Origin of the sequence: Candidatus Enterococcus moelleringii (assembly GCF_017377575.1) — a bacterium.
In the GTDB taxonomy this organism is placed as follows: domain Bacteria; phylum Bacillota; class Bacilli; order Lactobacillales; family Enterococcaceae; genus Enterococcus_A; species Enterococcus_A moelleringii.
In genome coordinates this window covers 115,344-173,014 of the sequence record NZ_JAFREM010000013.1, presented here as the reverse complement: position 1 = coordinate 173,014, position 57,671 = coordinate 115,344, and the positions used below count along the sequence as shown (strand labels likewise).

Annotated in this window: 57 protein-coding genes and 1 pseudogene (2 of these 58 cut by a window edge); 8 read left to right on the top strand and 50 right to left on the bottom strand. The window is 41.5% G+C overall.

The annotated features are described in order from the left end of the window. From rpiB to JZO70_RS08865, 8 genes are all read right to left on the bottom strand, one after another. Positions 1 to 48 carry the 5' end (the start) of a ribose 5-phosphate isomerase B gene (gene rpiB, locus JZO70_RS08900; RefSeq protein ID WP_242703854.1) on the bottom strand. Its footprint begins 393 nt before the window's first position, so only the first 48 of its 441 coding nucleotides appear in the window; it begins with the start codon at positions 46 to 48; its stop codon lies beyond the left edge, outside the window. Between the two features lie 2 nt (positions 49 to 50). Beyond that, entirely contained in the window at positions 51 to 722 is a 672-nt protein-coding gene (gene rpe, locus JZO70_RS08895; protein WP_207673203.1) for a ribulose-phosphate 3-epimerase, read from the bottom strand. A gap of 201 nt (positions 723 to 923) precedes the next feature. Further along, a complete protein-coding gene (locus JZO70_RS08890) occupies positions 924 to 1,799 on the bottom strand; it encodes an aldo/keto reductase (protein WP_430748892.1) in 876 nt (291 codons plus the stop codon). Between the two features lie 354 nt (positions 1,800 to 2,153). Continuing rightward, complete coding sequence (locus JZO70_RS08885) at positions 2,154 to 2,903, bottom strand: class II aldolase/adducin family protein (protein WP_207673202.1); 750 nt, start codon at positions 2,901 to 2,903, stop codon at positions 2,154 to 2,156. 13 nt (positions 2,904 to 2,916) lie between these two features. After that, a complete protein-coding gene (locus JZO70_RS08880; RefSeq protein WP_207673201.1) occupies positions 2,917 to 3,174 on the bottom strand; it encodes a hypothetical protein in 258 nt (85 codons plus the stop codon). A gap of 23 nt (positions 3,175 to 3,197) precedes the next feature. Further along, positions 3,198 to 4,589 carry a PTS galactitol transporter subunit IIC gene (locus JZO70_RS08875; RefSeq protein WP_207673200.1) on the bottom strand — a complete coding sequence of 464 codons (1,392 nt, stop codon included), beginning with the start codon at positions 4,587 to 4,589 and terminating at the stop codon, positions 3,198 to 3,200. Between the two features lie 13 nt (positions 4,590 to 4,602). Continuing rightward, positions 4,603 to 4,902, bottom strand: a complete 300-nt coding sequence (locus JZO70_RS08870) for a PTS sugar transporter subunit IIB (RefSeq protein ID WP_207673199.1) — start codon at positions 4,900 to 4,902, stop codon at positions 4,603 to 4,605. Positions 4,903 to 4,926: 24 nt separating this feature from the next. Then, on the bottom strand, positions 4,927 to 5,385 hold the full coding sequence (locus tag JZO70_RS08865; RefSeq protein WP_207673198.1) for a PTS sugar transporter subunit IIA: 459 nt from the start codon (positions 5,383 to 5,385) through the stop codon (positions 4,927 to 4,929). Between the two features lie 250 nt (positions 5,386 to 5,635). Between JZO70_RS08865 and JZO70_RS08860 the strand changes: the two genes are divergently transcribed. The 3 genes from JZO70_RS08860 to JZO70_RS08850 all read left to right on the top strand — a co-directional run bounded on the left by JZO70_RS08860 (position 5,636) and on the right by JZO70_RS08850 (position 8,739). After that, complete coding sequence (locus tag JZO70_RS08860; protein ID WP_207673197.1) at positions 5,636 to 6,397, top strand: DeoR/GlpR family DNA-binding transcription regulator; 762 nt, start codon at positions 5,636 to 5,638, stop codon at positions 6,395 to 6,397. Then, positions 6,394 to 7,371 carry a hexose kinase gene (locus JZO70_RS08855; RefSeq protein WP_207673196.1) on the top strand — a complete coding sequence of 326 codons (978 nt, stop codon included), beginning with the start codon at positions 6,394 to 6,396 and terminating at the stop codon, positions 7,369 to 7,371. The genes JZO70_RS08860 and JZO70_RS08855 overlap by 4 nt, the downstream gene beginning before the upstream one ends. Positions 7,372 to 7,734: 363 nt before the next feature. Continuing rightward, positions 7,735 to 8,739 (top strand): LacI family DNA-binding transcriptional regulator, encoded by a 1,005-nt coding sequence (locus tag JZO70_RS08850; protein ID WP_207673195.1) that lies wholly within the window; start codon positions 7,735 to 7,737, stop codon positions 8,737 to 8,739. Positions 8,740 to 9,043: 304 nt separating this feature from the next. On the opposite strand, the gene JZO70_RS08845 is transcribed toward JZO70_RS08850, so the two are convergent. The 16 genes from JZO70_RS08845 to JZO70_RS08770 form a co-directional block, all read right to left on the bottom strand. Further along, positions 9,044 to 10,483 carry a glycoside hydrolase family 1 protein gene (locus JZO70_RS08845; RefSeq protein ID WP_207673194.1) on the bottom strand — a complete coding sequence of 480 codons (1,440 nt, stop codon included), beginning with the start codon at positions 10,481 to 10,483 and terminating at the stop codon, positions 9,044 to 9,046. A gap of 142 nt (positions 10,484 to 10,625) precedes the next feature. Beyond that, a complete protein-coding gene (locus tag JZO70_RS08840) occupies positions 10,626 to 11,636 on the bottom strand; it encodes a Gfo/Idh/MocA family protein (protein WP_207673193.1) in 1,011 nt (336 codons plus the stop codon). Next, positions 11,636 to 12,655: a Gfo/Idh/MocA family oxidoreductase gene (locus JZO70_RS08835; RefSeq protein ID WP_207673192.1), complete on the bottom strand. Its 1,020-nt coding sequence runs from the start codon at positions 12,653 to 12,655 to the stop codon at positions 11,636 to 11,638. The genes JZO70_RS08840 and JZO70_RS08835 overlap by 1 nt, the downstream gene beginning before the upstream one ends. Positions 12,656 to 12,729: 74 nt before the next feature. Beyond that, positions 12,730 to 13,224, bottom strand: coding sequence for a PTS sugar transporter subunit IIA (locus JZO70_RS08830; protein ID WP_207673191.1), 495 nt, complete (start codon positions 13,222 to 13,224; stop codon positions 12,730 to 12,732). 11 nt (positions 13,225 to 13,235) lie between these two features. Continuing rightward, on the bottom strand, positions 13,236 to 14,147 hold the full coding sequence (locus tag JZO70_RS08825; RefSeq protein WP_207673190.1) for an ROK family protein: 912 nt from the start codon (positions 14,145 to 14,147) through the stop codon (positions 13,236 to 13,238). 1 nt (position 14,148) lies between these two features. Continuing rightward, the gene (locus tag JZO70_RS08820) at positions 14,149 to 15,633 is read right to left on the bottom strand and encodes a family 1 glycosylhydrolase (RefSeq protein WP_207673189.1); all 1,485 of its coding nucleotides are present in this window, start codon (positions 15,631 to 15,633) and stop codon (positions 14,149 to 14,151) included. A gap of 22 nt (positions 15,634 to 15,655) precedes the next feature. Continuing rightward, positions 15,656 to 17,299 (bottom strand): PTS transporter subunit EIIC, encoded by a 1,644-nt coding sequence (locus tag JZO70_RS08815; protein WP_207673188.1) that lies wholly within the window; start codon positions 17,297 to 17,299, stop codon positions 15,656 to 15,658. A 175-nt stretch (positions 17,300 to 17,474) separates the two neighbouring features. Next, positions 17,475 to 18,299 (bottom strand): PRD domain-containing protein, encoded by an 825-nt coding sequence (locus JZO70_RS08810; RefSeq protein WP_207673187.1) that lies wholly within the window; start codon positions 18,297 to 18,299, stop codon positions 17,475 to 17,477. Positions 18,300 to 18,602: 303 nt separating this feature from the next. Next, entirely contained in the window at positions 18,603 to 19,118 is a 516-nt protein-coding gene (locus JZO70_RS08805) for a flavodoxin family protein (RefSeq protein WP_207673186.1), read from the bottom strand. Positions 19,119 to 19,169: 51 nt separating this feature from the next. Continuing rightward, on the bottom strand, positions 19,170 to 19,814 hold the full coding sequence (locus tag JZO70_RS08800; RefSeq protein ID WP_207673185.1) for a YczE/YyaS/YitT family protein: 645 nt from the start codon (positions 19,812 to 19,814) through the stop codon (positions 19,170 to 19,172). A 36-nt stretch (positions 19,815 to 19,850) separates the two neighbouring features. Further along, positions 19,851 to 21,290, bottom strand: a complete 1,440-nt coding sequence (locus tag JZO70_RS08795) for a glycoside hydrolase family 1 protein (protein ID WP_207673184.1) — start codon at positions 21,288 to 21,290, stop codon at positions 19,851 to 19,853. A gap of 20 nt (positions 21,291 to 21,310) precedes the next feature. Beyond that, positions 21,311 to 22,870 carry a PTS transporter subunit EIIC gene (locus JZO70_RS08790; RefSeq protein ID WP_207673183.1) on the bottom strand — a complete coding sequence of 520 codons (1,560 nt, stop codon included), beginning with the start codon at positions 22,868 to 22,870 and terminating at the stop codon, positions 21,311 to 21,313. A gap of 132 nt (positions 22,871 to 23,002) precedes the next feature. Continuing rightward, positions 23,003 to 23,830, bottom strand: a complete 828-nt coding sequence (locus JZO70_RS08785) for a PRD domain-containing protein (RefSeq protein ID WP_207673182.1) — start codon at positions 23,828 to 23,830, stop codon at positions 23,003 to 23,005. 39 nt (positions 23,831 to 23,869) lie between these two features. After that, the gene (locus JZO70_RS08780; RefSeq protein WP_207673181.1) at positions 23,870 to 24,370 is read right to left on the bottom strand and encodes a PTS sugar transporter subunit IIA; all 501 of its coding nucleotides are present in this window, start codon (positions 24,368 to 24,370) and stop codon (positions 23,870 to 23,872) included. 177 nt (positions 24,371 to 24,547) lie between these two features. Then, positions 24,548 to 25,294 carry an SDR family oxidoreductase gene (locus tag JZO70_RS08775; protein ID WP_207673180.1) on the bottom strand — a complete coding sequence of 249 codons (747 nt, stop codon included), beginning with the start codon at positions 25,292 to 25,294 and terminating at the stop codon, positions 24,548 to 24,550. A 33-nt stretch (positions 25,295 to 25,327) separates the two neighbouring features. Continuing rightward, entirely contained in the window at positions 25,328 to 25,552 is a 225-nt protein-coding gene (locus JZO70_RS08770) for a MerR family transcriptional regulator (RefSeq protein ID WP_207673179.1), read from the bottom strand. A 205-nt stretch (positions 25,553 to 25,757) separates the two neighbouring features. Between JZO70_RS08770 and JZO70_RS08765 the strand changes: the two genes are divergently transcribed. Further along, a complete protein-coding gene (locus tag JZO70_RS08765; RefSeq protein ID WP_207673178.1) occupies positions 25,758 to 26,651 on the top strand; it encodes a LysR family transcriptional regulator in 894 nt (297 codons plus the stop codon). A 122-nt stretch (positions 26,652 to 26,773) separates the two neighbouring features. Here JZO70_RS08765 and JZO70_RS08760 read toward each other — a convergent pair whose 3' ends face one another. The 7 genes from JZO70_RS08760 to JZO70_RS08735 all read right to left on the bottom strand — a co-directional run bounded on the left by JZO70_RS08760 (position 26,774) and on the right by JZO70_RS08735 (position 30,234). Next, on the bottom strand, positions 26,774 to 27,055 hold the full coding sequence (locus JZO70_RS08760; RefSeq protein ID WP_347565116.1) for a DUF6609 family protein: 282 nt from the start codon (positions 27,053 to 27,055) through the stop codon (positions 26,774 to 26,776). Beyond that, complete coding sequence (locus tag JZO70_RS08755; protein WP_207673176.1) at positions 27,049 to 27,261, bottom strand: hypothetical protein; 213 nt, start codon at positions 27,259 to 27,261, stop codon at positions 27,049 to 27,051. Before JZO70_RS08755 ends, JZO70_RS08760 begins: the two co-directional genes overlap by 7 nt. 658 nt (positions 27,262 to 27,919) lie before the next feature. Beyond that, positions 27,920 to 28,246 carry a hypothetical protein gene (locus tag JZO70_RS08750; protein ID WP_207673175.1) on the bottom strand — a complete coding sequence of 109 codons (327 nt, stop codon included), beginning with the start codon at positions 28,244 to 28,246 and terminating at the stop codon, positions 27,920 to 27,922. A 552-nt stretch (positions 28,247 to 28,798) separates the two neighbouring features. After that, positions 28,799 to 28,933: a hypothetical protein gene (locus JZO70_RS22600; protein ID WP_278252602.1), complete on the bottom strand. Its 135-nt coding sequence runs from the start codon at positions 28,931 to 28,933 to the stop codon at positions 28,799 to 28,801. A 17-nt stretch (positions 28,934 to 28,950) separates the two neighbouring features. Continuing rightward, positions 28,951 to 29,514, bottom strand: a complete 564-nt coding sequence (locus JZO70_RS08745) for a hypothetical protein (protein ID WP_207673174.1) — start codon at positions 29,512 to 29,514, stop codon at positions 28,951 to 28,953. Between the two features lie 122 nt (positions 29,515 to 29,636). After that, positions 29,637 to 30,050: a hypothetical protein gene (locus tag JZO70_RS08740; protein WP_207673173.1), complete on the bottom strand. Its 414-nt coding sequence runs from the start codon at positions 30,048 to 30,050 to the stop codon at positions 29,637 to 29,639. Positions 30,051 to 30,057: 7 nt separating this feature from the next. Then, positions 30,058 to 30,234: a hypothetical protein gene (locus JZO70_RS08735; RefSeq protein ID WP_207673172.1), complete on the bottom strand. Its 177-nt coding sequence runs from the start codon at positions 30,232 to 30,234 to the stop codon at positions 30,058 to 30,060. 223 nt (positions 30,235 to 30,457) lie between these two features. On the opposite strand from JZO70_RS08735, the gene tnpB reads away from it, so the two are divergent. Further along, positions 30,458 to 30,874, top strand: a complete 417-nt coding sequence (tnpB, locus tag JZO70_RS08730) for an IS66 family insertion sequence element accessory protein TnpB (protein WP_207673171.1) — start codon at positions 30,458 to 30,460, stop codon at positions 30,872 to 30,874. Between the two features lie 37 nt (positions 30,875 to 30,911). On the opposite strand, the gene JZO70_RS08725 is transcribed toward tnpB, so the two are convergent. From JZO70_RS08725 to JZO70_RS08665, 13 genes are all read right to left on the bottom strand, one after another. Next, positions 30,912 to 31,310, bottom strand: a complete 399-nt coding sequence (locus tag JZO70_RS08725; RefSeq protein ID WP_207673170.1) for a hypothetical protein — start codon at positions 31,308 to 31,310, stop codon at positions 30,912 to 30,914. Between the two features lie 462 nt (positions 31,311 to 31,772). Further along, positions 31,773 to 32,357 (bottom strand): YcxB family protein, encoded by a 585-nt coding sequence (locus JZO70_RS08720; RefSeq protein ID WP_207673169.1) that lies wholly within the window; start codon positions 32,355 to 32,357, stop codon positions 31,773 to 31,775. Positions 32,358 to 32,855: 498 nt separating this feature from the next. Continuing rightward, a complete protein-coding gene (locus JZO70_RS08715) occupies positions 32,856 to 33,707 on the bottom strand; it encodes a prohibitin family protein (RefSeq protein ID WP_242703864.1) in 852 nt (283 codons plus the stop codon). Positions 33,708 to 33,851: 144 nt separating this feature from the next. Continuing rightward, positions 33,852 to 34,592 carry a winged helix-turn-helix domain-containing protein gene (locus tag JZO70_RS08710; protein ID WP_207673168.1) on the bottom strand — a complete coding sequence of 247 codons (741 nt, stop codon included), beginning with the start codon at positions 34,590 to 34,592 and terminating at the stop codon, positions 33,852 to 33,854. Continuing rightward, the gene (locus tag JZO70_RS08705; RefSeq protein ID WP_207673167.1) at positions 34,567 to 35,985 is read right to left on the bottom strand and encodes a coiled-coil domain-containing protein; all 1,419 of its coding nucleotides are present in this window, start codon (positions 35,983 to 35,985) and stop codon (positions 34,567 to 34,569) included. The genes JZO70_RS08710 and JZO70_RS08705 overlap by 26 nt, the downstream gene beginning before the upstream one ends. Position 35,986: 1 nt before the next feature. Continuing rightward, positions 35,987 to 36,751 (bottom strand): hypothetical protein, encoded by a 765-nt coding sequence (locus JZO70_RS08700; RefSeq protein ID WP_207673166.1) that lies wholly within the window; start codon positions 36,749 to 36,751, stop codon positions 35,987 to 35,989. Positions 36,752 to 36,765: 14 nt separating this feature from the next. Then, positions 36,766 to 37,281 (bottom strand): signal peptidase I, encoded by a 516-nt coding sequence (lepB, locus tag JZO70_RS08695; RefSeq protein ID WP_207673165.1) that lies wholly within the window; start codon positions 37,279 to 37,281, stop codon positions 36,766 to 36,768. Between the two features lie 26 nt (positions 37,282 to 37,307). Beyond that, positions 37,308 to 39,428: a glucosaminidase domain-containing protein gene (locus tag JZO70_RS08690; RefSeq protein WP_207673164.1), complete on the bottom strand. Its 2,121-nt coding sequence runs from the start codon at positions 39,426 to 39,428 to the stop codon at positions 37,308 to 37,310. 9 nt (positions 39,429 to 39,437) lie between these two features. Next, positions 39,438 to 41,189 carry a sortase family protein gene (locus JZO70_RS08685; protein WP_207673163.1) on the bottom strand — a complete coding sequence of 584 codons (1,752 nt, stop codon included), beginning with the start codon at positions 41,187 to 41,189 and terminating at the stop codon, positions 39,438 to 39,440. A gap of 121 nt (positions 41,190 to 41,310) precedes the next feature. Beyond that, positions 41,311 to 42,012 (bottom strand): pilin N-terminal domain-containing protein, encoded by a 702-nt coding sequence (locus JZO70_RS08680; RefSeq protein ID WP_207673162.1) that lies wholly within the window; start codon positions 42,010 to 42,012, stop codon positions 41,311 to 41,313. Further along, the gene (locus JZO70_RS08675; RefSeq protein ID WP_207673161.1) at positions 42,012 to 46,751 is read right to left on the bottom strand and encodes a prealbumin-like fold domain-containing protein; all 4,740 of its coding nucleotides are present in this window, start codon (positions 46,749 to 46,751) and stop codon (positions 42,012 to 42,014) included. The genes JZO70_RS08680 and JZO70_RS08675 overlap by 1 nt, the downstream gene beginning before the upstream one ends. A gap of 28 nt (positions 46,752 to 46,779) precedes the next feature. Next, on the bottom strand, positions 46,780 to 48,525 hold the full coding sequence (locus tag JZO70_RS08670) for a SpaH/EbpB family LPXTG-anchored major pilin (RefSeq protein ID WP_207673160.1): 1,746 nt from the start codon (positions 48,523 to 48,525) through the stop codon (positions 46,780 to 46,782). A 346-nt stretch (positions 48,526 to 48,871) separates the two neighbouring features. Continuing rightward, positions 48,872 to 49,972: a tyrosine-type recombinase/integrase gene (locus JZO70_RS08665; protein WP_207673159.1), complete on the bottom strand. Its 1,101-nt coding sequence runs from the start codon at positions 49,970 to 49,972 to the stop codon at positions 48,872 to 48,874. Positions 49,973 to 50,608: 636 nt separating this feature from the next. Between JZO70_RS08665 and JZO70_RS08660 the strand changes: the two genes are divergently transcribed. The 3 genes from JZO70_RS08660 (at position 50,609) to JZO70_RS08650 (ending at position 52,259) form a co-directional block, all read left to right on the top strand. After that, complete coding sequence (locus tag JZO70_RS08660) at positions 50,609 to 50,839, top strand: helix-turn-helix domain-containing protein (protein WP_207673158.1); 231 nt, start codon at positions 50,609 to 50,611, stop codon at positions 50,837 to 50,839. A gap of 225 nt (positions 50,840 to 51,064) precedes the next feature. Next, a complete protein-coding gene (locus JZO70_RS08655) occupies positions 51,065 to 51,517 on the top strand; it encodes an AAA family ATPase (RefSeq protein WP_207673157.1) in 453 nt (150 codons plus the stop codon). Further along, positions 51,504 to 52,259, top strand: a complete 756-nt coding sequence (locus JZO70_RS08650) for a tRNA(His) guanylyltransferase Thg1 family protein (RefSeq protein WP_207673156.1) — start codon at positions 51,504 to 51,506, stop codon at positions 52,257 to 52,259. The genes JZO70_RS08655 and JZO70_RS08650 overlap by 14 nt, the downstream gene beginning before the upstream one ends. A gap of 294 nt (positions 52,260 to 52,553) precedes the next feature. On the opposite strand, the gene JZO70_RS08645 is transcribed toward JZO70_RS08650, so the two are convergent. The 6 genes and pseudogenes from JZO70_RS08645 to JZO70_RS08620 all read right to left on the bottom strand — a co-directional run. After that, positions 52,554 to 53,258 carry a hypothetical protein gene (locus JZO70_RS08645; protein ID WP_207673155.1) on the bottom strand — a complete coding sequence of 235 codons (705 nt, stop codon included), beginning with the start codon at positions 53,256 to 53,258 and terminating at the stop codon, positions 52,554 to 52,556. Positions 53,259 to 53,296: 38 nt separating this feature from the next. Next, positions 53,297 to 54,046, bottom strand: a complete 750-nt coding sequence (locus JZO70_RS08640; RefSeq protein ID WP_207673154.1) for an ABC transporter permease — start codon at positions 54,044 to 54,046, stop codon at positions 53,297 to 53,299. Further along, positions 54,043 to 54,897, bottom strand: coding sequence for an ABC transporter ATP-binding protein (locus JZO70_RS08635; protein ID WP_207673153.1), 855 nt, complete (start codon positions 54,895 to 54,897; stop codon positions 54,043 to 54,045). The genes JZO70_RS08640 and JZO70_RS08635 overlap by 4 nt, the downstream gene beginning before the upstream one ends. Before the next feature lie 174 nt (positions 54,898 to 55,071). Then, positions 55,072 to 56,076, bottom strand: a complete 1,005-nt coding sequence (locus JZO70_RS08630) for a LytTR family transcriptional regulator DNA-binding domain-containing protein (protein ID WP_347565115.1) — start codon at positions 56,074 to 56,076, stop codon at positions 55,072 to 55,074. A 160-nt stretch (positions 56,077 to 56,236) separates the two neighbouring features. Beyond that, positions 56,237 to 56,590, bottom strand: coding sequence for a hypothetical protein (locus tag JZO70_RS08625; protein ID WP_207673151.1), 354 nt, complete (start codon positions 56,588 to 56,590; stop codon positions 56,237 to 56,239). Positions 56,591 to 56,658: 68 nt separating this feature from the next. Then, positions 56,659 to 57,671: pseudogene (locus JZO70_RS08620) on the bottom strand (RtcB family protein) (it continues 88 nt past the right edge of the window).

Here is a 57,671-nt window from a genome sequence, read left to right as displayed (position 1 = left end):
CGGCTTCATTTCGATTCCTACGTGGTCGCTTCCGATAGCTATTTTCATGATTAAATTCCTGCTTTCATTAAGTTAGTCTCTTTTAGTTTTAAAATAGTTTCTTCGTATGTTTGTTCTTTTCCAAATAAGGCAGAAGTTCCTAATACAAAACCTTCCACCCCCAGCTCACTTAATTCGCTGATTTTTTGTGGTGAAATCGCGCCATCCACCATCACTTGATAGTGATAGTTATTTTTCAGTTGGCAGACTTTGCGGATCTTTTGATTGGTGTATTCTAAGTAGGCTTGCCCGGCAAAACCAGGATTCACCGTCATAATCATCAAGTAATCAATCAGCTCCAACAGCTCTATTACACTTTCAACTGATGTTCCCGGGTTCAAGGCAATCCCAGCTTTTTTCCCTAAGCTATGGATTAAGTCGATGGTTCGCGCCGGCTGCAAATCAGCTTCGGGATGAATATAAATGATATCCGCTCCTTTTTCCGCAAACATCTCCACGTGCTTAATGGGATTCATAATCATCAAATGGACATCCACTAATTTATCGGTGGTGTTTCTAATTAGTTCAAAATCCTGCAGTCCCATTCCGAAGTTGGGGACGAAGCTGCCATCCATGATATCGACATGAAAGATGTCGGCTCCCCCAGCATCCAATTTTTCCACTTCTTCAGACAAATTAGCAAAATCGGCACACATCATTGACGGACAGATTAAATGATTCATAATAGTTCCTCCTTTTGTGGGTAAACGATTACTCAAAAGCTAAAAAATAATATGAGTAATCGATTACTCTATGGACACATCATAGCACCCTGCTTGGTTATTTGTCAACAGAAAAAAATAATTCTTTTATTTCCTTGCTGGTTTGTGTAAAGTAATCGACGGCTTCGATCCTATTGTCGAAGCCGTTTTTTAATCACCAAACTACCGAAGAACCGGATTTTTCACATAATCAATGACTCTCTTGACTTCACTGGGGTCTAACGGGTCAAACATCAGACACTTTCCTGTATCAAGGGTCGCGATAGTTTCCATATCCTTGGTGGCTAATTCAAAATCCCAAATATCCAAATTTTCTGCTATTCTTTCACTTTGTACGGATTTAGGAATGACAATTACCCCTCTTTGAATATTCCAAAGCAACACAACTTGGGCAATACTTTTATTGTATTTTTTCGCAATAGTTTCTAAAGTTGGATTATGGAACAAATCATTCATCCCCTCTGCAAAAGGTGACCACGCTTGTGGTTGAACGCCGTATTCGGCCATAAGCTTCAGCTCGTCCGCTCGCTGGTAAAATGGGTGTAATTCAATTTGATTAATTGCTGGAACAACATTTACATGCAGACAAAAATCCACCAGTCGGCTTCCGTAAAAATTACTAACTCCGATAGCACGAATTTTTCCGGCTCTATATAGTTCCTCCATTGCTTTCCAAGCGCCGTAATAATCTCCGAATGGTTGATGAATCAAATACAAGTCTAGATAATCCAGTCCTAACTTTTGAATCGATTGCTGGAAGGCTTTCAGGGTGTTTTCGTACCCCATTTCCTGAATATAGGCTTTTGTTGTAATAAAAAACTCTTCACGGGCAACTCCACTTTTGCGAATAGCATTACCCAAAGCAGCCTCGTTTTGGTAGACGCTGGCAGTATCGAAAAGACGATAGCCTGCTGCTATAGCTTTTGAGACCACCTCTTCACATTGAGCTAAGTCTGTTACCTGAAAAACCCCAAAACCTTCCATAGGCATTTCAATTCCGTTGTTCAGTTGAACATTTTTTACAATTCGATTTACCATAAGTTCACTCCTTAATAATTTGCATTGCTCTTACTGCTTTAACCAAATCAAATACCAATCAAAATTTCTGTTGATAATGAATTCTCTAAACTCAATTAGATTAAAGCGAATTACTGTGTGGCATAAGATTATCTTACTTAGTATAGAATGCCAAATACCCATATTTTATATCCAGCTATTGATTTTAAGAATACCAAGGTTTTTTTATGATACTAAAAAAGCTTGTACAATATACTGCACAAGCTTCATATCCTCTAAAAAAGATTGTTGAATACTAATCGTAAATATGGTTGTAGAATTCTTACTAAATCAGTAGTTTCTTTGTTGTCAAAAGTACTAAATCTTTCGTTTGTTTTAGTCTCCGCCAGCGGCAACTTTTGCTCGGTTGTAGATTGCTTCGTTGGCTTTTAGATCATCCAATGTAGCAATGTCTTCCCCTTTAGAATGGAAGAAGTCGGTGATTCCTAAGGCTTGGAAGATCGCTTGCTTGTAAGCAATCTCAGCATTCCACTCCACTGTGTCTAAAATAGACAATGCTTTATGGATCGCCATCATTCCGGTATCGCCAGTTGCGTTGATTAACACCCCGTGGCTGTCTAATAGCAGCATATGAGGAACTGGCAGATCGTTTTCACGAATATATGTGCTGGTAATTTCGGCTAATTCTTCTGAGCAGTTTGGTGCAAATTTCATCACTGGAACTGGGCCAACTTTTTGGGTAGCTTCGGTTAAGTTAGGCATTGGCAGTCCACTTGTTGCCCAGAACATCGCATTTGGTGCGTGAGCATGCAGCACAGCTTTGATCTTAGGGTTGGTTTGATAAACCGCTTGGTGCATATTGATTTCTCGTGTCAAACTGCCTACTCCACTGATGACTTCTCGGGTTTCCATGTCCACCACTAAAATTTGTGAAGCCGAAAGATCGCCTAGGTAAGCCTCAGACATCATCGTTGGCGTCATGATAATATATTCTTTGTTGTCTTTTTCTGCTAAAAAGGAGAAATTCCCTCCAGCAACATTAGTTAGCTTCCGTGCGAAAATCAGCTTTACAATCCCAGCTAAATCTTCTCTTTCTCTTTCAAAAATCATACGTCCATCAGACATTCTTTTTCCTCCATCACTTTTTAAAAAGTTTTCCAGACGATAACACTTCTCTGGCGGCGTCTTTAATGACTTGAGAGTCATTTAGCTTTTTCTTTCTTTTTTCCTCGTATTCCTTAAACATGACCGGACTTCCATACTTGTAAATGATGATGGCGATGCCGATGATGACAATGTTCAGGAACGAAACTTGTAAAGAAAGATTTAGCACGAATAGCAGAATGGTGATGTATAAAATACCGCACCATCCTAAGCGACTGACTTTTTCCATCATTAAAAACCCCTTTCAGATAAATCCTAGGCCTGTTTTGCTTTTAAATTCGTATCTTTTTCTTTTGCTTCTTCGTAGCGTTGACTTGGAACCTTCGCGTTATTCATGTATTTGTTCAACAGGTAGAACAAGCCGACAAAGACGATCACGGCACCAATAGCCAACGGATTCATGTTAAAGGCTTCCGCAAAGAAAATTCTGAATTCGGCTCCTTCAATCGAGGACCAAGTAATTAGCTGTCCGCTTTGGAAACCTTCTACCGCACCCGTTGATTCAGCTAGTCCGCTCAAAATCGGTGCTAAATAGGTTGCAGCATAAAGATAAATTGGCATAGTAATCACACCTAGAACCAACATACGAGCTAAGTTACCGCCAGTAAGCAGTAAGCCGCCTACAGCAATCGCATAGTTAATAATTCCAGCCAAAGGCAATACTTGATTGCCTGGTAAGATGATCGCGTAACCGATGAAAACTGGTACCAGCAAAATCGCTGTTACCCAAATTTCTGAACGGCCAGCTAAAATCGGCCAATCCAAGCCAATGAATACTTCCCGATCTTTAAATTTACGTTTCATAAATTCAGACATCGCATCTGCTAGAGGAGACAATGATTGCATGAACATTTTAGAAATCATTGGGAATAAAGCCATCGCTGTTGCCACCTGCACTGCTAGATTCAGCGAGCCGGAAATGCCGTAAGCTGCAGCTAGCCCCAATCCTAGACCAATAATAAATCCCATCACTGAATTTTCTGAGAAAATACCCAGTTTTGATTTCAACGCATTTGCATCCGCTTTTTTATTGAAGAAGGGAATTTTATCCATAATCATGTTAAACGGTAAAAGCAATACAGCCGATGAAGTCATAAAATGTGTAACCGTTACTAAAGGAATTCCCGTCAAATCTTGAATGTGTTTTTGGAACATATCTCCAAGCTTTAATTCAAGAATAACTTGCACAATTGCCGTAATAAATCCGGCGATTAGATTCCCAGATACATAGTAGACTAAGTAGGCGGTCAGTGCTTTTCCCCAAACATTCCACATATCTACGTTCAAGGTTTTCGTTAAGTTAAACACCAACATAGCGAAATTGACGCCAATAGTTACTGCGAAAAATACAAAAGCATAAGACCATGACCAAGTGATACTTGCGGCACCTGTCCATCCTAAATCTAGTGCTGGTAAATTGATGCCTGTATTAGTTGCCAGCGCTTCGGAAGCGGGACTTACAGCAGCAGACATAAAGTTGATGACCATCGACATTCCGGTAAAGGCAATCCCTAAAGTAATCGCCGACATGAAGGCTCTTTTAAATTTCATTCCAGCTAATAAACCTAAAACTAAGATGATTAACGGAACGAAGATTGCCGATCCTAGGCCTAAAATATAATTAACAATATCTTGAAAAATCGTCATCGTGTTCTCCTCCTTATCTTAAAAGACTGGTAATCTGGTCGTAGATATCATCAGCACCCATACCAGTTAAAAAAGGCACTCCTGGAAAAACTTTTACATCTAACTCTTCAGCTTTTGATAATACATCCGCATCTGGTTGAGCAATGTACACATAAATCCCTGCAGCAGGCAATTCATTTTGGATTGATTTGTAATCCACTGCTTCTACTTGACAATTAATTCCGTCGTCTTCAAATTTACCTGCAATTTTACTTGCAATCGTTTGACTCGTTGCAACTCCGCTGCCACATGCTACAATTAATTTTCTTTTCATTCTTTTTTCCTCCAGTTTTCTTTTTTAAAAATGATTCATGAAGAGTTCATACATCTCTTCGTTATCCTGAATTGATAAATACTGATTAACAAACGCTTCATCCATAAACAAATTCATAAATTTTTGTAACAAGCCCACTTGGTTTTTACCGTCCTTAATTCCTAGGAAGAATAAGTCCCTCGTGCTCATTTCTTGGCTATCACCCATTTGACGACAGGACACTTCACCTTTTAGACGACACACATAGACAAAAGCCTTCTCCACATATTGGGGGTCTGAATGAGGTAAAGCAATATTAGTATATTGTGTGATTAAACCCGTTGGAAACTCGGCTTCTCGCTTCACAATACCAGTCAGATAGCTGCCATTTACCATCCCCTCGTCCATTAACTTCTCAGCAACTTTTTCGAACGCTTCATTTTCCGTTGAAGCCTCCACTGATAAATCAATCAGCTTGGGACTAAACATCGATTTATAGTCCATCCTCAACACCTCCTTGATTTTGCAAACCAAAGTCAATCTTTGTTAACCTTTTTGTTTTATTGTTCGACTTTGTTCTACAAGGAACATATTACACGGAAAAATCCCGGCTGTCAACGTTTTCTTTTAACAAACTTTAACATATTCTTTCATCGTTTAACTTGAAATAGCTTTAGAAAATCTATATAATGAAGCTAACATCGATTTATAACAAACCTTAACAATGTCCAACAATCTAAGGAGGAACTGTTCTATGTTAAAAGAAGAACGTCAAAACAAAATCCTTTCATTAATCCAACAACACACCTTTTTGACTATTACAGATGTCGCATCACGACTAAACGTTTCTGAAATGACGATTCGTCGTGACTTTAATGAATTAGCAAAACAAAATAAACTGACAAAACTTTACGGTGGAGCTCAGAAATTAGATGTAGAAAAGAAAGAATTATCAACGGATGAAAAAATTCAAAGCCATGTGGATCAAAAAAAATACATTGGGCGGATTATGAATTCAATTATCCGAGACAATTCCATTCTTTTTCTTGGTGCCGGTACGACCGTTCTCCATGCGCTTCCTGAAATTACAAAAAAAGGCCTGTTTATTATTACCAACAGCCTGATTTCCTTTAACTACTTAAAGGACAACACTGATTTTAGGATTCTATTAACTGGAGGCGAATTTATTCCAACGACTGAGGAGTTCATTGGCGAGGTAGCCGTGCGATCATTCGACAATCTCAATATTGATATGGCCTTTGTCGCTACCAATGGAATATTTGAAAACAATATAACCACTGCTCAATTTGACGAAGGTGCGGTACAGAATGCTGCTTTTGCTAAAGCGAAAACAACTTGTGTGATAGCAGATAGCTCAAAGCTGGATGTAGCCGATGTGTATACCTTCCAAAGACTGGACCAAGTAGACTATCTAATTACTGATGACAAAATCCCCCAAGAAGTATTCGATCGTTACAGCAAGCATGTAAAGATACTCAAGGAGGAATATGAGTGATAATAACCATAACAATGAATCCATCTATGGATTTTGCGTATTCAATTGACCATTTTCAATTAGGGAAAATGAATCGTTTTGTTGATCCAACTCAATCAGTTGGTGGAAAAGGCATCAACGCTGGCAGAACAGCAGCTTTATCTGGTTCAAAAGTATTATTAACAGGTTATCTGGCCGGCGAGTTTGGCAAAATGGTAAAAAATTACCTGGTGCGGGAGGATTTATGCAGTCTTGATATGTTAGAGACGAATGGGAAAACAAGAAAAGCGATCACCATCATGCATGATAATAATACGCATACTGAAATAGTCGAAAGCGGTCCTGAAATTTCTGATGTTCAAACAAAAGAATTATTAAATAGAATCAGCAGAAAATGCAAGGAAGATTCCGTCGATTTAATCTGTATTTCAGGGTCCATAAACTCTTGCAACGAACATGTCTACTTAGATATGCTTACTTATATTCGAGAAAATATTTCCAAAACTATTCCGGTATTTATGGACGTTTCGCAACAACAATTAATTTCTCTATTGAAAAGCAAGACGTATAAACCAACCTTTATTAAACCAAATACTCACGAACTTGGGGAAATTTTGAATAAAGATATTTCATCTAAAGAAGAAGCTTTAAAAGAGTTGGAACATCCGCTTTTTGATGGAATAGAGTATATTATGATATCCTGCGGCGAGGAAGGTGCGCTCTGTAAAGTTGGCGCTGATTATTATGATATAACCATCCCAACAATTCCCATTATTAATACAACGGGATCTGGTGATGCCAGTGTCGGTGGTTTCGCCCACGCAGTTGTCAATGATTTTTCCGTTGAAGATACCTTGAAATATTCCATGGCTTGCGGGATGTCAAATGCCCAACATGGTGAAGTGGGAAAAATTGATCCTAATAAAGTCCAAGAATTCTGCTCACAAATACAAGTCAAAAAATTAGTAACGAGATATACACAAAATGCATATTAATCCTTAACCCAACAATAGGTTTTTTCCTAATGTTGGGTTTTTCATGCTTCACCTGTTAAGCAGCCGGATACTTTACTGGAAGAGCTTCTTGATAATGTTGATATGCAGCAAAACTTCCTCTCTTTTGGGGCTGGAGTTTTCTTTTCCCAACCAATTCAACTATCCAATGGGCTGCAATTCGACTGCTTCCACTAGTCTACATACCGTTCGATTAAAATAAAACTCTATTGAGTAATCGTTTACTCAATGGCCATATAGTAGCATTCTACAGTTCTGTTTGTCAATGAAAAAAATAATTCTTTTATTTCCTTGCTGGTTTGTGTAAAATGATAGGGTAATCGTTAACTCAAATGAGGTGTAAATTTGAAAAATATATCAATTAAAGAAATTGCTAAGCTTAGCGGGGTATCAACGGCCACAGTTTCCAGAGTCATTAATAATAATGGTCGTTTTTCTGAAGAGACGCGGCAAAAAGTGCTGCGTGTGATGGAAGAAACCGGCTATCAAATGAATTATTCCGCCAAAACGCTGCGGATGAATAAAAGTTTTTCCATCGGGATTTTGGTTCCCGATATTACCAACTACTTTTTTGCGAATGTAGTAGAAAAGATCGAGACGATTTTGTTTGATCAAGGGTACTCTACCATCATCTGTAATACGGGAAGAAATGTTGAGAAAGAAGCTGCCTACCTTTCCATGCTGGAGGGAAAAATGATCGACGGCTTAATTATTATTTCTGGCGCCGATGAGTTTGAATTCCAGGTGCAAAATGATAAAAAAACGATTCCTTACATTTGTATCGACCGAGAACCCAAGGAAAAAAATAAAACGGTATTCGTTTCTTCTAATCACTACCAAGGCGCCTTCGAAGCAGCCGAGCATCTTTTGCAGCAAGGAGTGAAGCACCCGATAATTGTCATGCATCAGCGCAACTCCTCCAGCGCCAAAGAACGCTTAGACGGTTTCAAGGATGCGTTAAAGAAGAACAATTACTCCTTTAACCCAGACAAGCATCGGCTTGATTTTAACCTGGATTCAAGTCACGATAAGAAAAGCTTGCAGGAATTTTTGCAGCAGCAAAATGACGTGGATGGACTATTCGCCATTAATGATGATATTGCTTTAAATATTTTGGATTATCTTAGGGAGTTTGAGGTTGCAGTGCCAGCCCAGATGAAAGTAATCGGCTTTGATAATGTGCCGGCCGGTCAGCATTCAGCTCCCCGCCTCACTTCAATTAATCAAGATACTCAGAAAATTGCTGAAATGGCGACAAGCTCCCTGATTAAACTAATCGACGGCAACAAGGAGATTCAAGGGGAAATTTCTTTGGTTCCAGTGCAATTGATTAGAAGAGAATCTACCTAAGCTGCAGCATAAAGTTTCTACTGGCTTTTTCCGGTTTCCACTGGATTGAGCCAGTATTTGTTTTTGCCAGCTTCATCGCTTTTTCCTTCTAAAGCAACACCGTAAATTCTCCTTCTTTTTGACATTCATTCTTTTTGTATGTACCACTTTCTTCTATTATAATAGTTTGATTATTGTACTTTTCGATTACTTCGAATCCTCAGATCAACAGCTTCTTTTTTACCTTTTTGATAATCCCAAATCCTTTCTCAATACGTCGTGCGCTTTTGGGTAATCATCCAAAAGCGCGCGCCTAAAGTTTCTTTTACATAGACAACTCTTCCCCGTTGGTTTCAATCACTTTCTTATACCAGTAAAAGCTCTTTTTCCGTTTGCGAGAAAAATCCCCGGTGCCGTCGTCATGACGATCCACGTAAATAAAGCCGTAACGTTTGGCCATTTCACCGGTAGATAACGAAACTAAATCAATACATCCCCATGGTGTGTAGCCGATTAAGTTTACGCCATCCAAAATTGCTTCTCCCATAGCTTCAATGTGCTGCTTAATATAATCAATCCGATAATCGTCATTAATCGAGCCATCTGCTTCAACGACATCCTTGGCGCCTAAGCCGTTTTCCACCACCATCAACGGAATTTGATAGCGGTCGTAAATTTCATTTAAAGCAAAGCGCAAGCCAGAAGGATCAATTTGCCAGCCCCAGTCGTTGGCTTTCAAGTAAGGATTCGGTGCCCCGCCAAAGACATTGCCGGCTGCCAGTTCCTCAGGATCGGTGGTCTGACAGAAGGAAGTATAGTAGCTAAAGGTATAATAATCTACCGTACCGTTGGCTAATATTTCGTCGTCCCCTTCAATTTTTTTGATTGCGATATTATTTTCGTCAAAGTAGCGCTGAGCAAAGCTTGGGTACGCTCCGCGAACTTGAATATCGCCGCAAAAATGATTGGACATTTGCATCGCTTTTTGATTAGCCAGTACATCCTCTGGACTTGGTGTCAAAGGATAGCTGGTAAAGTTGGCCAACATACAGCCGATTTGGTAATTTTCATCGATAGCATGACCTAATTGTACTGCTTTCGCACTGGCTACAAACTGATGATGCAATGCCTGAAAACGCAGCTGCGGAATGTCGACTTGGTTCATGTAATCAATCGTGCCTTTATTAATAATCCCAGCTTCCTGCAAATTACCTTGAGGCATGGTAGCGCTGTTGATTTCGTTAAAGGTCAGCCAGTATTTCACTTTGCCCTTGTAGCGTTTGAATAAAACTTCGGCATAGCGGACATATAAATCAATCAGCTTGCGTTCCACCCAGCCGTTGTATTTAGCAGTTAAAGCAAAGGGCATTTCAAAATGAGAGATAGTAATTAGTGGTTCAATACCATGCTTCAAACATTCGTCGATCACTTGATCATAAAATTCCAGCCCCGCCTCATTGGGTGTCAGCTCTTCGCCGGTGGAAAAAATTCGCGTCCAAGCAATCGAAAAACGATAGACCTTAAAACCCATTTCTGCAAACAAGGCAATGTCTTCTTTGAAGCGGTAGTAATGATTGATAGCATCATGAGAAGGATAAAAGGTTCCTTCCTCCAACACAGGAGTAATTCGTTTATTTTGCTTATAAGAGCCACCGGTACAAATATCCGAAATAGACACGCCTTTACCTTCTACTTGCCAGGCACCTTCTACTTGATTGGCTGCGGTCGCGCCGCCCCATAAAAATCCTTTTGGAAATACACTCATTTTACTTTCCCTCTTTCTCTACTATATGGATGTGAATAGCGTTCAAATATTCTTTTTTAAACACACCAAGTCTATACATTGCTTCAATCAAAAAATCTCGCATTTACCGCATAAAATACTTACGATAAATGCGAGACGCCGATTAATGAACTGAACTGTATACTTGATCTGCTTTAAATACAATATCAGCACTATCTTTCAGCTGGTCAATAACTTGCATCACAGCATATGAATGTTCTAAAAGTTTGTCAGCTGCTGCGTGATCATCGGCCAAAAAGATTTTGGCAAAAGTATCGACTTCATAAAACCACCAATTTTCTTTGTCTTGCAAATTCACATTTTCGCTTTCCTTGCCGATACAAAGATCATAGCTGCGAACCCCATTAATGCCTTCTGGAATATTGATATAACCTTGGTCCCCTTGAATTTGGAAATAGTTCATGCTTTTAGAATCTTTGGCACCGATACAGACACAAGGCATATTCTTATAATGAAGCATCGCAATTCCCGCCAAATCAATGCCATTTTCATGTTTTCTTGTTTGGTATTCCACCCGTTCCGGCAAGCCAAACAAATCGATGATGCCGTGAAGATTGTAGATGTTGATATCCATTAAGGCACCGCCTGAGAAAGCTGGGTTAAACACATTAGGCAGTTCGCCTTCTTTTAAGGCAGCATATTTACTTGAATACTGAGAGTAGTTGGCTTGAACCAAACTAATTTCCCCCAGTTCCGGCAAACGTTTCTTAATGTCTTGAAAGTTTGGCATATGGACAATAGTAATAGCTTCAAACAAGAACAATTGATGCTGTTTCGCATAATCAATCAAATCCTTAGCTTCGCGGCTGTTTGAAGTAAAGGGCTTTTCACAGATAACGTGTTTACCGGCTTCCAAAGCAGCTTTAGCAATTGGATAGTGCAAGCTGTTGGGTGTAGCAATGTAGACCGCATCCACATTTGGATCACTATATAAACTTTCTAAGGTAGTATGAACCGTATCCACCTTGATAATTTTTTCAAATCCGCTAGTTACTTCTTCATTTCGTAAATAAACTCCTGTAATTTCCGCATGATCGCTTAGGCTCACTGCTTCCGCAAACAATTGAACAATAAAACCTGTTCCCACGGTACCAATTCTCAATTTCCGACTCATTATATGCATGCCTCCATTGCTTCTTCAATTATTTTCATATCTGCCAAGACTTCTTCATCGGCCACCAATTTTGGTGCCTGATTGATGATGGTTTCGTACAATCCATCATAAATTCTGCCGTAATCAGTTGGTTGGCTAGGGATTTTTTCGATATGGGTCTCGCCCTGCTCGTCCACGTATTCCATGACGCCCCAATCACTTTCATCTTCTACTTCCAGCTTCACCTGAATCGGTTCTGTGTAAGAAGTATCCGAATTGTGTTTGCCGCCATATTTAATAAAGCTGCCATGATCCCCATGAACAATAAATCGCGGATACTTGGTTTTTACTAAGTAGTTGGTTTTTACTATAGCTTTCATGCCGTCATAAAATAAATCGATATCAAAATAATCATCGGCCCCACTATCAAAATAGACACTGCGCACATCATATTGACATCTCTTTGGCACACCCAGCATTGAAACAATTTGGTCGGTTGTATGAATTCCTAGACCGGATACTATCACCATTTCTGGTTCTGTTAAAAAGTGCTCCTGGCGGAAATAATCGTAATGGGATTCAATTTCGATTAATCGCCCAAGCTTGCCGCTGGCAATTGCATCCTTCACCGCCAAACAATCAGTATCAAATCGGCGATTGTGGTTAGGCATCAAGGTTAATTCTTTTTCTTTCGCATATTCCAATAAATCTTTAGTTTCTTCATAGTTCATGGCAATTGGTTTTTCCACTAAGACATTTTTGCCTGCATCCAAAGCCATTTTTGCATACATCACATGGGTAGTATTAGGGGTGTTAACAACAATCAGATTGACTTCCGGATCCTCCAATATATCCTCCAGCCGACTGGTAAAGATATAATCCTTGTACAAAGCTTCCCGTTCTTTTTCCCCTTCAAGTGCCCGATCTTCTTCTCGGCGATAAATATATTTAACTTTCACCTTATCTTTTCGTAAATTTACGTAGGGCAAATGATAGCGGATTACGCTATTGCCAAAACCAATATATGCTGCGACTAACATCAACATCTTCCTCTCATAAGTTCCATTATTATAAAATAGCTAATAACCATCTTTTTCTAACTTCAAATTTGCAGCTAGTGGATTTGCATAATATCCATTCCCACCTGCACGTCACTTTGATCCATCACTTCAACCGATGAAAATTCTGATCCATTGGTTACTACCGTGATTACTGTATCTAAATAACCCGCTTCTTTTATGACAGCTTGGTCAATTTCCAAAAGCAGCTGTCCTTTTTTAATCTTGTCTTTAGCTTTCACATGCGCTCGGAATCCTTTTCCATTCAAATTAACCGTGTCAATACCCACATGAATGAGTATTTCGACGCCCTGTGCTCCTTTTATCCCTAGCGCATGCAGGGAGTCCATTAGCGTGACAACTTCCCCATCAATCGGGGCATAGATTTTTCCTTCCTGCGGGTCAATTCCGCAGCAGGGACCAATCGCCCCTGAGGAGAAAACTGGATCGGAAAGCTGCTCCATTTTAACCATTTTCCCTGTGGCACTGGCCCCAACAGCAATGGGAAAGCTGCTTTTACCTCTATTTTTCAACTTCTCGAAAAAGTTCATTTGTGCACCTCCTATCGCGTTTTGAAACTTCTCAAATAATGGCTGTAGGCGCCTAACAAGTTGGCTTCGTTAAAGTATTGGCAGGCAACCACCTCGGCCTTTCTTACCTCATGGGGATAGACCGCATAGAAATAAGCTAAATTTTTCTGAATATACTCCAGTAATTTCGGTTGTCGGCTGATTCCACCGCCAATCGCAAAGCGCTCCGGATCTAAAACAAACTGTAAATTCATGATCATTCGGGCTACTTCTTTAGTAAAGTGGTCCAATACTTGGATCACCAATTGATCCCCGGCTTCCACCCACTCAAACAGCTGCTCTCCGCTTACTTGCTTTATATTTTTCACCTTTGAGACCATCTGCAGCAGCTTTTGATTACCGATATTTCCCCACTGCAAATTTCTTGTATCATCCAGATGGCTATTTAAACTGAGATAACTAAGTTCCCCAGCAGCATTGTGGGAGCCGGAATACACCTCATTGTTCAAAATCAAGGCTCCACCAATACCAGTTCCCAACGCAATCACTACTCCATTACTGCAATCCTTTAACGCACCCCATTGGGATTCTGCCAAAGCGGCACACTTGGCATCGTTCATAATATAGACCGGAAGCTGACACCTTTTCTCCAGTTCTTCAACCAGATGCAGGCCATTGGCAAACTTGAGGCTTCCGGCATCAATACAAATGCCCTGTTGAGAATCAATGATCCCTGGAACAGATAGGCTGATCGCATCTACTTGATCTTTAAAAGATTCAAAAATTTCCTCTAAGCATGTTAGATAGGTTTCTACTCCATCATAAGGAGTAGGCACTTTGCCATAGTTGCTGAAATTTAGGTTGGAATCAATCAGTGCATACTTGATGGAGCTGCCTCCGACATCAAAGCATAAACAGTTAGGTTTTTCCTGCTGCATCGTCATCTTATCCCCCTAAATTCTCTCCATTGGATTCAATTACTTTTTGATACCAATAAAAGCTGTCTTTTTTGTAGCGATCAAAATTGCCGGTTCCATCATCCTGCCGATCGACATATACTAGGCCGTAACGTTTGGACATTTCCCCGGTTGAGGATGAAGCCAGATCAATACAGCCCCATGGTGTATAAGCAATCAGTTCAACCCCGTCATGAATCGCTTCCTTCATAGCTGCGATGTGTTTTTGCAGATACTCAATTCGGTAGTCATCATGGATCGAACCGTCACTTTCCAAGGTATCGTGAGCACCTAGCCCATTTTCAACCACCATCAGCGGCACATGATAGCGTCCGTATAATAGATTCAGCAAATAGCGCAGACCATCTGGGTCCATACTCCAGCTCCAAGCCGAATATTCCAAATAAGGATTTTTTGCTCCCATGGAGAAGTTGCCTTTGCCATCCATTTCAACATCTTTGTCTGTTGTGCAGCTGGAACAGTAATAGGAGAAGGAACAAAAATCGACTTTGCCACGTTTTAACTGCTCTAAATCGCCTTCCTCCATCTTGATAGCCACATTGTGCTCAGCCCACAGCCGGTGGGCGAACTCGGGATATTCTCCGCGAATTTGCACATCTCCACAATAGAACAAATCCTTTTGATCTTTTTTCATCATAGTGATCATATCTTTAGGATCACAGGTTAGCGGGTAGCTGGCTAAGCCACAAATCATGCAGCCGATTTGATAGTCTTCTGAAATAGTACGAGCCTTCTCAACAACGATGGCACTGGCCAGCAGTTGATGGTGCAGCTTTTGATAGCTTTCCTGATACACTTCATCGGAGGCTTCTGCTATCATGTCCAAAATAGCTAAGCTGTTGTTGATTTCATTAAAGGTCAGCCAGTATTTTACCAAGCCCTTGTATTCCCGCATGACCGTTTCGGCATAGCGGACAAAATGATCTACTAACTCACGATTCAGCCAGCCCCCTAATTCCGTAATCAAGTACAGCGGATCATCAAAATGTTCCAAGGTTACCAAAGGTTCGATTCCATACTTTTTCAATTCAAGAAATACATCGCGATAAAAATCTAACCCTTTTTGGTTGGGTGATTCTTCGATACCATTGGGAAAAATCCGTGGCCAGGAAATCGACATTCGGAACATCTTAAAACCCATTTCAGCACATAAAGCAATGTCTTCTTTGTATCGGTGATAGAAATCATTTCCGACATGGCTGGGATAAATCTCATCCTCCACTGGAGAAAAGTAAGCACCTTCTGGCAAATCCGGCAGTTTCCCAGCAAAGTAAGGAACTTTCACCGGGGTTCCGTCTTTTAGTTTGTAGGTTAATTTTCGTTGTTCATTCACCGATCCTTGTGAACGCATGTCCATTAGAACCGGTCCGCGTCCATCTTGGTCCCAGGCGCCCTCTGCTTGAACTGCAGAGATGGCGCCTCCCCATAAGAAATCTTTTTTAAATGTTGGCATACGTTCATTTCCTCCAAGTTGATTAGTTTTGAGTAGCAATATCTGCTTCTGGCGCTTCTTGTTTATTCAGGTTTTTAGCATCTTCCAAGTCTTTTCCTTCATCTTTGTAGGTAACGAAAGTTAGAACAAAACCGCAGATGAAATGAGTAGCAATTACGATAAGCACCGGCAGGATCTGTGGATTCACCGGATCAAGCATACCTAGAATGGCGAAGAATCCCGTACCAGTAAAGGCATAACCGGTTACTCCTAGAACCGCAACCATGGCACAGCCGACAGCCGCTGCAATACATGATACGACGAACATCTTCATCCGCGGCAAGGTTACTCCGTAAATGGCTGGTTCAGTAATTCCGAACATGCCGGAGATAAATGCTGGTAAAGCTACTGATTTCAATTTTGGTGATTTTGTCTTCATATACATAGCCAGTACTACAGCACTTTGGGCGAAGTTTACGAAAATGCACATTGCCAGCAGTTGATCGGTATTGCCAGCTGCTAAGTTCATAAACATGAAAGTTGATGGCACACCGTGAATCCCAAAGACAATCAAAATTTGCCAAATGGCTCCAAACACTAGGCCGCAAATAATCGGGTTGAAGCCTAACAATGCGGTAATTCCATCATTGATTCCCACACCCAACACGTTGGCGACTGGGCCGATAATCAGAAATCCTAGCGGAATCGTAATTAACAAGACAATTGCTGGAGTTAAGAAACCTTTGATCATCATTGGCAAATGCTGGTTCAAATAACGTTCAATCGGAACGGCTAAGGCGACGATGAAAGCCACCGGCAAGAATGTACCGGTATACGTCGCATTGACTACATACCCAAAGAAATCTAAGTCCACCCCGTTCAAGGTCGGGTAACACAAGATCGCACCAATCAAGAAGCCTAAAAACGGCGAGCCGTGTAGATTTTTAGCTAAATTGTAGCCTAGGGCAATCGGCAGGAAGAAGAAAATAGCATCTCCCATTCCGTTCATTAAAATATACAGACCACTTTCTGGCGGGACAAAACCGGTCATACTAATCAAGGTAAGGAAACCTTTGATCAACCCGCAGGCACAAATCAAATTCACAATTGCTTGCATCGATGCCATAATGACACTTAGCACGCGAGAAAAAATATTTCCTTTTTTTCCTTCATCATCCAGATTTTCTTCAACAACTTCTCCTGGCTTCAATCCGGCTTCATTACAAACGGCGTTGTAAACAATCGCAACGTCGTTTCCGATAACCACCATATATTCTTCTGAGTTCGTTACTACTGAGATTACGCCTTCGGTTTCTTCTAAAGCACTGGTGTTAGCTTTGCTTTGATCCTTCAAACTAAATCTTAGCCGAGTATAACAGTGTCTTAGGCTGCGAATATTTTCTTTGCCGCCAACCTGTTCAATAATTGCTTTTGCAAGTTCGGTTTTATTTTTATTGTTTTTCATCGTTTTCTCCTCCTGTTTGTCGGTTTGAACCTTTATCTTCAAACGATTGCGCAGTAATTCTACTTCTTCCAATTCCTTCATTTGTTGCAGATCTGCAAGTGAAACTAAATTACGATCTTTTAGAATTATTACCAACGTGGTGTCCATCATCTCTGATCGACTCACGTTTTCTTCACCGCCAATATATGGCAGAATTTTTTCAAGCATGCTTTGTTTGTCCATTTTCGGGTCCCCATTTCAAATCATTTCATTTAACCTTTATGCCAGCCAACGCGCGCCATTGGGTAGGCATAAATAAAGAAAATCCAGAGTAAATCATAAGCAGAATACCGTTTCTGCCTATGATTTACTCTGGATAACGCCCCATTACGGGTTAACGCTCCATATACATGGTTGCTTATTCATTTTTTTCTTGTATTCGATAAATATGCAGCATCAAGTAGAAAATTTCTTCTTCACTGCAGGTCCATTGCCAAGTATTTTTAAAATAATTGCTGACTTGTTTGGCACATTCATAATAGTTTGGATATTCACGGGCGATTTTCTTCAACATGTGGGCATCCTGTTTTTGGATACTTTCACCAGTCATCAACCGCTGAACTAAATAATTCAAGTGTGTCGCAAAGCGGGAAAATTGATAACTGTTGATATCAATTTCAATTCCCAAATCTTTTTCAATAATCTGGTGAACATCTGAGATCACCTGCGTGCGAGTCATCATGGAATGCATATCCGAAGCGGATGATTCCGCATTGATCAGATGCAACGCAATGCTGACTGCCTCACTTTCTGGGAGTCGGATGCCTAATTTTTCTTCTAATAAATCAATCCCCTCTACTCCAAGTGCATATTCTTTAGGATAAAGATAGCGAATATCATAGGCTAAGGGTGTATTAATGTCCATTCCCTTTTCAAACCGCTCGATAGCAAAGTTTAAGTGATCCGCCAGCGAAAACGGCAAATTCGGATTCAATTCACAATCCAGCTTCAGCTCCGCCTGTTCTGCAATCGCGGCGCTGGCTTCAATGATCATAGATGGCAAGCTTTCGATAATAGAATAGTACTTTGCATTGACATCGTAAAACGTTCGTTCGATTCGCTCCAAAGGAATGTCGCAAGGGAATTTGCCAAAGCCAACCCCACGTCCGTATATAATCATTTCAACATCATTATTGTCCTTGCATAAAGCAAAATTATTATTAATCTTCTTGATTGCTCTCATTGGACGCTCCCTCCTTCCACGAAAAAAAACTCTTAGCAGCCACTGATCCCTCATCAAAAACAACAGGTTTCGTCATCATGATTATGGTAGTGCCTCCTAAGAGTAACAATCCATATTTATTTACAAGCAAATCATAGCAAACCCCGAAAGCGTTGTCAACAACTTTTTTTGAATTTTCCAATTATTCGTGCTTTCGGGATTTATCATGGGTTTCTATTTGTTTAATCGTTAGACAATCGTTTTCACTCTTCTTTTCCACCCTTACACCAAACACGGCGGACTCATTCTTTTTCACTTTTTATACTACAGACTTCTAGCAATTCGTCGGACTTCTTCTTGCTTTTCTTTGGTTTTTGCTTGGCTGCCGACTGCCTTTATAATACCCATATCTTCAGCCCGCATATGATGAATGATGGCTTCTTGATAAGTTTGAATTGCCGAAGTAAATCCGCTGCCGCCAGCGGTCAAAAATAACGCCGCTTTTTTCAGCTTTGGTAAGCGTTCAAAGGAGTACATCCGTTCAATTGCGCAATGGATTTGGCCAGCCAGGGAGAAATAATAAATTGGCGAGGCAATCACCAGCATCTCGCATTCAGCCATCAGAGGCAGCACTTTTTGCATGTCATCTTTTTGAATACAGTTGCCCGTTAATGTTTTACGGCAGGCATCACAATTTTTACAGCCGCGAATGTCCATCCGCCCGATCGGCTGCAGAGAAATTTGGTGTCCGTTACTTCGTGCTTCTTCCGCGAAAGCTTGGGACAATGCTGAAGTGTTTCCGTTAGTTCTTGGACTTCCATTTAATAACAATATATTCATATGAAACCTCCTTCCAACACTCTAAGAGGAGACTTAGCCCCTCTTAGAATATTAATTCAATTCCGTTTCAACTTTGCTGCTGGCTAAGCTGGAATATTTACCAATGAGTCCTCTAAAGAAATCAATCAGTGGTCCTAAACCGCCGGCCAAAATAATCGTGCCGAAACTGATGGGGCCTCCCAGCAGAAAAGCCACTAGAGACATAGTGCAATCCAGTCCAATACGGTAGGCAAAGGTTTTGCCACCAAACCGCTTGACTAGAATAAAGGAAAAACAATCGTAAGGAACCATCCCCATTTGGCTTTCGATATAAAGAGCCACTCCGAAGCACATTACCGACATTCCTACGATGAATATGAGAATATTAGGAATCGCCAGTAATTGAAAATGGACATCGGGAATGATCGTATCGAAAAAGCTGATAAAATAGCCGATACATACCATAGTAAAAATTGTGCCGATTCCGATAAAAGAGCGACCCGTTAGTAAAATAATCAGGATCAAAACGCTGTTCACCAGCAGGGTCAGCGGCCCTAAATGAATGGACACCGCCTCGGATAGTCCAATGCAAAAAGCGTTGAAGGGATCGACTCCTAAACTGGTTTTTTTGCATATCACCGTTCCTAGGCTGATAATCAGAACTCCCAACACCAACATCAGCAGCTTTTTCTTTTTTATTTTTTTGATATTCTCCAATCCCTTCTATTAATCCCGTCTTAACTAAAGCTGCATCTACACAGACAACTCTTCTCCGTTGGTTTCAATCACCTTTTTATACCAGTAAAAGCTCTTTTTCCGTTTGCGGGAAAAATCCCCAGTGCCGTCATCGTGGCGATCCACGTAAATAAACCCATAACGCTTGGCCATTTCACCGGTAGATAAGGAAACTAAGTCGATGCATCCCCACGGTGTATAACCGATTAAATCTACACCATCCAAAATCGCCTCACCCATTGCCTCAATGTGCTGCTTAACGTAATCAATGCGGTAATCGTCGTTAATCGAACCGTCTGCTTCTACTACATCCTTGGCCCCTAAGCCGTTTTCCACCACCATCAAAGGAATTTGATAGCGATCATAAATTTCATTTAAGGCAAAACGTAAGCCGGATGGATCAATTTGCCAACCCCAGTCGTTGGCTTTCAAATATGGATTGGGCGCCCCGCCAAAAACATTCCCCGCGGCTAGTTCTTTCGGATCAGTTGTTTGGCAGAAGGAAGTATAATAACTGAAGGTATAGTAATCAACGGTTCCTTCGGCTAATATCTCATCGTCGCCCTCCATCTTTTCAATCACAATCTTGTTCTCATCAAAATAGCGCTGGGCAAAAGTTGGGTAAGCTCCCCGAACTTGAATATCGCCGCAAAAATGGTTCGACATGCGCATGGCTTTTTGGTTGGCCAACACGTCTTCAGGATTAGGTGTTAAGGGATAGCTGGTAAAGTTTGCCAGCATACAGCCGATCTTATAGTTTTCATCAATGGCATGTCCCAGCTGAACTGCTTTAGCACTGGCTACAAACTGATGATGCAACGCCTGGAAGCGCAGCTGCGGAACGTCGACTTGGTTCATATAGTCAACAGAGCCTTCATTTAAAATTCCGGTACCTTGAAGATTTCCTTGCGCCATCGTAGCGCAATTAATTTCATTAAAGGTCAGCCAATATTTCACTTTGCCCTTGTAGCGTTTGAATAATACTTCGGCATAACGAACGTACATTTCTACCAATCGACGATCAACCCAGCCGTTGTATTTCTCGGTTAAGGCATAAGGCATTTCAAAATGAGAGATGGTAATCAATGGCTCAATACCATACTTCAAACATTCGTCGATCACTTGATCATAAAATTTCAGTCCCGCTTCATTTGGCTCCCGTTCTTCTCCGGTTGGAAAAATCCGCGTCCAAGCAATCGAGAAGCGATACACCTTGAAGCCCATTTCCGCAAACAAGGCAATGTCTTCCTTGAAGCGGTAGTAATGGTTGATAGCGTCATGGGAAGGATAAAAGGTGTCTTCCTCTAACACTGGCGTAATTCGTTTATTTTGATTATAGGAACCGCCAGTACAAATATCGGAAATCGAGACGCCTTTTCCATCTACTTGCCAGGCACCTTCCACTTGATTGGCCGCTGTTGCGCCGCCCCATAAAAAATCCTTTGGAAACTTACTCATTAGTTTTCCCTCTTCCTTCTCTATGCTTTTGCTTCTTTGTCATTGAATACGACAAAGGCGATAAAAAATGATACAACGAAAGGCACTACGGCCGCTAAAATTGGATACAGAAAACTAGGATTTTCTGGTGAAACCATCCCCAACAAGGACACCACACCCATCCCAGTAAAGTTGTACATGGTCATGCCAGACAGCATCACGATCGCACCGGAAGTCATAGCTCCAATACAAGAGACAACAAACATTTTGATGCGCGGCAGCGTTACCCCATAAATTGCTGGTTCCGTCACTCCGAAAACGCCTGAAATGAAGGCCGGCAATGCGATACTTTTTAGTTTTTGGTCCTTTGTTTTCAAATACATTGCTAATACAACACCGATTTGCGCAAAGCTTGGGAACATAACTATCGCCATGACTTGATCGGGATTTCCAGCTAATACATTCATGAATGAAAATGAGGTCATAGCACTATGGACCCCGAAGAGCACCATAATTTGATAGGTTCCAGCAACCACCATACCTGCCAATAGAGGTACACTATTTAATAGGAAGGTAATTCCACTATTAACCGCGCCACCAATGGCATTCACTGCTGGTCCGACAAATACAAAGCCCAAAGGAATCACAATCAACAATGTCAAAACGGGTACTAAAAAGCCTTCCACTGCACCTGGAATGTAGCGCTTCAGCACCTTCGAAATCGGAATCGCAATCGCTGTAATGGCAATTACGGGTAAGAAGGAACTAGTATAGGTAGCATTAATTGCTTGTCCGAAGAGATTTATATCCACTCCGTTGACAGTTGGATAGCATAAAATCGCACCAATAACCAAACCAAGAAACGGTTCTCCACCTAAATGTCTTGCTAGGTTGTAGCCTAGAATAAGTGGCAGGAAGAAAAATACCGCATCTCCCATCGCATTCATCACCACATAAAGTCCACTGTCAGCCGACAAAATCCCGGTCATGGTCAAAATCGTTAACAAACCCTTCAACACCCCGCCGGCACAGATGTAATTTAAGGCCGGGCTGATACTGCCGACAATCGTGTTTAACACCTTCACAAAAGGATTGACCTTTTTATCGCTTTTTTCCTCCGAAGCTACCGCAGTATCTCCATCTAATCCTAACTGTTTCCGAATGGCCTCGTACACGTCCGCTACTTCATTGCCGATGACTACCATGTATTCGCCGCCGGCTTTCACTACCGAAATAATCCCATCGGCATTTTTTAAGACATCATCGTTGGCGATAGTTTCGTCTTTCAGTCGGAAACGCACCCGGGTGATGCAGTGGCGCATGCCTAACACATTTTCTTGTCCCCCGACATTTTCTACGATCGTTTGTGCAATGTTGGTGTAGCTCTTTTTCCCTTTTGCCATTTTCTTTTCCTCCTGATTAAGTATTATTTTCAGCCGGCTGTTGGTTAATTGAACCAGCTTAATTCCTGCGATTTTTTCTAACTTCTTGATCTCGATTAAACTGCGGTCCTTCACGGTGATGTGCAGCTGCTCATGATCTTGTTGATACAATTTGATATTATCGTCCCCACCGCAGTATTGTTTAATTGCTTGTTCCATTGAAAAACCTCCTTTGGCAAACTTGCCTGACGGAAATAAAAATACCCACGACAAACTAAACGCCTATAGGGCTTTCAGTCTGCTGTGGGTAATGCTCCTTTTTCAAGGGTGACACGCCAGCGAGCAAGGTGTTTATTCACTTTTTTGTTTCATGCGGTTGATGTGGAGCATCAAGTAAAGCAGCTCTTCTTCGCCGCAGTCCCACTTTTGGGTTTCGTTAAAATAATCGGCGACTTTGCGGGCGCAGATATAAACTTCCGGATATTCTGCCTTCATCGACTGAAGCATGATGGAATTGGCCTCATCCGCCGGCTTGCCGTTTTGCAAGCGGTGAATCAAATAGCGTAAATGGGTCACCAGTCGAGAATATTGAGCAGAATCTTCGTCGATTTGAATCGTTAATTCTTCTTCGATCAATTCTTTAATCTCGGCAATAATTTTCATCGTCAGCATCGCCGAATGCATATCCCCGGTCTCCAGTTGTCCAGTGATTAAATGCAGCGCAATGTTTACCTTCTCACTGTCCGGCAAACGAAGGGTTGTATAATCTTGAATAATATCTAATGCTAAAATTCCCAACTCGTATTCTTCCGGGTACAAATGGCGAACGTCGTAAGCCAAGGGAACCGTAATATCGATCCCCTTGCGCATCCGCTCAATAGCAAAGCTGATATGATCGGCTAAGGTAAAGGTCAAATTGGGATTAAACTCGCAATCCAGATTGATCTCAGCTTGTTCGATGATGTCGGCACTGGCTAAAATAATTGGCTGAGACACTGCGGTAATCATGTCCACATACTGATTATCTACGTCATAAAAGGTACGTTCAATTTTAGAAAGGTCCGTCAATTCATAAGGCATTTTATGAAAGCCGACGCCCGTTCCCAGGATAACGATTTCATTTCCGTGACTGTCAATTGCCAAGGCGGCATTATTATTAATCTGCTTTACTACCTGCACATTTTTCCCCTGCCTTTCCAATTTGTAACAGTCGCGGGATTATTTTTTAACAAGCTCCAGTACCTTCGTTTCGCCAGCAGTTACCTCTTCGGCTGCTAATACCGTTACGTCAAATTCACTGCTATTAGTGACAATCATCGGCGTGGTCAAAATGATGTTTTTGCCCAGTAATTCCTCACGAGCTACTTGCAAAATAGGGGTTCCTTTTGTTACCGTGTCCCCTTGGTCAGCTAATTTCGTAAATCCTTCGCCACCTAGATTGACTGTATCCAAGCCAACATGTATCAAGACTTCTGCGCCATCCGCCGTCTTCATGCCGAATGCGTGCAAGGAATCAGGAAACATGGTAATTTCACCATCAATCGGGGCATAAATTGTATCCTCACTTAGTTCAAAGGCCACGCCCTCTCCCATCATTTTCGAGGCAAATACTTCATCCTGGACATTTTCCAGAGGAATCATTTTTCCGGTAATTGGTGCGTATAATGCTGCCGGGCCCGTCTTTTCAACTGTTTCCTTCTTCTTTAAAAAGTTAAACATGCTCATCCATCCTATTCTTTTAAATTTGATAAAAAAACTCTTCGCAGACTTCCCCACAACAAAAGCAACTGATTGCTTTGATGTATCAGCGGTAAAGCCTCCGAAGAGTAACTCTCATTGATTACAGTTTATGATACATTCAATTTTGCGGTTGCCATCAATTAATCTGGCTAATTTTTACCAAGACTGGCTCGTTGGTCCAATGGTAAATTCGTTCACATTGGTGTCCTCTGGTTGATTGATAGCAAATTCTACCACGTTCGCCACCCGATCCGGTGTGATTCCGTATTGTTCATAGAGCGCTGTTGCTCCGGTCAGCGTAGCTTCATCGGTGATAGCATTTAACAGTTCAGTGTTGATGGCTGCCGGATAGATGGTTGATGTCCGAATATTGGTTCCTTCTTGGGCTGATTCCATCCGCAAGACTTCCATCAAATTGCGGACCGCCCATTTGGTGGCTCCGTAAACGGCACCGCCAGGGTAATTTTTCAATCCTGCTACCGAAGAAGTGGTAATAATTTGTCCTGATTTTTGTTCAGTGAAGATTGGTAAAACCGCAGCAATCCCATTTAACACACCTTTGATATTGATGTCTACCATGGCATCCCATTCGTCAACTTTTAATTTCGACATTGGTGAATTAGGCATGATTCCGGCATTTAGGAACATGACATCGACTTTGCCGAATTTCTCTTGAGCTAATTTTACTAAAGAAGCATTATCTGCTGGCTTAACGACATCCGTTACCTGATAAACAGCTTCACCGCCGTCTTTTTCAATATCTGAAACAATTTGTTGCAGCTTGTCTTCGCGGCGAGCACCTAATACCAGCTTGGCACCTTTTGAAGCTAACAGTTTTGCGGTGGCTTCCCCGATTCCTGATGAAGCCCCGGTGATAATGACTACTTTGTCTTTAATTGACATGTATTTTCCTCCTATTAGTAAATGCAGCTGATTTTACAGCTTGAGTTTGTAAATTAAATAGTCTAAACAATCAATTCGCTTTTGTTGCCCGTGCACTTCTTTCTTCAAAACTTCTTTGTGCTTTAAAAGCAGTTTACGCTGATTCGCAGTTTTCTCTTGATGAAAATCCTTCAAAAACTCAGCAATAAATTCAGGACTGCAGCCTGAATCCTCTAAGGTCTGAATAATTTTTCCTATTGGATCTGTTGCATCTGCCACAGCTTCACCACCTTTTAAGAAGTTTTTGCGATTGTTAGGAGATGGAAATTTGCTTTTACGTAACCTCCAACTGATCGCTGTTTCTTGTCTACATGTATAGAGTAAGCGATTTTACACAAAACATCCAATATTTATATCTTATACCCAGGTATTCTTTTCAGGAATACCCGATTATGGTATGCTTGGTTTGAAAGCAGGTGGAAGCATGGATATTAGAGTATTGAAGTATTTTTTAACCATTGCCAGGGAAGAAAGCATGACAGGAGCCGCTAAGTTCCTCCACGTCACTCAGCCCACACTATCCAAACAAATCAAAGAATTGGAAGAAGAACTAGGCAAACAGCTGTTTATTCGCACGAATTATAAAGTGAAGTTGACAGATGAGGGGATGCTGCTGCGGAAAAGAGCGGAAGATATTTTAGAAATGGTGGAAAAAACCAAGACCGAGTTTTTAACTATGGATGATATTACTGGTGGGGATGTCTATATTGGGGGAGCGGAAACCGATGCTTTCAAAATTTTCTCGCAAGCAGCCAGTGACTTGCAAACAGATTATCCTAACATGTGTTATCACTTATTTAGCGGCAATTCCCACGATGTGATGGAACGGCTGGATCGTGGGTTGGATGATTTTGGTATTGTGGTTGATCCGGTAGATTTATCAAAATACGACTATCTTACTTTACCAAATAAGGATACTTGGGGCGTTATTATGAGAAAAGACAGTCCTTTAGCAGCCAAAGAGTCGATTCAAGCGGCGGATTTGTTGGATGTTCCCATCATTATGTCCCGCCAAGCCAGTGAGCAATCGCTGCAAAAAAATGAATTTGCGGAATGGTTTGGAAAGTATTTTGAAGAATTGAATATTGTTGCGACCTTTTCTTTAAGCTTCAATCCGATCATTATGGCCCGGGAAGGCTTTGGCTATGTTATCTCCTTCGACAATATGATTAATACGATGCCGGAAAATAATTTAACCTTCCGTCCATTAGAACCAAAGCTGGAATCAGGCCTGCATATAGTTTGGAAAAAGTATCAAGTCTTTTCCCCGGCAGCGGAGCTCTTTTTGAATACCATTAGAGCAAAATTTGAAGCATAAGCTATAGTGAAGAACATCCTGCGGGGTGTTCTTTTTTTGCAGTGGAAAAGCCACAGAAAAGATCCTTCAGCGTAATAATTTGGTGTACAAAAAAACTCAACAAGTTTGCTGAGTTTAGACGTTTATTTAAGCAGTGGTGAGATGAATAATAGCAATCCAACGATCATCTTAATCCCAGCATCTATAGCAACTGTAGAGTAGATGGAAATTTGTTCCTTTTGAAATGAAATAAAGCAGTTCACTAATAGTAAAGCCGACAAGATGTACGCATACATTGAAAAGAACGGGATGAAATGAATAGCAACTGCGCTTAGTATTCCAGTGATCAATTTTTTATCCCCTTTGTTGGATAAAATTTGAAAGTAGAAATAAGAAGAAATGATTCCTATTGCTAAAATTACCAATGACCAAACATTGAAAAATTCTTTTCAGTAGAAACATGCAAGATTTCTTTCAAAGAATCATTGCTTAATACACCAAAGATGCCTACTGCGTATAAAATACCGAATCCAATCCAAGAAACATTTAAGTTTTTCGTTTTGTAATAAATGATATCGAAAACTGCCATTGCCAACCCAATCACTATCAAGAATAAACCAACAATTTGCATAAGCAACTCCCTTTGAACAGAATAGTTAATTTAGTATATCACAAAGAAGATTTGCCTGATCAGGCAAAATAAACGTGGGGTCGACTAACGATGGATATCACAGATATAAATGATGGCAAAGCTAACGATACAAAGTCAAAAGCCCGTAGATAATTAGTAAAATGCTGAGAAGCAAATTGATTGAGAATCCTATTCTGTTGTTCGTGTTTAAACCATTTCCGGAATTTTTGTATTTTGGAATAAAAACGCGATTGTTCGGCAGGAAGTATCTTCCGAAATCTCTTTTGTTACTAATCAAAGTAGGTATTTTGACTATCACCCAAAGCATCAATAAGAGACCTAGAATAAGTAGTTCCACTAAAATCACCTCGTAAATTAATAGCTGCATTATATCAAAATGGTGTTATCCTGTCAGTTAGTCATGGGAAATAAGGAACGTTCAATAAAAATCCCACCAACCTATTGATTGGTGGAACGAGTCATCCTCCTCAGAGCATTAAAAACTCCATAAATATATAGTATCAAAAAATATTATTGAAAACTAGCTGAGCATTATGATCTAAACACCCCGCGTAATTTGTAAAGAAAATCGACTAACCACGAGGATTACGGAGTAGTAAGAAGATAAAAAAAGATAGCACTAAAATCGCACTATCTCTTAGAAGCTATTTTTATTTTTCTGCCAACTTATTTCTAGTAGAATTCTCATCACTAATAAAAAGACTACAAAACAAAATATAATTAATTGAGGACGGATATTGATTCTTGTAACAAAAGTAACTAAAAGAATTATTAATGAGCAGCAGCCAACAGCTAGCCAAGTTTTTCCAAGAAAGCTATTGGAAAATTTGAGGTACTCTTCTTTCTTTTCTTTGCGAAATAGAAAAGTAAAATCACGCCAAGGAACATTAGGGGTAAGTATTGAAAGACTACCAAAAAAACCGAGAGCACAAAAAGCAAAAAGTAGAAACTGTACTTGACTCATTCTAAATCACCTCAATCTCTTTCTGTTAATTATATCATTGCCAAAAAAATTAACAAGGGAATGCAATAGTAAGTGATTGAAATAAGTCAGTTAACTCAGCATAGTATGGAATTATGGATATATTAAGCACTTCTGCAAAATTATTGACGAAGTGTCTGAGGGCTAACTAAAATTAGTATTACTTTATTGATTTATCATCGCATACAAAAAGACCAGATGCTTGGTGAATACTAATTTTGATTGTAAATTTTTAAACCTTGCTTCAATCCAATATAAAAAAATGCGGCTATTGCTATCATCATAGGTATTACAGTGACCAGTTCACGATAAATATCATTTTTACTTAGAAAGTCTCTGTCAGGATTAGGAAATAACAAAGTAGCGATTGAATCCCAGAATGAGTGGAAATTAGATAGAAATACAACAAATGAAATGAGTGTCAAAAGCAACCAAAATACAACTACAAAGTTAGTTTTTTTCATATGATAATCCCTTATTAGAATGAACTTCCTAGAAAACCCAGGTAGTACCAGATGCTACTAATTGAATTCATTAGATGGAAGTATCATCATAGTATTTAGGAAAAACATCTTTATTTTTGTTACGTGCTTTTACGTAAATGCGTCTGTCCTTAGGAACTTTTTTCCTCTTTTGATTTACATACAAGATATTTAAGTCAAATGACATCTTATCCTCCTCACACCTCACTCAGCTACAAAGGACTCGATTATCTCCGTATAAAGCGCCGCATTCTTATCAAAAACCGCAGGCGATTCCATGAGCATAATCGCAACATAATCGGTGTCGGTTTCTAAGAAATAGCGGCGAACTTCCAGCGGCTCTCCCTCGGATGTTCCTGAAAAGCTGTAAAGCTCCCCGGAATAGTGGGCAGTTTGATACGCTGTTTCTTCGATACTGTCCTCAGCTAATTGAAAATCGATGTCGAGGGAAACTTGCTCCTTTAGAATAAATTTGAAGGTATCGAATTCAAAATCATCCTCTTTTTTCATGCCGTAAATACTTAGTTTATTGTTATCCTGATCATCATAAGCGCGAAACGAAGTCTCCCCCGTCGAAGCCGTCCAGCTGTCCAACAGACTGATGCGATAATTCGTTCCATCAATTTCAAAATCAGCGGCTTTCAGCTCATACTTCTTTTCCGAAGTTGACTCGGCCGCCTTTTCCGACCCAGCATTTTCATTCCCGCTGCTAAAGCCGCACCCTGATAAAATTCCTAGCATTATTGCTAAAACAATCCACTTTTTCATTTTTTCCTCCATTTTAGTTGTTTTAAAGTCTGGTCGAAAACCAAAATTACTTATACCCATACTCCAAATATTTTCTGATTCTGTCTCAGAAATAATTCCCCACCGTTCTGCCATCATAACCTTCACCTGGTGCCTTGAAGCGCTAATGTCATAACAATCCCAAAATAAACAAGTGCCGCAGCTACGGGAAAACCTATGATGGCAAAAAATGTTTTTGCTGGTAAACTTAATTTGGATTTCGAGCTATGAAACATGATTAAAACCAGAAATAAGATAGGCACACACATCATACCCATAACAATAAATCCTTGAGATTGAGTATTGGGCCCACCTTCATACTCATAACCAAACCTAGCTAGATTTTGATTTATCTCCCGTCCAAAAAACAAATGGAAAGTACCCAATAGGAATAGCAACAGAAGAGCTCCCGGCCATAATGTTTCCTTAGGAGCTTTCCAATACAACAGTACAAAAATAATTGCTGTGGGAATGTAAATATACAAATTGTCCATCGGAAATATATCTGCAAATTCCACCACCTGGCTACCTCCCATCACGTTTTTTATTTCCTTTGCCATTGTAATATTGAAAGCCCACATAAAAGCATACTGCAGCAAAAGCATACATCCGCGGTTCATGATCCCAATAAATACCCAAAGCAGTAAAAATTGTTCCTATGACGATGCATACAATCACGTCACTAGAAAGTTTTTTTCTCATCACAGAATCTCCTAAACAGTAGATTTTTCACGAAAAAGGCGGCAAGCATCAGATAGTAAGACGACTAGATAATTCAGGGCGAACTTGCTAAACTAGATCTACCAAGATTAAGTATTGTAGGTTTAGTTTATGGAGAAAGAGGAGATTGTACCCATTCAACTTGTCGAACAAAAGTCCACTTTAAAACCTGTGACGCCAGTCAAACCAAAAAGTCACTGCTCGAATGAAGATAGGTCAGGCGGAAGTCTACATCTATAACGGGTCGATAATATGTGTCAACTATAATTTTGAAGGAGTTGAGTTTTCATGCCTCACGATTTCGCAAAAACACCTAATATCTTCTTTTGTTTGTGGAAAAAATGTTTTGCGAAAAGGTATCGATGAAATAGCTGCATCCATTACTGAAACTTATCAATTAGACGTATTCGATCAAGCACTCTTTCTCTTTTTCGGAACACGACCGGATCAGTTCAAAGCTCTTTACTGGGAAAAAGATGGCTTTTTACTTCTGTACAAACACTTCGAAAACGAACAGCTTAAGTGGTCAAGAGACAGCTCAGAAGTAAAGCAAATTGATGTTCACCAGATCAAGCGCCTACTTTCTGGCTTTGCTATTCTAGAAAATGAAAATCATTCCTAGCAGCACCCCTAGCACCTATTATTAACATCGAAAACATTTAATAAACAGCATTAAAAATAGAATAACAGATAATTGTAACCAAAACTAAAATATTCAAAATCGATAATGCAACAATTTTTGCACCACTAATGTTACGCTCTGGACCATAATAATATAATACATTTTGAAGCATAACAGATAAAGTCATCACTAAAGTAGTAAGATATCCCGCACTAGCTCTTGAATTCAGTTTGGGTGAAAAACCTAGAGTTCTAAGGTTTTGATCTATAACCGACCCGAAAAAAGTATAAAATGGAACGAATATAATGATGACATATATAGAAATAGCCAGCCAACTCTTCTTTGGCGCTTTCCAATAAAAAGCAGTGGCAATGATTTGAACTATCAAATAAATAAACAAACTATTAATTGGAAAGATATCATAAATTGTTACCAAGAGATTACCTCCTCCAATAATGAATTAAGACACATTGAATTATATCAGTCTGATCTATTCTGAAAATGATTGATATTACAGGTATAAATGACTGGAACAGCTTAAAACAAGGTTCGAAGACCGTCGATAATCAGTAAAATGCTGATAAGCAGATTGATTGAGAATCCTATTATGTTCTTCGTGTTTAAATAATTTCTTGAATTTTTTATATTTTGGTATAAAAATCTTATTGCTGGGAATGAAATCTACGTCTAAGTTCCGTTTACTGCTAATCAAAGTAGGTATTTCAACCATCACCCAAAGCAGTAAAGATTGTCCCGATGACGATGCATACAATCACGGCACCGGAAAGTTTTTTTCTCTCCATATTTTCTCCTTTTACTTTAGCTATTTTGAGAAAAAGCCGTATCCGAATAATCCTCAGATACGACTTTTCAAAGCTATTAGCTCCCGTCTTTGTTATCATCCTAGCTTGACTACTTCCCCTGAACAACGACTATCAATTTTCGCTTCCACCGACGTCAATTCTTCCTCAGTCAGACACTCTTTCGCGATAATGATACACACCATTCCCGGCCCATATAACACAATCAGCTTATCAGTATAAACTAGCTTCGTTACCTTTTCCCAGGACAAACGCAAGTCGGTACTGCTGGAATAGGTCCCGATCGATTCATCGGTTAGGCAAATGCGGCTTTCTTCAAAGGTTGCCGGATCCATTTGTTTGCGCAGCTTTTTTCTGAGATAGTTTGATGAATAATATGCGTACACATGAAACAGAGCATAAGCGCAAATCAGGCCAATCACAATCACAACAAAAATTCTGCCGGCTGCTAAACGTAGCGCCTGGTTCAAAGGAAAATACAGTGTATTCATGTAAAGGTTCAGTTCGCTGATCAAACGATAAACAAAATAGAGCAGCAGCAGGAGATAGATAGGAAGTACACTCATCGCCCGGCTGACTCGTTTTTTCGAAAGATGCCTAACATAGACTTCGTTAAAATCTAGCCAATCAGCTTCACTTAACTTATTTGATACCTCAATCATTTTTCCTCACCTGCTGACTTTCGTGTCGCCAAGCTCCCTACTCCTCAATAACCTTCCCAGCACCTCTAACCAAATAACTCTCCATCTTCGGAATGCTGACCTCTTCTCGCCACATACAAATGGGACAAGCGATGAAATGCTCCGATGATGTGGTGAACAGCGGAATGAAAAACAGCGTAAACTTGCGGCCCATTTTTATTCCTTGCATGGTCACCCAATTGTGACAATTGGGACACTCACACTCCAAATGCGTCTTCCCTAAATCTTCTACGAATCCTTTGCTACCCCAAATAACAAACATCGATTCCACCCTTTCTGCATAATTTCTTATGCCAGCCGATCAGAAGTCTTTCCAGTCCTCCGAATCGTCTGTCTCCTCTTTGTTAGTATCTTCATCCTCCGTACTCTCTTCCTTAAAGAAACAGTAGTAAACAGCGTAAGCTATTAGGCCCACTAGGATGAAAATAAGCAGGATTTTACTAATAAAAAAGCCCATGATTATTCCCCTTGCTGCGTAACAACCGTACCGCCGCCGTTCACCGTTACCCAACCATGTTCTTTACGTGCTTGAGCTTCTTCGTAGCGGATCAGTTCATCGGTGACCGATTCGGAAATCTTTTGGTTCGCCACGGCTTCAGCTTCAGCAGCCTTGGTGATTTTGTAAGCTTCACTGTCCGCTTGCGTTTTCGCGGTTTCGGCATCCAGCTTGGCCTTTTCGTTTTCTTGTCCGGCACGAATGATGGCATCAATCGATTTTTGCGTTTCCGCATCGACATCCGGCACACCTAGCGTCACGTCTTCCACTTCAAAACCTTTTCCTTGAACTGATTCGGCGAAATTTGTCAGCACCTCAGCCTCTACCTTGGAGGATTCGCCAGAAAGAATGTCCAGCAAGCTGTATTTAGCATAGACTTCGCGAGAAACCTTTTGCAGCTTGGATTTTAACCAGCCGTTTTCGATGTCTTCGCTAGTAATATTCCCGAATTCCTTGTACATTTTTGCCGCTTTGGTGGAATCGACCTTGTAATCGTATTTAATATTGATAGTAGTCTTCTTACCGTCACTGGTGGAAACGGAAACCTTATCGGCCTGAATGGTTTGCAGGCGAATTGGGTACTGAATCACCTTGTCGATTCCGACAAACTTGACCCCTTGAGTCAGGGCTTCGTCCTTGATCCCGCCGTTCATGGAATAGCGCACGCCGACATAGCCATTGTCGATTTTTTCGAAAAACTTGAAAACGGCAACAATCCCTACCAGCAAAACAACTAAGAAAATTGTGAATCGTTTGAACCCTTTTGAATTTTTCACGCCATTTATTTTACTATTTTCTTTGTTTTTTTCTTTCATTCGTTTCAATTAATAATCCCCTTTGACATTTTTAATTTTATCGCTATATATACTAATAGAGCCCTTATAAATTTCATTTTACCTGGAATTTATAATGACTCTAATTAATAATACCATAGAATTCAGAAGAGGAGAATATGCTTTTTAAAAGTACTTGTTAATGGTTCTTTTGTCGTAGCCGACACACTGCTGGTAGAAGGCTTCGCTCAACTGATAGCCTTTGCCCCAGTGGGTCACGATGACTTTTCCTTCCACCCCTTGTTCTTCAAATTTCCGTTTGATGCGGTTTACCATGCAGGAAAGTTGGCTCATGTTTGACGGGGTTTCCCCTTCGGTCCAGATGGCTTCGCAAATTTCTTTACGGGTCATCAGCTCACCTTGGGCTTTAATCAACAGGTCCATCAGTTTCCGTTCTTTACCGGTCAAATGTACCTGCAAAGCTTCCAGCTCCCGTTTTGCATCGCCATTAGGGAAAGGAACCACGCGGTTATTGGTGGCATCCATCTTTTGCATCACCGCGGTTTGGGTTTGCGCCAGTTTTTCCCGCAGGCTGATCAAACTTTCTTCTTCCAAGACCCAACCGTGCAGGCCTTGTTCCAGCCATGATGTTTGCTCTTCAGCAGCCGGCATCTTTTCGGTTTCCCGCAAAATAGCAATCGGGTAGCGGGCAAAAAAGCCCAGCAGCGCTTCTGCTTCATAATCACAAATGGTTTTGCTGAAAATCACCCCTTGAAATTGCTGAATAACTGATGGCGGCGTGCCGAAACGCTGAACCTGCTCCACTAATTGGGCGGAACACCAGACTTCGTAATTAAGCTGCTGCAGCCGTTCTTGCAGCGCTTGATTGGATAAAATGTTTTTAGTTAGCAGCAAGACTTGACTCATGGTCCTCTCCTTCTTTCGTTGTAGTTTGCGTTTCTTCGCTTAAAATATCCCGAGCAAATTGATCGACCTTGCTTTGCAGCTGTTGATACAAATTCAGAACGTCTTGCTTCGAGGTTGTTAATTCGTTTGCCAATCGTTGTGCCTGCGTTTCCACTGCTGTTGCCCGCTCTTTTGCGTCGCTGATCAGCTGGTTTGCTCGTTGTTGGGCTTCCTGTATGGTTTCATCCCCCTGCTTTTTAGCAGATAAAAGAATTTTGCTGACCTCTTCTTGCTTGGCCGCCATCTTTTCCTGCAAGGCATAGAATTGCTCTTCCATTAATTGGGCATGATCCTTCTCGGCATGATAAGCAGTCTGGGCATCGGTAACCTGCTGCTCCAATTGGGAAAACTCCCGCTGTTTGCTTTGCAGATCGTCTTCTTTTTGCAGCAGCTGTTCCCGTTGCGAGCGGATCAGTTGGTCTTTTTCCGTCAATTGTTTAGAAAAAATCACCGCTTGTTCGTCAGCACTTTTTAGCTGCTGGATTAAACGCCCCTTTTCAGCTTCGACTTCTCGCAATTTCGCCGCTTCCTGGGAAACAGCGGTATGCTGCTTCTTCAAGCTTTCATAAATCGCCTGTTGATCGGCAAGTTCTTGTTTTAACTGCGGCACTTGATGGGAAAGCTTTCGCTCCTCTTCCACCAGGCCTTGCAGATGAATAATTTCGCTATGAGCCCGATACAAGGCATCGCTGAGGGCTTCTTTTTCTGCTTTCAACTCGGTTTCCAATTGGACCGCCACTTGGGTGGTCTGCTGGTGGTCGATTTTCCTGCTTAAAATATCATTTTGTTCAATCAGGGTTTGCCGTTCCCGTGCTTGCTGCTCCAGCTGGTTGCGCAAATTTTGCACATCCTTGTTCAATTGCTCCAAAGTTTCTTGGGATTGCTTCGACTGGGCTTCTAACTCAAACTTGGCTTTTCTCAAGGCTTCTTCTAAGGCTTGCTGATCCTCGAATTGCTGGTTCGGCTGTTCTTTTTGCTTCGCCAATTCTTCCGACAGCTGTGTTCGTTCTTTTAACAGTTGTTCCTTTTGCTCCATCAGTTTTTTAGTGAAGGTGGTAATCTCGGCTTGCTTATCCAGCAACTCTTGTTTGGTCTTTTCCAGAGTTGCTTGGTTTTCCTTCAGCTTTTTGTTTTCTTCTTCCAAAGCTTGCAGCAAACCATCTTCCATTTTTGGTTTCAAAGGAAAAACCTTTTGCTGGCTGGTTTCTTTCACTTCCGGCAGTTGCTCCGTGACTGTTTCGGCCAGTGGTTTTACACGCTCCTCCACCGCTTCTTCCGATAATTCATTGATTTCGTCTAGCAGACTCTTACTAAAGAACCAGCCGTCTTTTTTCTTTTTGCGCTTTGTCGCCATATTAGTCCCCATCCTTTGCGGTTTTCTCTGATTCATCTAGTAATTCGAAGGCTCCGTCCTCGGCTTCCCGACCATAGGTGCAGCTGTAAACTGTTGCGTTGTCTGCCAAGGAGCTTTCGTTGATTTGAAAGTGAATTTGGGTCAGCTGAGTCACTGCTTCGGCCTCTTTGACAAAAGCCGCCATGTTTTGCCGGATCGTTTCCTCACTGGCGGAATTGCTGACATCTCCCACTAAAGACAAACTCAGTGTTTTCGTCGGCACATCAATCGACAACACAAATGTGGAAATACCAAAGTAAGGTACAATCTGCTGACTCAAGGCCGTTTCGATTTCCGATTGCAACGAAGCCGCGCCACTGTCTTCAAATAACTGAGCCCATTGATAGTCGGCCAACCCAATCCCCTCTTCCGGATATTCCTTCACCGGAATCTTGGTAATCAGCTGTTTTTGCTCCTGCTTCAAGGAATGCGTTTCGTCCTTCAAGGTTTCACTTTGCGCCCGCAAGGTTTCCACCCGGCCCTCGGTTTGAAATTGCGACAGGGTCACACACAACACCGTCAACCCAATCAGCAAACCGTTCAGCAGCAAAAAATGCACATGCTTTTCTTGTTCCTTTTGCTTAATCAGGCTTAATTTCTGACGAGCCTGAGGGGATAATTGGGCGGCTTCCACTTGGCGAATGCGGTAATAGATTAAGAAACGGTACCCGCTCAATCCTAAAATAATCAGTACGAATGCCACAGTTAGGGCATTTAAGATGAACATGCTGGTACTCCTCTCTAATTAATCGGCCCAAATGCCGAAAATGGATACAGGCGATATTGAACTTTGCCTTCGATGTCAGCGGCCTGGACCCAGCCAAAGGTGCGGCTGTCTTTGGACACTGCCGTATGATCCCCAATCACAAAATAATGTCCCTCGGGAATCGTGGTGGTTTTTTTCAGCTGGCGGGCGGCTTTGGCATCTAAGTCAAAGGTATAAGTCGTGGTAAAGCCTTCATCGCCGATACTCAAAACCAACCGATTGCCCTGCACCAACACCGAATCTCCCGGCAGGCCAATCACTCGTTTGACAAACATGCCGTCTTCCTCCGGCATCGAAAAACCAATCACCGAATAGCGGACAATCGGCGAGCGCTTGCTTAACAAAATCCGATCGCCATCCTGCAGCGCTTCCTGCATGGAGGTCCCGGCGACCGGGTGAATCAAGTAACTCCGGTGGACCCAGCCAAATAAAATCAAGAGGGCCGCCACAAAAACTAAGGCTTTGCCGAATACTTTTGCGTACAATTTCAACGGTGGCTGGTGTGTTCGCTCCCTGCTCATTTTGGTTTAATATAGGAAACCAAATTGGATTTCGCGATATCATTGGAGATGACGCGATAGGAAATCGTGGTGCCGCCGACGACATTGCCCTCGGAAATCAAAATGCCGTTCTCGGTGACTGCTTCCACAAAGGCCACATGCCCATAGCGGGGATCAGACCCCGCCGTTCCAGGACTAAAGGAAACCAGATACCCAGCTTTCGGATCGCGAATGACTTCATAGCCCAGCGCCCGACCTTTGGTTCCCCACTCTCCGCCGTTGCCCATGTAATCATCCACATGCCCCCCCAGCTGCGCCACTCGGTTGAAGGCGTACCAGGTACATTGACCCACGGGATAGGAGCCGGAGGTATTATAGTTCTTGCCGTCGTAATCCGGCAGCTTCATTTTTTGCTGATACTCTGCCGGGATGCTTTCTTTTCCTTGCAGGATCGCACTGGTGGTGCCGGTTACTGTTTCAGGTAACGGCTCATCGTACAAAGTAAGATGATAGACCGCGATAATCGAGCTGATTTTTCTATGATAAGAAGTGTCCGTCGCGTATTTGCCAGTTAAGGAACCGGCTGCTCGCAAGTAATTCTTCGCTTCTGAGCGCCATGCCTCCTGATAATATGCCGGATTGCCGGAAATGCCTTCGCGAATCAAGGTGACATAATCTCCTAATGACTCGCCGTAACTAGGGTAACGACGAAAAGCGGCTGAAATCGTATAAAGCTCGCCATTGCCGCGATCTTCTTGGGTGGGCAGGCTAACAGATTGTCCGCCATAGCTGCCTTTTACACCAAACAGGTTATAATTCGGCGCTACTGATAAGCCGCTAGTACCTGAACCACTTTCCAAAATAGCCTGTGCGATCATGACTGAAGCAAAGACATCGTATTTCAGCCCCAGCTTTTGGGCATCGTCAGAAATTTGATCGATGAACTGCTGGGTTTGTTCCGTGGCCTCAATTGCGAATGTTGCTGGATAAGCCTGTTCGACTTCTTCAGCGTAGGCAGTCTTGTTCAGGTCCGTGCCTCGCAGTCCACTGATCGCTTCCTCTTCCTCCCGTTCCGAAAGCAAGGCGATCACCACTTCTTGTGTGGTTTCTTCGTCTTCCCCTTTTTCTTCAACGGTTAAATAATGGTCTTCCCCTAGATACAAACCGATGGATTGATCATCTACGACTAGGATATCTCCCGGCTGTAAATTTTTTTCTTCTATTATATAGGTGACATTTTCGGTTGTTTGATTAAACAGCTGGCTGAACAAATTATCCAGTAACGTTTGAACGGTGTAATCCGCTTCTTTTTCTCCCAGCTGCCGCAAGCCTTCGTAAACTAAAATCCCTTGCTTCGTATCACTGAATGAAGAAAGCAACGGAAGTTCGTAGCCGTTAAAATCCGACTCCGCCAGTTGACTGACCCGCAGTGATTCGTCCAGTTCCACTTCACGATCACCTAATGGATTGGTGGTTCCAATGGTGGGCAAAGTTGAACTCGCTACAGCCGCTGAAGGTTGCGCTGGATAGTTGGCAATTGCTGGTTCAGTGACCGGCGAACTTGGCGCAGGTGCCGGTTCGGTTGGCTGCGGTTGTTCCGGTGCTGGCGCAGGTTTCACTTCCGGTTCCTGACTGCTGCTCGGCGTTGAAATTTCCGGTTCTTCGCTACGTGTTTCTTCTATTATATTATCGCTGGTTTCTGTCGAACTTTCGGTCGTGCTGGTGCTTTCCGTTGAAGAGGTGGTCGTCTCGGTGGTGCTTGAACTTTCTTGCGTAGTGCTTTCTTCCACGGTGCTTTCCTGACTCACACTTTCACTGCTGCTTTCTTCTGAGACAGAAGGCTCCTGGCTGACTTGTGTGTCAGAAAAAATCGTTTCAGCCGGAGCAGTTGATTCTTCGGTGGGCGCTTCTACCACCGGTGCTTCTTCTTGAACAGGTGCGGCCGGAACCGTTTCTTGGATCACTTCCGGCGGCAGGTCGTTGATTGGTTCGGAAGGAACGGTGGTTTCAATGCTGGTTTGGCTGCTTTCGCTGGTGACCGGCTCATCGCTGGCCCGCAGGCTGCGGCCGCTGGAAATACTAAACACTGTGACTAATCCCACCACCAGCAGTCCAATAGCTAACATAAGTTTCTTCATGACTTCCTCCTAACGAATCAAACTGAAAAATAAAATCGGCAACATCATCAATAAAAATAGCGGCACCACCGTCTGCATCGGATCAGAAATAATTTTGGCAGCGATGTTCATACTGGTTTTGGTGACTTGCGGAACCGGATCAGCCTGCAGCAGCTCGCCGTTTTTGATGGTTCCATCTTTGTTAATTCCCAACTGCTTTAACTGTGCAGCATCGGCGTCCGTCAGGGATTCCTGTTTCACCAGTTTCCCCTGCACCACTCGACGGTAAATCGTTCCAATGTCTCCTTCACACCGCAGCAAGGTAATGATCGGTGTCTGGTTGGCGGAAGGCTTCTCCACGTAGGAAACTTCGGTGTCCTCAATGATTTTGTTCACCGTGACTTCGTAATGGAAAATATCCTTGAAGTCGGTGGCATAAATCATGTCTTTTTCTTTCAAATTTTGAATCCTATGTAGCAGCAGATCCTGGTCAAAAATATTGTGGGACAGCAGCACATAATTGCTTTTACCTAACTGCTGATCAGCTTGATAGGTGGCTGCCCCAGTCAATAAGTTTTGATTGGCTAACCCGGCCAAAATTGGCAGGTTGATATCCACGTTGGGGATCACCAGCTTGCCGATGCCCCATTGATTGGTGGTGTCCTTTAACATGTTTTTGGCCTTGGCATAATCGGCAATGTTGACGCTGGCAATTTGCTTCTCCCCATAGTTGGCCTGGGCAATCTTGTCTAGGTTGTAATCCGCCAGCTCGGCCTCAGCTCCCACTGCCACTTCATCCATCTGCGTTTCCTCCTGCATCTGGGTGTAGCCGTAAATCGCAAAGCCGATGGTCGCCAACATGGCAAAGAATAGCAAGAAGAAATACGCCCGCGTTACCCAGAACAACCGCTTCAATTGCTTGGCCGCTTTAATCGCTGCCTTCGGTTCGTTGGAGCGCAGTTTTTTCAATTGATAGCGATAAATCGTCATCAGCAAAATGAACAATAGAACATTGAAGGCCAACGTTGCCAGCACGACATTTTGGTAGCTGAAGGTATTGCGCTTTTTGACATCTTTTTTGGCGGCTTGTTTGTAAGGAATCCGATGCCCCGTCACCAGCAGGCGATAGGTATTGATCCCTGGCGGCGTACAGGTTAAAAGCGTCACCTTGTCCTTGCCCGGCTGAATGTAGACCTTCTCCACTTCACTAGGCAGAATTTCCTCAAAGGACTCGATTTCGTAAGCCAGTCGTTTACCCAAGATATTAATGTAGAAAATATCCCCTTCGACTAGGTTGCGAATATCGGTAAAAAGCACCTGATTTTTCACGCCGCTATGACCAGTGATCACCCCGCGAGTATTCTTGCCACCCACCGGAATCGAGGTCTCTTCGATGTGCCCCAACCCTTTGTCCAGCGTCTGATAAGAAGTGCCATGATAGAAAGGCATTTGTTCAATGTCAATCGCCGGGATGTCAATGGTTCCCATGGTGTTGCCGATGCTGGCGATATTTTTGTAGGCCATCGGTTGGGGATTTCCCCCCTGCTGCTTTTGGTAAATGTAGCGATTGTATTCTTTAGCCAGCTGCCACTGTTGCTGGATTTCTTCTTGGCTCATGCGTTTTAAGACTTGGTCGTATTGAGCAGTGGCTTCGCTGCGTTCCCGATTGGCTAAATAGTTGCCGACAATCGGGTACAGCAGAATAATCACGCCAACAACAATCATCACAATGGCGAAGATCATTAAAAAGGATTTCGGTTTCTTTGGTGATTTTTCTGACATCCTTCTTAGACTCCTCTCCTTGTGGTGATTTTAAAACAACGAGCAACTCCAAGGAGTCACTCGTTGAATAGAAAGGCTTCGCAAACTCGTTCAGCTTTCTAATTTTGAAAACTTGCACCCGTTAAAAATGATGCTTCTTGCTTTGCATAAAGTAGCCGCCGATTGCTCCCATTATCAGGATCAACACGAGGATCAAATACAAAGGCTGCATCGTTCCTAAGGTACCGCTGGTTTGCGGCAAGCGTTTGTTGGCTTCATTGCCGGCAGCCGTTGTGGTTCCTTTAGAAGGCGTGCCATCAGGATCTTCCGTGCCACCTGATTTTGGTAAAACTTGGATACTAGACTTCGGATACAAATACACTTCCGACAGTGCTTCGCCGGTTCGTTGCGGCAAAGGCAGCTCAAAAGTCACCGGCTCCATCACATTCCGCAAAGTATCCGTCGGTTGTTCACTTACTCGATAGGTCCCAGCGGTAAGATTGCCCACATGAGCAACCCCTTGGGCATCGGTAGTAATCGTGGTGGAAAAAGCATCCACCCCTTCAACTGGCCGAAACTCGCTGGTGCCTTCCATCGGCGACACCCGGACAATCTCATAAGAAATCCCCGCCAACGGATCAAGCTGATTGCCATTGATATCCGTCACCTGCTCCGCCTTCGTCCCATCTTCTGGTACGGCATCAGACAGAGTGACTCCTTCTGTCAGCTTGTACTTTTGGATGGTGATGCTGAAGCCGCCTTCTTCTGCCGACACATTTTGCGGCAGAAGAAAGAAACCCGTTAGCAAAGAAAGAAGCAGGAAAAACGTTGTTAGTTTTTTCATCACAGCTTCCTCCTTCGCTTAGGTTGCCGATAGTACAGCATCATGCCAATAAATCCGACGGTTAAGAGACTTGCGGCTGCCAGCAGGACAATGATCATTGGATTGTCTCCACCAGTAAATGGCAGATCAGTTCCTTTGTCGTTGTCTTGGTACAATTGAATTACTTGGTTTCCTTGCGTGATGGTTACATTGATTGGTTTCTTCAAGAGTTCGAAGCCGGATGGTGCTTTGGTTTCGACTAAGGAGTAGTCGCCTGGGAATAAATTCTCGGTCAACCCTGATCCCACATCAAATTTCAACTTCCCGTCGGCATCCGTCGTCGCTGTTCCCAGCTTCTTTCCAGTACCTCCGTGATCTTTGATCAGATCAAAGACCGCATTTCTCAATGGAGTTCCAGTCGCTTTTTCAGGATCGCTCAATTGCCCGTCACTGTTTCCATCAACTGCCGTACCTGCTTCGTATTTGAAGAGGTTGATCGTTCCCGGACGAATCAAGCCAACATTCACATCTGTCACATGATTGACGGAATCGTCTTGGCCCCAAACCGAACCAAGCTCATTAATCTTCAATTGCGTATAACCTGGTGTCTTATAACTGCCTGGATCAGCCTTCGAGTTCTTCGTTGCATCATCACCGACTAGCTTCTTAGTCACTTTATGCACTTTTCCATCAATTACAAACTCGGCGACATACTCTCCTTCAGGAAGATTGGAGAAGGTGTATTTTCCATTGGCATCTGTTTTGATTAATGAGTTACCAGATCCATCAATGAATTTTTCACCTGTTAAACTTTCTTCAACTAATTCATTCTTATAGTCAGGATTCTCTAAACTAGTTCGATAGAGCTTCACTGGAATATCGGCAGCAAAATCTTCTGGTACAACTGGATCGGTTTTATTTCCGATTAATCCATCTAGACTGTCGTCATACCAGGCGACACCTGAGAGGTCGCGGCCGACTACGCGGACACTAGATGGAACACCTTGAACAAATTGATTTATATGTGAGTTCAAGGATGGCGCGTTTACGTAGATGTCCCCAGGTTTTTGATCCTCTGGCCGAACTTTGATAGTAAAGGACATGTCCTCGCCTTGCGGTAGTTTATCGTAAATAACCATGATCGCTTTAGCATTTTTTAACCCAGCAGGATAACTAGTTGCCCGATACCATCCTGCGCTTAGCGGTATTCCATTGGGATCTCTATCTGGCAAAATTGAGTTGGTGGTATACCAAACTGTTCCTGAAATATTTCCTGGAAGTTGTGTTACATCTACGATTGAGTAATCTCCGTTAAATGCTGTTCCTCTTGCATCACCATTGTAAGGCAGTACGTCTAGTATTTTAACCTCTTCCATTGGTATAGTAGAGTGATTTTTAAATGAAATTGTGTAAGTAAAGTCAGTAGGATTTGTGGTCCCCACTTGAGCAGGATCAACTTTATTCCCAGCATCGATATAAGACTTATCTACTCTTTTATCAACAACGATTACACCGGAATTTGTTACATTCATACTTGTTGTACTTGTTCTAAAATTCTTCTCATCTGAGGTATCTCGAATACTATCGTCATTTTCAAGCCAAACTTCAGAAACAACTTTCCCACTGAAACTAGCTAAGTTATTAACAAAATTTAGTTTAGACAAAACGATTGAACTATCAAAGGTTACTTTAGGATTATAGGTACCACTTGCAGTCTTATAATCTAATATCCAACTTAATGTCCAACTACCATCACCATTTTCAACGATTAGTGGATCGGGTAAAGTATTCCCTAGATAATCCTTTGCAGTTCCCGATGTATATAAGGTTTCTTTGGGAATTGTGACAGCAAATTGTACTTTGTGGTTGTTTTCAGAACCACTTTCAACTTTTGCATCAACAGTCCAATTTATTGTCTCCTGAGGATTATAAATATCTTCATTAGTATAAATATTAGGTCGGATAGTCATTCCTGCAATATAGAGTGTATCTCCCCAACCAGGTGATGGTTTGTGAAAATCTATCATTGTTCCATCTTTATTATATGTTGTTGGTGTATAGTCATAATTTGAATTTCCATAATTCTCAAGAGGATAATACATAGTCTGGATATCGGCATTTCTAGCAAAATTGAATGCATTAGTCAACAATATGTTAGGGTTACCTTCTCCATCTTGTACTCCTAAAACACTTGAAACATTTAGAGGAATGAAGGTTGCTGGTCTCCCAACTCCTGCAGAGTCCGTAATCTCATATTCTGTTTTAGTTGCTACAATATTACCTTTTGCTAATGCTTCCTCAGGCGTATTGTACCAAACATAACAGGAATCAATTTCACCAAATTTTCTGAGATTCATATTAGGTACTGGGTTTCCCACGCCGTAGTAATTTTTTAGAATTCTAGTTCCATTACTGCTAGTATCATTTGACAAAGTCCTAGAATTATCATAAGTAAAGTTATTTGCGTTCCATCTGCCATATATAACCCCAGTAGCTCCTTCGATATCTTTGAAACTACTCATGACTCGTCCCCAAACTTTATTCCCTTGTGTAGTTCGTCCATCCCCGTTACTTGACCATTGCTTGCCAGAAAGTGAGTTCAATCCAATCTTATTTTCATCCATAAATACAGAGAAATTGTGAATGTCTCCATTAAAACTTTTGTCCCAAGACATATTTTTTTTTGTATTTACGTCTTGTTCAATTCCTTCATACTTTACGCTAGAAATTGATAGTTGATAACTTATTTGACCTCCTGTTCCAGTTTGTTTTTCAAGGTATTCATAAGGGAAAGCTAATTGCATTGCTACTACTGAAAATGGTTCTTCATTACTTCCCATTGGATCACCTGAGAGGAGCCATTTATTTTTGCCGACACTAGCCGGTTTATAGTCTGGGTTTTTAACATTTATAGTATTATCAGAATTATTCTTTACATCAAGTGTTCCAGTATCAAATACTCCAATTAAAATATCTCTAGAAGTATTTGGAGGATAAGTTCTTCTTGTATAACCAACTGGTACTTTTAGTCCTTGTCTAGATACCGGTTGAAAATTTGATTGATAGGCCGCATATTGATCAGTCATTTTTTTATCAGGCATTGTCCAGCCAGTCAACCCATCATAAGCGATTACCTCCATTGGTCTTGTATCAGTACCAATTACAAGTTCTCGACTAACAGTTGTATTTCGAATACTGTAAATCATTTTCTGATCAATTGTGTACTCTATACCTCCAACAGGATATGTCACGCCCTTAATTAAAGTAGGATCTGATCTTCCCGGTAGAGGTTTTAATTGAACATAAGCCCCTACATTTGTTACCATTGTAGATGGTTTATCTGAAGTTCCAGTAGCTTTTTCAAAAGTTGTCTTTACATCTGGGTGCCATTCTAGTACAACATCAACTAACGGTTTCGCACTGATGTAAACTTCTGTACTATCCAACTTCGGCTCAACATTAGCGTCAATAACCTGATCGATTACTACAACATCACCAGTTGTAGTTGTTGCACTCTCAATCGTAATTGTAAAACTTGGCTTTAATTTATCACCGTTTACTCCACCAAGCACATTCAATGTTTCAGCAAAATAAACCTGCGCTGCACCTGCGCCAGTTCTATCAACAGTTTGCCACGCACTTCTAGTTGACTTCTTTGTTCCATCTCCATTGTCAGTAATAGAACCATTAACAAATTCTGCTGTCTGTCTAAGTTGACCCGAGGAATCTATCCGCCACGCATCTGTTAGCTCCATATCTAAACGAACCCTAATAGAAGTATATTTTGAGTCTACATTTGATATTCCAGCATTGATATTGTATGTTACCAAATCCCAAGTCCTTACAATATCATCGTCTAGAGAATTGTCATAACCAGGTCCTTTTTGTTTATCTAAATCGGCTTCTGTCCCTGTCCTTTTACCAACGTCTATAGTAACCGGAAAAGGCTCATCTTTACTAACCGCCCTCGTACCCCGATCAATCGCATCCGCAACAGCCGCATTTTCTTCACTTACAGATTCTTCTGATACGGGTGCTTCTTCTACCGCTGGTTGTTCCGCTGCCGGATCGGCTTCCGGTACTCCTTCTCCTTCTGGCATCACTTCTTCTTCCATTAAAGGAACTTCTGGCTGAACTAATTCCTGCTCGGTCACGCCAAATTGAAACAACTTCTGCACTAACTCAGTATCCTGTGCATTCCTCACAACCACTTCTTTTGTTTCTGTACTTTTACGTGTGACTTTAAACCTGCGAACTTCATCTTTTTCCATCGTTAAATAGAAGACACCTTTTTGGTCATTTTCTGACACAGAAAAAAGGGAGGAATCATGTTCTTGAACCTCGGGAGTCTGTTCTTCTACAATTTCAGTTGAATCAGTGGTGCTGGTGCTTTCTTCTGTTTGGTTTGCTTCTTCAAATTGCTTTACAAAATCTTCTTTTTTAAAGTCGTCCTGTCCGATTTGCGGATAGGCGTATTCCTGTTCACTCTCATCCAATGGCGTAATTTGCACATGCTCATCGTAGGGGAGTTCCAACAAGCTTCGTTCTTTTGCAGTTAGTGCTATGTTCACCGATTCATCTTCGGTCTCAAACGTGCCATCGGACTGTTCTTCCCCATTAATTGCGAGGCTGACTAAGGCTGGTCCACTGTCGTTTGCTTTTAAAAACGGCCCTTGGGAGATGGCGCCGGCCACCCCCAGGACAACAAGGAGTGGAAGGCAAAGAGCGAGTAGTTTTTTGATACGTTTTTTGTTGTGCATCTTCTACCTTTCCTTTCTACTCCAAGAATTATGCCGCACGTCTTCTTTTGTCGATCACGATCGCAACTGTACCGATAGTGATTGCACCTAATGCGATGGCAACTAATAACATCGTACCTTCGCCCCCGGTGAATGGCAGGTCAGTTGTTGGTTTGTCGACTACATTCAATTCAACCAGCGTGTCATCGGCTGTACTTAAATCAACCGTTACTTTTTGTGGTGCTTTCAATAATTCGTAACCGCTTGGTGCTTTGGTTTCCACTACCCAGTAATCTTGTTTAATATCCGCAGTAGCAAAAGTTGGTTCGTTAGTTTCAGGATCATCTGTTAAGTCTTGTTTGCCGTTGTTGTTTTTGTCTTCGTAACATTTCAAAGCCAAACCGTTAAATTCTGCACGGCCATCAGCGGTAGTTGTTGCTGTTAAGAAAGTTACGTCTGTTGGTAGATCAGCTTTTACATATGACTTACCATCTGACGCAATGAATTTACCTGCTTTAGCATCTGCTTCGTTTGCTGCAATGTGGAATTCTGCTCCAGCCAATTTATTATCTGGTGCCGCTTTGTCTTCAGCCGTTTTCTCAATGTCAAATCCGCCAGTGTAATACTTAGGCTCGCTGCCGTCTGGAATCTTTGGAGTCACTGGTTCTAAACCAGGAGTCAAGAAGTCAACGTTGAAGCTATTGGAAATTGTACCGTTATAATCGTTTGCTGTATGAGTGGTGTACACAACTCGGATTTTTGTATCATTATTAGTGGCAACTTTTTCCATTCCAGCTCGTGTCAATTCAACGCGTACTACTTTTTCTGCATCGGTCGCGTCAGTAACAGGTGCTGTCGTTTGTTCAGTACCATTAACGAAGACTTTGTAATCAGTACCGAAAACTAAATTTGTCCAATCACCGGTTTCGGTTTTCACCTGCGCTACGACATTGTCTAATAGTAGTTCTTTTACTAACGTATCGTTAATACGGAAGTAATTGGCATGGATTCCTTCACCAGCTTCTACAGTAATATCAGCAACTTGGTTTCCTTCTTCATCGTAAACCGGTGTAATCACCATATCTTGGGCAGCCACTGTGTATAAACCACTTGGTAAGTTCGCTGTTGCTTCCCATGTGAAGGGTACTCCTGCTTTAATGGAATGAGCTTCTCCTTCATTTACAGTTTTCACTGGATCAATTAATGATTCCATAATATTCTTTGGTTGCACTTCAACGTCGTAGATCAATGAACTAAGATCTGACCGATCCGTTTGAGGTACGTAAACGAAGAATGGATCAGCTGGTTTCGCAACGCTTGGTGATTCGCCACGATCATCTGGCAACTCAGTAACTAGATAAACTCCGTCTGCTGCTGTGCCTGTACCCAAAACTTGTTTGGCACTACCATTTGCTCCGGTAGTAATTGTTCCTACTGTTGAATCGATCGTATAATGTGTTGTTTCCTTTTGTACCAGCGGATTCACTAATGACACGCCACTAACAGGAGTTACTTTTTGGATTCTAAATTTAATTCCTTCTAATGGATCTTTTGTAACAGTTTCTTCTTTACCATCGCCACGTCCACCTAATTCGGAAGCATCCTTTACTTGGTATTTCCAAATGGTCAGTGAGCGTTCTGATGTTTCGTCTGCTACTGGATTGGTGCTGATGTTTTGCACTGCGTCAGCTTCCACTCCATTCCCCAAAGCCAAACTACCTAACCCTGTTCCGACGGATGCCAATAAGGCTGCCGTCATTGCCAACCGCACAATCTTTCTTTTGTTGCTCTTCATAATAAAAAACTCCTTTTCCCCTTTTTTTAGCCCCATCCACCCATGACAGCTGCTTTTGCCCATAAGGATATCACTAGACCTTACTAGAAAAAGCGACTATAATAGCTGAATGAAGCCGTTTCTGGTTTTCATAGACTAAGCAAATCTAAGAAAACGGGCTAGGCTACAAGGGTAATTCAGACTTTTGACGGCTTATTGACGGCTGATAAATCTAATGAAAAATTCTAGGAGATAAAATGACAAATGTTATAAAACACGACAAAAAGCCCTGCGGCAAATGAGGGCTTTTTTAAAATTATTCTAATCTAGTTATTTAAATAACTAATAAGCCGTTACTTGTATGAGACTAGTTCACCCATCCCATTGATAATTCATTGACCATCTTGCGGCGATCGGTTAGATCACTGCCAGTATAAATGTCCAGGGTCGTTTTGGTAGAAGTATGCCCTAAAAGCGCACTAATTCCCGCGATTGTCCCGCTGGTTTCCAATAACCGAGTGGCAAACGTGTGACGCAACTGGTAGAAATGACAGTTGATGATCCCAGCTTTTTTACAAATTTTAGCGAAATGATACGAGATCAAACGCGGTTCCATCGGATGGTCTCCCACTTGGAAAACAAACTCTGTCTGCTGGGCTGGACGCCATGAAAGCAACCACGATTTTAGACGAGAAGATAACGGAAGCACTCGCTCGGAAGCCTTCGTTTTCGGACGTCCTAGCTGCAATTCGGTTCCCGTTCCTTCAGATAATACCCGCTGATACGTATGACAAATCGTGATCAAATTATTGGAGAAATCGATGTCTTCCCAACGCAACGCAGCTACTTCGCCGATGCGCAAACCTGTCTGCAACGCGAAAAGAATCGGTTTGCCGTTTTTTTCAGCTGCAGCAGTTTCTTCTAATTTTTTCTGATCTTCAACTGTCAAAGGCTGGATTTTCGTTGCTTCTTTTTTGGGTAAGACTGCTCCATTACAAGGGTTTGTCTCCAAGGCGGCTTCAGTCACTGCCTGTTCAAAATAACGGCGGGCAGTCTGAACGATCATATGGATCGTTGAGCTGGACAAAGGCAGCTCTTCTAAAGCTGCAATCCATTTTTGAATTTCTTTTTGGGTAATCTCCCGCAATGCAGTTTCTCCAAGAAAAGGCAAAAGATACTTTTCCATTTTGTATTTATACGTGGTTAACGTCGAATACTTCACTTGGTCTTTTTGCTGCTCCAAACAGTGCTCAATCCAGTCGCGAACGCTTCCAGAATAGGTGCCTTGAACCGTCTGAATTTGGCTATAGAACCATTTCATCTCTAATAATTTTGCTTTAGTGGCTTTGTAACTTTTGCGATAAACGTATCCGTAATGGATTTTCCCGTTTTCCCTACGGCCTTTAATATAACGACCTTCCCAACGACCATCCTTGCGCTTGTAAATATTTTCTCCTCTACGACTCATGTGTAAATATCCCTCCAATATAGTGATATGTTTGACGGCTTATTTGACGGCGCATAAATCTATTGAAACACCCACAATCTGTCAATTTCCTATTTTGTTGTGCCAAAGTTAGCATTCCGGAGTTGTCAAAACGTTCATTTTTCCCAAATAAATTATTTTTAGAAAGAATATTGACGAATTAATATCGGTATACTATACTTTGTTTAGAAAGATTTTAATTATTTGTTGTGGGTTTTTTCTTAGATTTGCTTAATCAAAGAAATCAATAATGTGTTAGAACTCCCCATAATTCAATGAATTCAACATTTTTAAGTTTACTCTCACTTAACAATAATTGCATCATCTTTTTTATTGTTAGTTAAACTTTTGTAATAAAGTAATTACTTTCCGAATGCTTAAGTCCTTATTTAATAACTTATTCAGCAATTCATCTTCACACCCTCTTCTTTTCTATTAACCAACCACACACTAGAAATCTTTTGAGTCATCTCTTAAATTCATAACACCATTATTCTTGAACTGTTTTCCGTCTTCACTAATAAACATGAAATAATCTCTTGTCTCCATTTTAGGACTATTTGTCCTAAAAAGCAATAGGTCATATCGTCCTAAGATAAACTATCGTTAGGTGATAATATGAATTTGCGAATAAAAGACGTAAGAGAAGACAAAGATTTGACCCAGCAGGAAATCGCTGAATACTTGCAGTGTGACCAATCGTTGTATTCGAAGTATGAACGAGGGTTGCGGGAGGTGCCGCTCCAAATTATGTACAAACTAGCTGAATATTATGGTACCAGCATTGATTATCTTGTAGGGTTGACTGATGAGAAGGTTCCTTATCCGAGGAAAAGACTTCGGTTATAAATATCTAGTTGCACAAAATAATGCTGTTCCAAGATTAGAAAACTAATTTTGGGACAGCATTTTTCTATACTTAAACACCCAACCATCGATAAATCAGAGTTGGTCGTTTTTCTAAAGGATCGAATCCTCTATCGGTTATTCTCCTGTCCATTCATCTCAGAGCCTCAGTTGTCTTGTATAGGTGCCTAAGCTATACTAGTTTATAAATAAAAAGGAGGCAGATTAATGGAAGTTATCTTATTGATAGGACTTCAGGCTAGTGGGAAAAGCACCTTTTATCAGGAGTATTTTTCGACCAGTCATTTACGAATAAACTTAGATATGCTCCATACGCGCAATAAGGAGAAACAGCTGCTGCAAACCTGCCTAGAAATCAGTCAATCTGTCGTAATTGACAATACCAACCCAACTAAGCTCGATCGTCAGCGCTATTTTCAGCTTCTTGATAGAGCGGACGTCACTTTCATTGGCTACTACTTTCAATCAAAGCTAGCCGATTGTTTAAAACGGAACCAGCAACGCAGCGGCAAGGCACGTTTGCCCGAGATAGCTTTGAAATCTACTGCCTCCAAGCTTGAGCTGCCTAGTTTTGACGAAGGTTTCTCACAGCTTTACTACGTTACACAGACAGAAGATCAAGCATTTGAGATAAAGGAGTGGGAGAATGAAGTTCAGTGAGTTAGACGCTAAAATGCGAATTTATGAAACGAATCAAGATCACATTGTTTTGCCAGAAATGTATATGGTTGCCCGGATCGATGGGCGAAATTTCACAACATTAACGAAGGATCGGGAAAAATTTGAAGCACCATTTGATGAACGTTTTCGTGATTACATGGTAGATACAGTGAAGCATTTGATGAATTGTGGTTTTCATGTTGTTTACGGCTACACAGAAAGTGACGAGATTTCGTTATTATTCAGCTTAAATGAATCCGCCTTCAGCCGGAAAACACGAAAATACAACTCAATTTTAGCGGGTGAAGCTAGTGCTAAATTCTCTTTGCTTTTAGGCTCGATTGGAGCATTTGACTGTCGAATTTCAGAGCTTCCGACAAAAAGCGCGGTAATTGATTATTTTCGTTGGCGCAACGAAGATGCCAGCCGCAATGCGTTAAACGCTCATTGTTATTGGCTCCAGAGAAAGCAAGGTGTTAATGTCGCAAAAGCAACAAGCTATTTGGAAGGACTATCTGTCAGCGAGAAAAATGAATTTCTTTTCCAGAACGGCATAAACTTTAATGAACTACCAAATTGGCAAAAACGCGGAATCGGTGTTTACTGGAAACAGGAAGAAAAGATCGGCTTTAATCCAGTCACAAAGGACCCCAGCAAAACGACGCGTCGTAAATTGGTAGTGGATTATGATTTACCGATGAAGGATGCGTATAGTGCGTTTATTGGGGAATTATTAGAGTAGTTTTTTAATAAATCGGAACAAATAAGCGGCTTACTCAATAAACGGGTTCTTTCTCAAGTTTGGTTGTCGCTGCGAAAAAAAGCAGGTATGGATGTACTTGCTTTTTTCGTAGCTACTTATACTGTTTATAGCTTCCGCGTATTATAGTTTTATACCATATATAGGAAGGAGATCTTTGAAATAAACTACACCGAACTAATCCATATCACAAAGTGCGATCCAATCATCTTTAAGATAATGTCCTTTTTCGTTTCTGAATATCGGATTGGATTTAGTGATTCTGAGAAACACAAGTTAGTCCCCTTCGCTATAATGTTTAAAAACTGTTGGCGGGATACTGTAATTGAGAAGAATCTCCAGTACTTGCATCGTTTGATTTTTAATTGATTGATCGATAGTCTCTATAATACTAGAAATTTTCCTCTCAATCTCTTCATTGACCTTCAAGGGTGAGAATGCCAATTCAATTTTCCCCCAGTCATACCATCTACCAATGTTTGTGTGGATACGAGAGTAATCAGGATGATCATTGTCACGTAAAGTTATGCCTCTAGTCAACTCTTCATCTAAAGTTGCCAGCTGTGCAACCACTGTTTCTTTCCACAAATTATTTTTCAAATATATTGTTTCTGTTTCGATCGATGGGTACTGTGTCAGCAACTTTTCTCGTTCAAATCGTGCCCGTTCTATTACGTTCTTTTTATCCATAGAGTAATGCCAAACTACTTTTCTTACTACGATGTGATCAAGTTCTTCTAAATCTCCGGCGTATATCGACCAAGCAAACGAGTCACCGTCAAGCATTTGGCAAATTACCCTAAAAACTCGACGGAACTCTTCTTTTTCATTGTTTGCTTGTGAAACGAGAACAGTGAGTGGTTCATCCGCATAATAATAAAATAAGTTCTCATATCTTAGCATAGTCAACTCGATTACTGGTAAACACACTTCACTTATAGAAGCACTGTTTCCTCTATTTATCACCCTATTATTTTCCATCGTTTTTAGGCCTCCCATTTATATTGGAATAAAATCTGCTACTCGCCATCCAACCCATTCTTCTTATAGGCATAAATGAACAAGCCTAAACAAACAACGAACCAAGCGAATAGAACGCCGAGATCCTTACTATTCCACTGATATTTTTCTGGAGAAAACGCGCTCTGCGTATATTTCGACAATACTCCTGAGTAAGTGTAGCTGGAAATTTTACTTATATTCGCATGAAAACCACTAAACGATGGAATCATTGTTAATGCTAGCATAATCGGCGTTCCTACCAAATTGGCCTGTGCTTGATTTTTCGCAACAATTCCGATGATGTAACCCATTAAAATGGTGATTAAGCTGGTCATGGTTGTTAGAAAAAGATAGGTTGGCAGCTGGATTTGGGAAAATGCTACTCCACTAACAGGAATCAAAAGAAGATTGACGACGAATAATATCAATAAAGATGGCAGCATACTGCCGATAAAGAATTCCCCGCCCTTCACGGAAGAAGTCATTAAGACCCGCAGCGTATTCTTCTCTTTTTCTTCAGCTAAGGGATGACTGCTCATCATCATGCCACCCATCACATTATTAAAGAGCAAGCCAAAACTCAGCAAAAATGGCCCTTTAGAAAATTGGATTCCACCTTCACTGGCATCCACCTCCGGCATCACCGCTTTCATTAACAATACAATACCTATCGCCATGATCGGTCCTATCATAATACTCATGTTTTTCGTAATAGCCTGCAGCTTCATCCAAAAGATGGCGTCGATTTTTCTCAATGATAATCTCATACTAAATCCCTCCCAGTTACCTCTAAAAAGACTTTTTCCAACGTTGGCTCACAAGAATGGATCGATAACAGACGATCATCAGCCACCCATTGATCAATTTTGGCTTTCGTTTCAGCAGTATGAGGCAGCGTCAGTTCCCCTTCATCCTTCAATACCACTTGATAATATCGTTTGCGATTAAATTTCAAACAAATTGCTTTCGGTGAGCCGCTTTCGACAATCAAACCCTCATTTAACAAAGCAATGCGATCGCACAGCTTAGTGGCTTCCTCCATATTGTGAGTGGTTAGAAAAATGGCCGTACCTTTTTGTTTTAATTCCAGCAGTAAAGTGTGAACCGCCTCAGCTGTACTTGGATCAAGTCCATTGGTGGGTTCATCTAAAAAGAGGACTTTAGGCTCATGCAAAATTGCTCTAGCTAGGATCAGGCGCTGCTTCATTCCTTTAGACAATTTTGCGGCAGGCTTCTTCGCTTGATCCTGCAAACCGACTCGTTCTAACAGCTCATCAATGCGTCGTTTTTCCACGCCTAATAAGCGAGCAAAAAATGCCAGATTTTGATAGACACTCAATCGTTCGTAAATGCCGCTATTATCGGTGACGATCCCCACCTGCTGATAAATACTTTCATCCATCTGTTCCACCGCTTTTCCTAAAACCGATGCTTGACCGGCACTCTGAGTCAGCTGGCCCGTTAGGATTTTGATGGTTGTGGTTTTGCCTGCACCAGATGGTCCCAGGAAGCCGAAAATTTCGCCGGCTTGAATTGAGAAGCTGATATCTTTTAACGCGGTTTCTTTTTTGAACTGCTTAGCCAAATGTTTGACTTGAATTACAGGGGTACTTTCCATTTGCTTTTTCGCTCCTTTAAGATAGTTAGACGATCAGCTGGTCCCGCTGATCTCTAACCCCATCTTAGTGAACAAACTGGAAAAAGACGTAAAATTTCGCTGAATAGTACTGAAAATGCCCCAAATGTACTGATTCAAGGTGGAAATCAGTCGTTTTTCCGCCGAAATGTACCGCTAAAATTCAATTAATTGCTTCATTTCCTCTAATCGGGAGCGCGACAAAGGCAGCTTTCCGGTGGAGGAACCTTTCAAAATCAAGGTGTAGCTGTTTTTGGAGTAACTGATCAGCTCAGAAATTCGCTGCAAGTTTACTAAATAGGAACGATGGCAGCGGAAAAATCCGAAATTCGCCAGCCGCCCTTCCAGCTCAGCCATGGTCAAAACGGAAGGAAAATATTCCTCACCGATTCGAATGTTGCTGACGCTATTGATGCTTTCGATGTAGTCAATTTCATTAGGACTAAAAAAGATCGTTTTATCTGCCAGCTTGCACGCCACCTTAAAGACACTTTTTGGTTGGGAATTAGCTTTTTCAGCTTCATTAAAGACTGGTGCGTCCTCCGAAGTTAAGTCGGTTTTTTCCAGGCCCGTATTTTTCTGATAACGATAAATCTCCTCGCTAAGCAATAAAAGCTCTTCCACATAGTAAGCCGTAAACAGGCACGCCGTTTTTTGCTGGCGAACGTGACGCAAAGCTTTCAAGTACAATTCGATTCCCTCATCAGTTAAATTGGTCAAGGGACTTTCAATCAGCAGCAGCTCCGGCTGGAATAAAAACAGTCGAAACAAACTCACCCGTTTTTTCTGATCGCGGTTCAAGGACTTGATCTTTTTCTCCCAAACATCTAATAGGGAAAAAGCTTCGATGTGGGGTTCCAATTCTGAGGGAAAGCCAGCAAGTTTTTTAAAGAACTTCAGGTAGGTGCTCACAGTCATAAAATCGTAAAGTTCATCTGTCTTCAGTTCGGAAATGACGGACTTGGTCTGGCGCTCAATCGTTCCGCTGGAAGGTGTCAGTTTGCCCAGCAGCAATTCAAACAACAGCCGACTTTCTTTTTGGGTCATTTTGATTCCGATCTGATCGGCTTGATTGATTTCCAGCGTGATATTTTTCAAAATCGACTGATTATTTTCTTGTTTCATTACTTGGTTTAGATGGATCAAACGCAAGGCATTCACCCTTTCATCGAGATATTTTCCTTATTATACCTGATTCTATTCTGCAATAGTGGAAGGTGGCTGGCGAAATGGTTAAAAAGAGCTGATCTTTACAGTCCTACTGTAAAAGTCAGCTCTAAAATATTAGATTGTATCTTTTATAACCAGCCAATCATAAATGTTAATCGCCGAAGCGAAGAAATTTTCGTAGGATTTTTCTCAAAGTATTCTCTCTTGTATCCCAATATTTGAACTCGTATCCATCCTCAGGTTCACCGATTTCGTAGCCCAATGCATTAGTCAATTTTTCTTTTAAGCTGCTGTACCATTCTGTCCAAATTTCGTCAGGCATCGTGCCATATATTTGAATGCCCCCAGGCTCAACAGATGTCGATAAATCTATGTCTGGACCAAACCAATGGGTGCCCTCGCTACTTTCTGTCCAATAAGGCATGGATCGAAAAACTGCTAAGACCTTATCCCATAGTTCATCCGGTATCGTGTAGTGAATGTTTAAGTTAATGCAGTGTGTCATCTTTTCTCCTCCTCCAAATTTTGGAATTTGACTATCTTTCTTTTCTCCACCGACCCGCTATCAATGAACTAATCGTGTGCTTTGAAATTATAAACCGGCTTAACAATATCTTGAATTTCAACCGTATCTTGAATATTGTCGATGATGCTGTGAGATTTCTTGTAGGCAAAGGGAGATTCATCGATCGTTGACTTCACCACCGACGTAGAATAAATACCTTTCATCGACTCTTCAAAGTCGCTAAAACTAACCAGTTCTTTGGCTTTAGTACGGGACATCACCCTGCCAGCTCCATGGGGTGCAGAACAATTCCAATCTTGATTCCCTTTTCCAACAGCAATAATCGCACCATCCCGCATATTCAAAGGAATAACTAGCCGCGTTCCTTTTGAAGCATCGGTTGCTCCTTTTCTCAGAATGCCGTTAGCTAAATCAATATAGTTGTGGATCGAGTCAAAGGAATCTATTGGCTGCCACCCCATTTTATCGATTATCATCGCTGCCATCAGGGCCCGATTTTCAATCGCAAATTTTTGCGCAATCGCCATGTCGTTCAAATAGGCATCAAGCAGGTCTCCCTCCAAAAAGGCCAGATCTTTATTAAAAGCGATTGGCTTTATTTTTTTAAGCTCAGCCTCAATTTCTTTTTCTCGACCTTCTTTTTTCAATTATTTGATTAATGCTTTTTTATCGTATACATCGTTCTTGTGGTAGTTGATGGCCGCATCTTGGTGGTGTTTCGCTACTTGAACGCCTAAATTCCTTGAGCCTGAATGAATCATCAGGAAATAGCTGTCACCTGACTTTGAGATTTCAATAAAATGATTCCCACCGCCCAGTGTTCCTTTTGATAGTTGGATTCGATTTTCATTGAACAAATCAAAAGACAACTGGTTGAAACCAAACGGATCACTGACCATTTTGTTTCTGACCTTATTTCCCGAGGGAACAAATTCGGCTATGACCTTATCTAGTTTGGTCCAGTTAGGATCGCCAATGTCGCCTAAATCATACACACTGATTCCGCAACCAATGTCTACCCCTACGAGATTCGGGACAACTTTCTGATTGCTGATGGTCA

Bases quoted from the DNA above. Each gene is read 5' to 3' on its own strand.
- rpe (WP_207673203.1), bottom strand. From the start codon at position 722: ATGAATCATTTAATCTGTCCGTCAATGATGTGTGCCGATTTTGCTAAT.
- JZO70_RS08890 (WP_430748892.1), bottom strand. From the start codon at position 1,799: ATGGTAAATCGAATTGTAAAAAATGTTCAACTGAACAACGGAATTGAA.
- JZO70_RS08885 (WP_207673202.1), bottom strand. From the start codon at position 2,903: ATGTCTGATGGACGTATGATTTTTGAAAGAGAAAGAGAAGATTTAGCT.
- JZO70_RS08880 (WP_207673201.1), bottom strand. From the start codon at position 3,174: ATGATGGAAAAAGTCAGTCGCTTAGGATGGTGCGGTATTTTATACATC.
- JZO70_RS08875 (WP_207673200.1), bottom strand. From the start codon at position 4,589: ATGACGATTTTTCAAGATATTGTTAATTATATTTTAGGCCTAGGATCG.
- JZO70_RS08870 (WP_207673199.1), bottom strand. From the start codon at position 4,902: ATGAAAAGAAAATTAATTGTAGCATGTGGCAGCGGAGTTGCAACGAGT.
- JZO70_RS08865 (WP_207673198.1), bottom strand. From the start codon at position 5,385: ATGGACTATAAATCGATGTTTAGTCCCAAGCTGATTGATTTATCAGTG.
- JZO70_RS08860 (WP_207673197.1), top strand. From the start codon at position 5,636: ATGTTAAAAGAAGAACGTCAAAACAAAATCCTTTCATTAATCCAACAA.
- JZO70_RS08845 (WP_207673194.1), bottom strand. From the start codon at position 10,483: ATGAGTGTATTTCCAAAAGGATTTTTATGGGGCGGCGCGACCGCAGCC.
- JZO70_RS08840 (WP_207673193.1), bottom strand. From the start codon at position 11,636: ATGAGTCGGAAATTGAGAATTGGTACCGTGGGAACAGGTTTTATTGTT.
- JZO70_RS08835 (WP_207673192.1), bottom strand. From the start codon at position 12,655: ATGTTAGTCGCAGCATATATTGGTTTTGGCAATAGCGTAATCCGCTAT.
- JZO70_RS08830 (WP_207673191.1), bottom strand. From the start codon at position 13,224: ATGAACTTTTTCGAGAAGTTGAAAAATAGAGGTAAAAGCAGCTTTCCC.
- JZO70_RS08825 (WP_207673190.1), bottom strand. From the start codon at position 14,147: ATGACGATGCAGCAGGAAAAACCTAACTGTTTATGCTTTGATGTCGGA.
- JZO70_RS08820 (WP_207673189.1), bottom strand. From the start codon at position 15,633: ATGCCAACATTTAAAAAAGATTTCTTATGGGGAGGCGCCATCTCTGCA.
- JZO70_RS08815 (WP_207673188.1), bottom strand. From the start codon at position 17,299: ATGGACAAACAAAGCATGCTTGAAAAAATTCTGCCATATATTGGCGGT.
- JZO70_RS08810 (WP_207673187.1), bottom strand. From the start codon at position 18,299: ATGAGAGCAATCAAGAAGATTAATAATAATTTTGCTTTATGCAAGGAC.
- JZO70_RS08805 (WP_207673186.1), bottom strand. From the start codon at position 19,118: ATGAATATATTGTTATTAAATGGAAGTCCAAGAACTAACGGAAACACT.
- JZO70_RS08795 (WP_207673184.1), bottom strand. From the start codon at position 21,290: ATGAGTAAGTTTCCAAAGGATTTTTTATGGGGCGGCGCAACAGCGGCC.
- JZO70_RS08790 (WP_207673183.1), bottom strand. From the start codon at position 22,870: ATGGAACAAGCAATTAAACAATACTGCGGTGGGGACGATAATATCAAA.
- JZO70_RS08780 (WP_207673181.1), bottom strand. From the start codon at position 24,370: ATGTTTAACTTTTTAAAGAAGAAGGAAACAGTTGAAAAGACGGGCCCG.
- JZO70_RS08775 (WP_207673180.1), bottom strand. From the start codon at position 25,294: ATGTCAATTAAAGACAAAGTAGTCATTATCACCGGGGCTTCATCAGGA.
- JZO70_RS08765 (WP_207673178.1), top strand. From the start codon at position 25,758: ATGGATATTAGAGTATTGAAGTATTTTTTAACCATTGCCAGGGAAGAA.
- JZO70_RS08755 (WP_207673176.1), bottom strand. From the start codon at position 27,261: ATGCAAATTGTTGGTTTATTCTTGATAGTGATTGGGTTGGCAATGGCA.
- JZO70_RS08750 (WP_207673175.1), bottom strand. From the start codon at position 28,246: ATGAGTCAAGTACAGTTTCTACTTTTTGCTTTTTGTGCTCTCGGTTTT.
- JZO70_RS22600 (WP_278252602.1), bottom strand. From the start codon at position 28,933: ATGTCATTTGACTTAAATATCTTGTATGTAAATCAAAAGAGGAAAAAA.
- JZO70_RS08745 (WP_207673174.1), bottom strand. From the start codon at position 29,514: ATGAAAAAGTGGATTGTTTTAGCAATAATGCTAGGAATTTTATCAGGG.
- JZO70_RS08735 (WP_207673172.1), bottom strand. From the start codon at position 30,234: ATGAGAAAAAAACTTTCTAGTGACGTGATTGTATGCATCGTCATAGGA.
- tnpB (WP_207673171.1), top strand. From the start codon at position 30,458: ATGAAGATAGGTCAGGCGGAAGTCTACATCTATAACGGGTCGATAATA.
- JZO70_RS08720 (WP_207673169.1), bottom strand. From the start codon at position 32,357: ATGATTGAGGTATCAAATAAGTTAAGTGAAGCTGATTGGCTAGATTTT.
- JZO70_RS08715 (WP_242703864.1), bottom strand. From the start codon at position 33,707: ATGAAAGAAAAAAACAAAGAAAATAGTAAAATAAATGGCGTGAAAAAT.
- JZO70_RS08710 (WP_207673168.1), bottom strand. From the start codon at position 34,592: ATGAGTCAAGTCTTGCTGCTAACTAAAAACATTTTATCCAATCAAGCG.
- JZO70_RS08705 (WP_207673167.1), bottom strand. From the start codon at position 35,985: ATGGCGACAAAGCGCAAAAAGAAAAAAGACGGCTGGTTCTTTAGTAAG.
- JZO70_RS08700 (WP_207673166.1), bottom strand. From the start codon at position 36,751: ATGTTCATCTTAAATGCCCTAACTGTGGCATTCGTACTGATTATTTTA.
- JZO70_RS08690 (WP_207673164.1), bottom strand. From the start codon at position 39,428: ATGAAGAAACTTATGTTAGCTATTGGACTGCTGGTGGTGGGATTAGTC.
- JZO70_RS08685 (WP_207673163.1), bottom strand. From the start codon at position 41,189: ATGTCAGAAAAATCACCAAAGAAACCGAAATCCTTTTTAATGATCTTC.
- JZO70_RS08680 (WP_207673162.1), bottom strand. From the start codon at position 42,012: ATGAAAAAACTAACAACGTTTTTCCTGCTTCTTTCTTTGCTAACGGGT.
- JZO70_RS08675 (WP_207673161.1), bottom strand. From the start codon at position 46,751: ATGCACAACAAAAAACGTATCAAAAAACTACTCGCTCTTTGCCTTCCA.
- JZO70_RS08670 (WP_207673160.1), bottom strand. From the start codon at position 48,525: ATGAAGAGCAACAAAAGAAAGATTGTGCGGTTGGCAATGACGGCAGCC.
- JZO70_RS08665 (WP_207673159.1), bottom strand. From the start codon at position 49,972: ATGAGTCGTAGAGGAGAAAATATTTACAAGCGCAAGGATGGTCGTTGG.
- JZO70_RS08660 (WP_207673158.1), top strand. From the start codon at position 50,609: ATGAATTTGCGAATAAAAGACGTAAGAGAAGACAAAGATTTGACCCAG.
- JZO70_RS08655 (WP_207673157.1), top strand. From the start codon at position 51,065: ATGGAAGTTATCTTATTGATAGGACTTCAGGCTAGTGGGAAAAGCACC.
- JZO70_RS08650 (WP_207673156.1), top strand. From the start codon at position 51,504: ATGAAGTTCAGTGAGTTAGACGCTAAAATGCGAATTTATGAAACGAAT.
- JZO70_RS08645 (WP_207673155.1), bottom strand. From the start codon at position 53,258: ATGGAAAATAATAGGGTGATAAATAGAGGAAACAGTGCTTCTATAAGT.
- JZO70_RS08640 (WP_207673154.1), bottom strand. From the start codon at position 54,046: ATGAGATTATCATTGAGAAAAATCGACGCCATCTTTTGGATGAAGCTG.
- JZO70_RS08635 (WP_207673153.1), bottom strand. From the start codon at position 54,897: ATGGAAAGTACCCCTGTAATTCAAGTCAAACATTTGGCTAAGCAGTTC.
- JZO70_RS08625 (WP_207673151.1), bottom strand. From the start codon at position 56,590: ATGACACACTGCATTAACTTAAACATTCACTACACGATACCGGATGAA.